At 43.3% G+C, this 57,671-nt stretch carries 47 protein-coding genes and 1 riboswitch (2 of these 48 cut by a window edge); of the genes, 18 read left to right on the forward strand and 29 right to left on the reverse strand.

Annotated features, from left to right (window positions below):
- A protein-coding gene (locus KKOR_RS08045) for a TonB-dependent receptor (RefSeq protein WP_015780622.1) crosses the window boundary here: on the reverse strand, window positions 1–1,268 show its 5' portion. 697 nt of this gene lie to the left of the window's left edge; only the first 1,268 of its 1,965 coding nucleotides appear in the window; it begins with the start codon at window positions 1,266–1,268; its stop codon lies off the left edge, out of view.
- An 86-nt stretch (window positions 1,269–1,354) separates the two neighbouring features.
- Window positions 1,355–1,580: riboswitch (cobalamin riboswitch) on the reverse strand.
- 148 nt (window positions 1,581–1,728) lie between these two features.
- Here KKOR_RS08045 and metH point away from each other — a divergent pair.
- From metH to KKOR_RS08070, 5 genes are all read left to right on the forward strand, one after another.
- On the forward strand, window positions 1,729–5,412 hold the full coding sequence (metH, locus tag KKOR_RS08050) for a methionine synthase (RefSeq protein WP_015780623.1): 3,684 nt from the start codon (window positions 1,729–1,731) through the stop codon (window positions 5,410–5,412).
- A 73-nt stretch (window positions 5,413–5,485) separates the two neighbouring features.
- Window positions 5,486–5,836, forward strand: coding sequence for a hypothetical protein (locus KKOR_RS08055; RefSeq protein WP_015780624.1), 351 nt, complete (start codon window positions 5,486–5,488; stop codon window positions 5,834–5,836).
- Between the two features lie 148 nt (window positions 5,837–5,984).
- Window positions 5,985–7,349 (forward strand): TolC family protein, encoded by a 1,365-nt coding sequence (locus KKOR_RS08060; protein ID WP_015780625.1) that lies wholly within the window; start codon window positions 5,985–5,987, stop codon window positions 7,347–7,349.
- A 4-nt stretch (window positions 7,350–7,353) separates the two neighbouring features.
- Window positions 7,354–8,970: an efflux RND transporter periplasmic adaptor subunit gene (locus KKOR_RS08065; RefSeq protein ID WP_015780626.1), complete on the forward strand. Its 1,617-nt coding sequence runs from the start codon at window positions 7,354–7,356 to the stop codon at window positions 8,968–8,970.
- Window positions 8,967–12,098, forward strand: coding sequence for an efflux RND transporter permease subunit (locus KKOR_RS08070; protein ID WP_015780627.1), 3,132 nt, complete (start codon window positions 8,967–8,969; stop codon window positions 12,096–12,098). The genes KKOR_RS08065 and KKOR_RS08070 overlap by 4 nt, the downstream gene beginning before the upstream one ends.
- A 43-nt stretch (window positions 12,099–12,141) precedes the next feature.
- Here KKOR_RS08070 and metF read toward each other — a convergent pair whose 3' ends face one another.
- Genes metF through metX form a run of 4 tightly spaced genes read right to left on the reverse strand, consistent with a single transcriptional unit; the run spans window position 12,142 to window position 17,729 of the window.
- A complete protein-coding gene (metF, locus tag KKOR_RS08075) occupies window positions 12,142–13,065 on the reverse strand; it encodes a methylenetetrahydrofolate reductase (protein WP_015780628.1) in 924 nt (307 codons plus the stop codon).
- Window positions 13,065–15,539: a bifunctional aspartate kinase/homoserine dehydrogenase II gene (gene metL, locus KKOR_RS08080; RefSeq protein ID WP_015780629.1), complete on the reverse strand. Its 2,475-nt coding sequence runs from the start codon at window positions 15,537–15,539 to the stop codon at window positions 13,065–13,067. The genes metF and metL overlap by 1 nt, the downstream gene beginning before the upstream one ends.
- Window positions 15,532–16,710, reverse strand: coding sequence for a cystathionine gamma-synthase (gene metB / locus KKOR_RS08085; protein WP_015780630.1), 1,179 nt, complete (start codon window positions 16,708–16,710; stop codon window positions 15,532–15,534). The genes metL and metB overlap by 8 nt, the downstream gene beginning before the upstream one ends.
- A complete protein-coding gene (metX, locus tag KKOR_RS08090) occupies window positions 16,707–17,729 on the reverse strand; it encodes a homoserine O-succinyltransferase MetX (protein ID WP_015780631.1) in 1,023 nt (340 codons plus the stop codon). Before metX ends, metB begins: the two co-directional genes overlap by 4 nt.
- A gap of 159 nt (window positions 17,730–17,888) precedes the next feature.
- Between metX and metJ the strand changes: the two genes are divergently transcribed.
- The gene (gene metJ, locus KKOR_RS08095; RefSeq protein ID WP_015780632.1) at window positions 17,889–18,185 is read left to right on the forward strand and encodes a met regulon transcriptional regulator MetJ; all 297 of its coding nucleotides are present in this window, start codon (window positions 17,889–17,891) and stop codon (window positions 18,183–18,185) included.
- 63 nt (window positions 18,186–18,248) lie between these two features.
- Here the strand turns inward: metJ and cysK are convergent, their stop codons facing one another.
- The gene (cysK, locus tag KKOR_RS08100) at window positions 18,249–19,196 is read right to left on the reverse strand and encodes a cysteine synthase A (RefSeq protein ID WP_015780633.1); all 948 of its coding nucleotides are present in this window, start codon (window positions 19,194–19,196) and stop codon (window positions 18,249–18,251) included.
- Between the two features lie 284 nt (window positions 19,197–19,480).
- On the opposite strand from cysK, the gene KKOR_RS08105 reads away from it, so the two are divergent.
- Window positions 19,481–20,488, forward strand: coding sequence for a LysR substrate-binding domain-containing protein (locus KKOR_RS08105; protein ID WP_015780634.1), 1,008 nt, complete (start codon window positions 19,481–19,483; stop codon window positions 20,486–20,488).
- Window positions 20,489–20,544: 56 nt separating this feature from the next.
- On the opposite strand, the gene KKOR_RS08110 is transcribed toward KKOR_RS08105, so the two are convergent.
- On the reverse strand, window positions 20,545–21,468 hold the full coding sequence (locus KKOR_RS08110; protein ID WP_015780635.1) for a class I SAM-dependent methyltransferase: 924 nt from the start codon (window positions 21,466–21,468) through the stop codon (window positions 20,545–20,547).
- Between the two features lie 19 nt (window positions 21,469–21,487).
- A complete protein-coding gene (gene nadA / locus KKOR_RS08115; protein WP_015780636.1) occupies window positions 21,488–22,549 on the reverse strand; it encodes a quinolinate synthase NadA in 1,062 nt (353 codons plus the stop codon).
- Window positions 22,550–22,691: 142 nt separating this feature from the next.
- On the opposite strand from nadA, the gene KKOR_RS08120 reads away from it, so the two are divergent.
- On the forward strand, window positions 22,692–24,845 hold the full coding sequence (locus tag KKOR_RS08120) for a prolyl oligopeptidase family serine peptidase (protein ID WP_015780637.1): 2,154 nt from the start codon (window positions 22,692–22,694) through the stop codon (window positions 24,843–24,845).
- Between the two features lie 40 nt (window positions 24,846–24,885).
- On the opposite strand, the gene KKOR_RS08125 is transcribed toward KKOR_RS08120, so the two are convergent.
- The 3 genes from KKOR_RS08125 to KKOR_RS08135 form a co-directional block, all read right to left on the reverse strand.
- Window positions 24,886–26,211, reverse strand: coding sequence for a saccharopine dehydrogenase C-terminal domain-containing protein (locus KKOR_RS08125; protein WP_015780638.1), 1,326 nt, complete (start codon window positions 26,209–26,211; stop codon window positions 24,886–24,888).
- Window positions 26,212–26,215: 4 nt separating this feature from the next.
- The gene (locus tag KKOR_RS08130) at window positions 26,216–27,343 is read right to left on the reverse strand and encodes a M14 family metallopeptidase (protein WP_015780639.1); all 1,128 of its coding nucleotides are present in this window, start codon (window positions 27,341–27,343) and stop codon (window positions 26,216–26,218) included.
- Between the two features lie 106 nt (window positions 27,344–27,449).
- The gene (locus KKOR_RS08135; protein WP_015780640.1) at window positions 27,450–28,682 is read right to left on the reverse strand and encodes a TonB family protein; all 1,233 of its coding nucleotides are present in this window, start codon (window positions 28,680–28,682) and stop codon (window positions 27,450–27,452) included.
- Between the two features lie 306 nt (window positions 28,683–28,988).
- On the opposite strand from KKOR_RS08135, the gene KKOR_RS08140 reads away from it, so the two are divergent.
- Both KKOR_RS08140 and KKOR_RS08145 read left to right on the forward strand, forming a co-directional pair.
- On the forward strand, window positions 28,989–29,678 hold the full coding sequence (locus KKOR_RS08140; RefSeq protein ID WP_015780641.1) for a response regulator: 690 nt from the start codon (window positions 28,989–28,991) through the stop codon (window positions 29,676–29,678).
- Window positions 29,675–31,036, forward strand: coding sequence for a sensor histidine kinase (locus tag KKOR_RS08145; protein ID WP_015780642.1), 1,362 nt, complete (start codon window positions 29,675–29,677; stop codon window positions 31,034–31,036). Before KKOR_RS08140 ends, KKOR_RS08145 begins: the two co-directional genes overlap by 4 nt.
- Window positions 31,037–31,085: 49 nt before the next feature.
- Here the strand turns inward: KKOR_RS08145 and KKOR_RS08150 are convergent, their stop codons facing one another.
- The 3 genes from KKOR_RS08150 to dapA are packed head-to-tail and all read right to left on the reverse strand — an operon-like array spanning window position 31,086 to window position 33,829.
- On the reverse strand, window positions 31,086–31,895 hold the full coding sequence (locus KKOR_RS08150; protein WP_015780643.1) for an MBL fold metallo-hydrolase: 810 nt from the start codon (window positions 31,893–31,895) through the stop codon (window positions 31,086–31,088).
- Window positions 31,885–32,964 (reverse strand): outer membrane protein assembly factor BamC, encoded by a 1,080-nt coding sequence (gene bamC, locus KKOR_RS08155; RefSeq protein WP_015780644.1) that lies wholly within the window; start codon window positions 32,962–32,964, stop codon window positions 31,885–31,887. The genes KKOR_RS08150 and bamC overlap by 11 nt, the downstream gene beginning before the upstream one ends.
- Window positions 32,948–33,829: a 4-hydroxy-tetrahydrodipicolinate synthase gene (dapA, locus tag KKOR_RS08160; protein ID WP_015780645.1), complete on the reverse strand. Its 882-nt coding sequence runs from the start codon at window positions 33,827–33,829 to the stop codon at window positions 32,948–32,950. Before dapA ends, bamC begins: the two co-directional genes overlap by 17 nt.
- A gap of 175 nt (window positions 33,830–34,004) precedes the next feature.
- Between dapA and bcp the strand changes: the two genes are divergently transcribed.
- From bcp to KKOR_RS13335, 3 genes are all read left to right on the forward strand, one after another.
- On the forward strand, window positions 34,005–34,472 hold the full coding sequence (gene bcp / locus KKOR_RS08165) for a thioredoxin-dependent thiol peroxidase (protein ID WP_015780646.1): 468 nt from the start codon (window positions 34,005–34,007) through the stop codon (window positions 34,470–34,472).
- A gap of 22 nt (window positions 34,473–34,494) precedes the next feature.
- A complete protein-coding gene (locus tag KKOR_RS08170) occupies window positions 34,495–35,916 on the forward strand; it encodes a PhoH family protein (protein WP_015780647.1) in 1,422 nt (473 codons plus the stop codon).
- Window positions 35,917–36,289: 373 nt separating this feature from the next.
- Entirely contained in the window at window positions 36,290–37,978 is a 1,689-nt protein-coding gene (locus KKOR_RS13335; protein WP_015780648.1) for a serine hydrolase domain-containing protein, read from the forward strand.
- 93 nt (window positions 37,979–38,071) lie between these two features.
- On the opposite strand, the gene KKOR_RS08180 is transcribed toward KKOR_RS13335, so the two are convergent.
- Window positions 38,072–39,202, reverse strand: a complete 1,131-nt coding sequence (locus KKOR_RS08180) for an AI-2E family transporter (RefSeq protein WP_015780649.1) — start codon at window positions 39,200–39,202, stop codon at window positions 38,072–38,074.
- Window positions 39,203–39,516: 314 nt separating this feature from the next.
- Here KKOR_RS08180 and KKOR_RS08185 point away from each other — a divergent pair, with 314 nt between their 5' ends.
- Window positions 39,517–40,854: a M48 family metalloprotease gene (locus tag KKOR_RS08185; protein WP_228638554.1), complete on the forward strand. Its 1,338-nt coding sequence runs from the start codon at window positions 39,517–39,519 to the stop codon at window positions 40,852–40,854.
- Window positions 40,855–40,894: 40 nt separating this feature from the next.
- On the opposite strand, the gene KKOR_RS08190 is transcribed toward KKOR_RS08185, so the two are convergent.
- Window positions 40,895–41,347, reverse strand: coding sequence for a TlpA family protein disulfide reductase (locus KKOR_RS08190; protein WP_228638558.1), 453 nt, complete (start codon window positions 41,345–41,347; stop codon window positions 40,895–40,897).
- Between the two features lie 147 nt (window positions 41,348–41,494).
- On the opposite strand from KKOR_RS08190, the gene KKOR_RS08195 reads away from it, so the two are divergent.
- Complete coding sequence (locus KKOR_RS08195; RefSeq protein WP_015780652.1) at window positions 41,495–43,072, forward strand: hypothetical protein; 1,578 nt, start codon at window positions 41,495–41,497, stop codon at window positions 43,070–43,072.
- Here the strand turns inward: KKOR_RS08195 and KKOR_RS08200 are convergent.
- Entirely contained in the window at window positions 43,043–44,236 is a 1,194-nt protein-coding gene (locus KKOR_RS08200; RefSeq protein WP_015780653.1) for a YihY family inner membrane protein, read from the reverse strand. The two genes, KKOR_RS08195 and KKOR_RS08200, sit on opposite strands and share 30 nt — an antisense overlap.
- 50 nt (window positions 44,237–44,286) lie before the next feature.
- Between KKOR_RS08200 and arsC the strand changes: the two genes are divergently transcribed.
- Genes arsC through KKOR_RS08215 form a run of 3 tightly spaced genes read left to right on the forward strand, consistent with a single transcriptional unit; the run spans window position 44,287 to window position 45,738 of the window.
- Complete coding sequence (gene arsC / locus KKOR_RS08205) at window positions 44,287–44,640, forward strand: arsenate reductase (glutaredoxin) (RefSeq protein ID WP_015780654.1); 354 nt, start codon at window positions 44,287–44,289, stop codon at window positions 44,638–44,640.
- Between the two features lie 54 nt (window positions 44,641–44,694).
- The gene (gene wrbA / locus KKOR_RS08210; protein WP_015780655.1) at window positions 44,695–45,291 is read left to right on the forward strand and encodes an NAD(P)H:quinone oxidoreductase; all 597 of its coding nucleotides are present in this window, start codon (window positions 44,695–44,697) and stop codon (window positions 45,289–45,291) included.
- A 33-nt stretch (window positions 45,292–45,324) separates the two neighbouring features.
- A complete protein-coding gene (locus tag KKOR_RS08215; protein ID WP_015780656.1) occupies window positions 45,325–45,738 on the forward strand; it encodes a DUF2069 domain-containing protein in 414 nt (137 codons plus the stop codon).
- Window positions 45,739–45,776: 38 nt separating this feature from the next.
- On the opposite strand, the gene aroC is transcribed toward KKOR_RS08215, so the two are convergent.
- The 12 genes from aroC to KKOR_RS08275 all read right to left on the reverse strand — a co-directional run.
- A complete protein-coding gene (aroC, locus tag KKOR_RS08220) occupies window positions 45,777–46,871 on the reverse strand; it encodes a chorismate synthase (RefSeq protein ID WP_015780657.1) in 1,095 nt (364 codons plus the stop codon).
- Window positions 46,872–46,888: 17 nt separating this feature from the next.
- The gene (aroA, locus tag KKOR_RS08225) at window positions 46,889–48,217 is read right to left on the reverse strand and encodes a 3-phosphoshikimate 1-carboxyvinyltransferase (protein WP_015780658.1); all 1,329 of its coding nucleotides are present in this window, start codon (window positions 48,215–48,217) and stop codon (window positions 46,889–46,891) included.
- Window positions 48,218–48,259: 42 nt separating this feature from the next.
- The gene (locus KKOR_RS08230; protein WP_015780659.1) at window positions 48,260–48,508 is read right to left on the reverse strand and encodes a hypothetical protein; all 249 of its coding nucleotides are present in this window, start codon (window positions 48,506–48,508) and stop codon (window positions 48,260–48,262) included.
- Complete coding sequence (gene trpA, locus KKOR_RS08235) at window positions 48,453–49,358, reverse strand: tryptophan synthase subunit alpha (protein ID WP_015780660.1); 906 nt, start codon at window positions 49,356–49,358, stop codon at window positions 48,453–48,455. Before trpA ends, KKOR_RS08230 begins: the two co-directional genes overlap by 56 nt.
- Before the next feature lie 28 nt (window positions 49,359–49,386).
- Window positions 49,387–50,598: a tryptophan synthase subunit beta gene (trpB, locus tag KKOR_RS08240; protein WP_015780661.1), complete on the reverse strand. Its 1,212-nt coding sequence runs from the start codon at window positions 50,596–50,598 to the stop codon at window positions 49,387–49,389.
- On the reverse strand, window positions 50,595–52,055 hold the full coding sequence (trpCF, locus tag KKOR_RS08245) for a bifunctional indole-3-glycerol-phosphate synthase TrpC/phosphoribosylanthranilate isomerase TrpF (protein WP_015780662.1): 1,461 nt from the start codon (window positions 52,053–52,055) through the stop codon (window positions 50,595–50,597). Before trpCF ends, trpB begins: the two co-directional genes overlap by 4 nt.
- Window positions 52,048–53,055 carry an anthranilate phosphoribosyltransferase gene (gene trpD, locus KKOR_RS08250; RefSeq protein WP_071818310.1) on the reverse strand — a complete coding sequence of 336 codons (1,008 nt, stop codon included), beginning with the start codon at window positions 53,053–53,055 and terminating at the stop codon, window positions 52,048–52,050. Before trpD ends, trpCF begins: the two co-directional genes overlap by 8 nt.
- Complete coding sequence (locus KKOR_RS08255) at window positions 53,039–53,659, reverse strand: anthranilate synthase component II (protein ID WP_015780664.1); 621 nt, start codon at window positions 53,657–53,659, stop codon at window positions 53,039–53,041. The genes trpD and KKOR_RS08255 overlap by 17 nt, the downstream gene beginning before the upstream one ends.
- Complete coding sequence (locus tag KKOR_RS08260; RefSeq protein WP_015780665.1) at window positions 53,656–55,287, reverse strand: anthranilate synthase component 1; 1,632 nt, start codon at window positions 55,285–55,287, stop codon at window positions 53,656–53,658. Before KKOR_RS08260 ends, KKOR_RS08255 begins: the two co-directional genes overlap by 4 nt.
- Window positions 55,277–56,311, reverse strand: a complete 1,035-nt coding sequence (aroF, locus tag KKOR_RS08265) for a 3-deoxy-7-phosphoheptulonate synthase (RefSeq protein ID WP_015780666.1) — start codon at window positions 56,309–56,311, stop codon at window positions 55,277–55,279. Before aroF ends, KKOR_RS08260 begins: the two co-directional genes overlap by 11 nt.
- A 449-nt stretch (window positions 56,312–56,760) precedes the next feature.
- Window positions 56,761–57,471 carry a ParA family protein gene (locus KKOR_RS08270; protein ID WP_015780667.1) on the reverse strand — a complete coding sequence of 237 codons (711 nt, stop codon included), beginning with the start codon at window positions 57,469–57,471 and terminating at the stop codon, window positions 56,761–56,763.
- A gap of 89 nt (window positions 57,472–57,560) precedes the next feature.
- Window positions 57,561–57,671: the final stretch of a PilC/PilY family type IV pilus protein gene (locus KKOR_RS08275; protein ID WP_015780668.1), read on the reverse strand. Its footprint extends 2,850 nt past the window's final position; the window shows 111 of its 2,961 coding nt (coding positions 2,851–2,961); its start codon lies off the right edge, out of view — the gene reads right to left on this strand; it ends in the stop codon at window positions 57,561–57,563.

Here is a 57,671-nt window from a genome sequence, read left to right on the forward strand (position 1 = left end):
AAGCCAAGATCATAAGCTGTTGCAGAATTCTTTAACACAACGCCGTCAGGATATAAGGCAGCATCAATTAAATCATCTTCCACCTCAGCCAAGCGACCTGCGATCTCTAATGTAGTCTGCTTTGAGAGTGGCCAATATAACTGGCTATACAAGCTTTCCATGGTTTGTTGATTACTGCGAGCCAATAATGAAAACGCGTACTCGGATTCATCATAATCGATACCGCTAATCCAGCGTACTACACCCTGCCCCAGTTGCCATTGACCTTGCACTCTAGGATAAATACTACTTTGAGTTCTATGAGTCTGGTTCACATTTGTAGTGGCAAAATTGATAAAACTGTTCACGCTATCAATGTCAGCTTCCTGATGATTCAGATCAATCGCAAACTGCCAATTGGAATTCAACTCAAGTTGCCCAAACAGGCGACTGAAAGACTCATCGGTGCTGACATAATCTTTAGCAAACTCCGGACGTGATTGTCTGCGGTCAGCTAAGTCTGTTTCTAACAATGCTCCCGGTGTTTGCTGTGTCTCATTACGAGAGCGATAGGAAAAGCGCCATTGCTGCTGACTGTCTTGATAATGCAGTTCAGCGCCAAGCTGATTATTGTCTAACTCATTATGCTCACGATAATTATCGCTAGTTTTTTTATCTCCTTTCAAAATCAGCGACCACTGCTCATCAAGCTCGAACGCAAGGTTAGCGGCCGCCTGTCGAGAGTCAAATCGACCTTGCGAGTAACGAATAATATTCGATTGGCGGTTTCCAGACTTGGTGATGATATTGATCACACCTGCAACAGCTTGATCACCATACAGACTGCTAGCTGCTCCCTGAATTATTTCTATACGCTCAATATCAATAATATTAATCGTATCTAAATCCGGAGAGGCTAAGTCGGTTTTATTAAGACGTTGTCCATCCACTAGAACCAATACATTGCTACTGGCCTGCTCTGCTGAAATACCGCGCATGGAGACGCTGGTTTTGCCATTGGTATAGGAAACCTGCAAGCCGGGTACGCGACGTAATACCTGACTTAGATTGGTCGCAGCAATGCGTGCGATTTCATCTTGTGTGATAAGAGTGACATGGCTCGGAAGGTCAACTGTATTGCTTTCAAAACGGCTGGTCGTAATAACCATAGTGTTAGGATCAGTGCTGCTATCGTCAATTACTCTGTTTTCTTCAGCTTTTACTAACGGCTGGAAGATAGCTCCCAGAATTAGAAGGGATACTAAACTCAATTTAAAAAGGTGTCTCATTGTAGTCTCGTAAATTACGAGCGGGCATTAAAAGATAAAATTCATCTACTATCCGGGCAAATACCCTAAGCAGAGCCCACCGATCTGCTCGATACACTGTTCAGGCCGGTCTCCGGGCTTATGATCCTTAGGGTCTGTTGACCCTTAGCTACTTACCTTCCCAAGCTATTATCTCGAATGATGAATTTAACTCAGTGGTCTATCAAGTAGCGCTATCAATTACCGTTGCGGGGGCAGCATCAGATTTAAACTGATTTCCCGATTATCTTCGCAGTCAATTGACCTATGAAGACCTGATCAGGGGATGAACCTCAATTTACTTGCCAAGCATAAAACTTTCTTTAAAAGGTTCACGACTGGCAAAAGCGGTGCTATTATAACAAAAATCATTTGGACGTCTATACGTCTTTTTATATTTCCATGAGTTATATAGAGTTCGTGGTATTGAGATACTAATTTAATGAATAAAAGCAAACAGTTACAAGAGTCACTTAAGCAACGTATTTTATTGCTGGATGGCGCTATGGGCACCATGATTCAGCAATATGAGCTAACAGAAGCAGATTACCGGGGCGAACGTTTTGCTGATTGGCCAAGCGACCTTAAGGGTAATAATGACCTATTGAGTCTTAGCCAGCCACAGATCATTTCTGATATCCACAAAGCCTACCTTGAAGCGGGTTCTGACATCATTGAAACCAACACCTTCAATGCGACTCGAGTAGCCATGGCTGATTACGGCATGCAGGATTTGTCGGCAGACATTAATCGAGAGTCAGCGCGTTTAGCCAGAGCTGTTGCGGATCAATATTCAACACCCGACAAGCCACGCTTTGTAGCGGGTGTTATCGGACCGACTAATAGAACCTGTAGTATTTCACCGGACGTGAATGATCCCGGTTTTAGGAATATCTACTTCGATGAGTTAGCGGATGCCTATTACGAATCGACGCATGCTCTGATTGAAGGTGGAGCCGATATCATTCTCATCGAAACAGTATTCGATACTTTGAATGCAAAAGCGGCCATTTTTGCGGTCAAAAAATACTTTGATGATCACCAGATTGATTATCCCATCATGTTATCAGGAACCATTACTGATGCATCCGGCAGAACCCTGACCGGCCAAACCACCGAAGCCTTTTATAACTCTATTCGTCATGCTAACCCTATCAGTGTTGGCTTAAATTGTGCTCTGGGCCCCAAAGATTTGCGAGCTTACATTGAAGAGTTATCACGCATTAGTGAGTTTGCTGTTTCAGCCCACCCTAACGCCGGATTGCCCAATGAGTTCGGAGGTTATGATGAAACGCCTGATGACATGTCAAGAGAAATGTCGGAGTGGATTGAGAAAGGCTTCATTAATATCATTGGTGGCTGTTGCGGCACAACTCCGGAGCACATTGCTCGATTTAATGACATGATTGCAGGTGCCAAACCGAGAACAAAGTTCAATCAAGAACCGAGATGTCGCCTGTCTGGTTTAGAAGCTCTAAATCTTGATGCCAAGAGCCTGTTCGTCAATGTGGGCGAACGGACTAATGTCACTGGCTCGGCTAAGTTCCTGCGATTAATAAAGGAAGATGATTTTGAAACCGCCATTGAAGTAGCACTGGAGCAAGTCGAAAACGGTGCCCAGGTGATCGATATCAACATGGATGAAGGCATGTTGGATTCTAAGGCCGCCATGCAGCGATTCTTGAACCTGATTGCTTCCGAACCTGATATCAGCCGTGTTCCAATCATGCTCGACTCTTCTAAGTGGGACATTATTGAAGCTGGGTTAAAATGTGTTCAAGGCAAAGGTATCGTCAATTCAATTTCCCTGAAAGAAGGCGAGCCACAATTTCTAGAACAGGCTCATTTGGCGCAGCGTTATGGCGCAGCTGTGATTGTTATGGCTTTTGATGAAGATGGTCAGGCTGATACTTTTGAGCGTAAAACAGAAATTTGCCGCAGAGCTTATGATTTATTAATCAAGGAACTGAACTTCGATCCGCAAGATATTATTTTTGACCCCAATATTTTCGCCATTGCCACTGGCATCGAAGAACACAATAACTATGCGGTGGACTTTATTGAAGCCACGCGTTGGATAAAACAGAATTTACCTGGCGCGCGCGTTTCAGGCGGTGTCTCCAATGTTTCTTTTTCCTTCCGCGGTAACAATACAGTTCGCGAAGCGATTCACGCAGTATTCCTTTATCACGCCATCAGGGCTGGCATGGACATGGGCATCGTTAATGCTGGTCAACTTGAAGTCTACAGTGCCATCCCTGAAGACCTGAAAGAAGCCGTTGAAAACGTGGTGCTTAATCGCTCGCCCGAGGCGACTGAAAAACTGCTTGAACTCGCAGAGCAATATCGCGGCTCAGGTCAGGAAGTCAAAGAGAAAGAAACTCAAGAGTGGCGACAATGGCCGGTTAATAAACGCCTCGAACATTCTTTAGTCAAAGGTATCACTGAATTTATTGATGACGACGTTGAAGAAGCTCGTCAACAGGCTGAGCGTCCTTTGCATGTTATCGAGGGGCCGTTGATGGATGGCATGAATGTGGTCGGTGATTTATTTGGCTCGGGTCAGATGTTCCTGCCACAAGTGGTGAAGTCTGCACGAGTGATGAAAAAAGCCGTAGCCTATTTGTTCCCCTATATGGAGGAAGAGAAGAAACGGCTCAAGCTTGCTGACAAGCCAAAAGGCAAGATTGTTCTGGCCACAGTAAAAGGCGATGTACATGACATAGGAAAGAATATTGTCGGTGTTGTGCTGCAATGTAATGGCTACGAAGTGATTAATTTAGGTGTCATGGTAGCCTGCGATAAAATTCTTGATACGGCTATTGAGCAAAACTGCGACATTGTCGGTCTGTCCGGTTTGATTACACCTTCGCTGGAAGAAATGGTACATGTGGCCAAAGAAATGCAGCGCCGCGGCCTCGACTTGCCCTTACTAATTGGCGGCGCTACTACTTCGAAAATTCATACTGCCGTCAAGATCGAACCCCACTATGAGCACCCTGCCATGTATGTCATGGATGCTTCTCGCGTGGTTGGCGTAGTGAATAAATTGCTGGGCGAACACAAGGATGAGTTTGTCAGCGAAATCAAAGCCGAATATCACAAGCTCAGAACCGAGCGTGAAAAGCGGCAAAAGAAATCCAGTCTGGCTAGCCTAGAAAAAGCAAGACAGTTTGCAGCAAACATTGATTGGTCTCAGGCCAATATTACCAAGCCCTCTTTTCTCGGAACCAAAGTCTTTAGTGATTACCCACTAGAAGACTTATTACCACGTATTGATTGGACACCGTTTTTCCGTTCCTGGCAACTAGCTGGTAAATTTCCCAATATTCTTGATGATGAAATAGTGGGCGAGACAGCACGCAAGCTTTATGCTGATGCTCAAACCATGCTAAAAAGCATTGTCGAAGAACAATGGTTAACGGCGCGCGCGGTCATTGGTTTCTATCCTGCAAATGCTCAAGGTGATGATATCGAAATCTACGCCGATGACTCACGGAAGACAATAATTCACCGATTGCACCATCTGCGTCAGCAAAAGCAGACTCGCGATGGAAAGTTTAATTACTGCCTGTCTGACTTTATTGCCCCAAAAGAAACCGGGCTTAAGGATTACATTGGTGGTTTTGCGGTAACCTCAGGAATCGGAATTGATGAGCATGTCAAAGCCTTCGAAGCGAAACACGATGACTATAATGCCATTCTGTTAAAGGCCTTGGCAGATCGATTAGCCGAAGCCTTCGCGGAGAGGATGCATGAGCTGGTGCGCAAGGATTATTGGGGTTATGTGCCGGATGAGAAGCTTGATAATGCAGAGCTAATATCGGAGCAATACCAAGGGATCCGCCCTGCTCCAGGTTATCCGGCCTGCCCGGACCATACGGAAAAAGGAACCCTGTGGACCATGCTGAAACCCGATGCTGAAATTGAGCTCAATATTACCGAACACTTTGCCATGTATCCCACTGCAGCAGTTTCCGGATGGTACTTCGCCCACCCTGAATCCCGCTACTTTGGTGTAGGGAAAATTGAAAAGGATCAGGTCAAGGACTACGCGCAGCGTAAAGGTTGGGATCTGGAGCTGGCCGAAAAGTGGCTGGCCCCTACCTTAAACTACGATAACTGAGGTCATGTAAACTTTGAACTTTATTGAAAATAAGCTATCCTATTGAGGTTCATGACTATTAACAGGTTATTTAGTGCACCATAAATTCATACACATACTGACCATCGTATTGGCATTACTGGCGTTTACTAGCCTGTCGAGTGCTATGGTTGATATGCCTTGTATGGACTCGCATGAACAACCTGCTCATCAAATGAACCATGCTGACATGGATCATTCAATGGATCACACAAAGGATCAGCCAATGGACTGTTGCGAGGATGGTGGTAATTGCAATATGACCACCTGTTCAACAGTGGCATTAATCGTTGAGCCACAAGCAAACTCCCAAACAGCCCAACACAACCAATCTATCGATTTATATTCCGATCAGGCGATAGCCTCAATTTCCAGCTCTCTCTATCGCCCACCCATAAACTGCTAACACAGCCTCGATCCGTCTGGAGCTTTCTGTCTAACAGAGTCTCGCTCAAGACATAACGCTGAGTTAGTCGTGTTAATTAAGCACTCTACTCATAAGCATTAGATTTATAACCAACTTCATTGGTTCATCGCTCTGCTGGAGGAGTGATATGTTTAATTTATTTATAAGCCGTAATTTGTCTCTGAAATTCATTGCAGTAGCAATGGCTTTCTGCGCCACCTTTGTCAGCATGCCTGCGCAGGCAAGTTCAGAACAATCCCCACAAAAGTTAACTCTTGAGCAGGCAATAAGCCTGGCCCAACAAAACGATCCATGGCTGCAAAGCAATCAATACCGTCAGCAAGCAGTTGAAGCGAAAAGTATTTCAGCAAATACTTATGCCGATCCAATGATTTCTATTTCTGCCGCTAATCTTCCGGTAGATAGCTTTGACTTTTCTCAGGAAGCCATGACCCAATTAAAAGTTGGCGTCACTCAAGCACTACCACGCGGTGACAGCTTGGCTCTTGCACAAAAAAGGCTACAACAGCTTGGCCAAGAGTTTCCGTTACAACGTCAAGATCGCAAAGCGAAAGTTAAAGCGACCGTTACTCAGTTATGGCTTGATGTTTACCTGATAGAGCAAACCATCAACTTAATTGAACGCGATAGACAGCTCTTTGAACAACTTGCAGAAACCGTTTCTCTCAATTACTCCAGCGGGATGAGGCAAACTCGGCAACAAGATGTCATTCGCTCCCAGGTTGAACTGACTCGGCTTGATGATCGTTTAAGTAAACTGCATCAAGAGCTAGCGATTAAAAAGTCAATGCTAAAAGAATGGCTGATCAATGATAGTCATCTGTCCTTCGCTCACAACAATTTTTCGCTTCCAGCCATAGCCCCGAAAGTTAAATTAGAGCATGAACAAGTGATTTCACTAGACTCTTCCGGTGATAAACAAATGCTCATTCAACATTTGCAACAACACCCACAAGTATTAGCGTTTGAACAAAAAGTTAAGGCGAGTCAAACCACTATTGATTTAGCCAAACAAAAATACAAACCTCAGTGGAACCTTAATGCCAGTTACGGGCATAGGGATGATGACCCTATGGGAAACAACCGCTCAGATTTATTTTCGGTTGGAGTGAGCTTTGATTTGCCGATATTTACCAGCAATCGCCAGGATCAAGAAGTCACTGCCAGTGTTAAGGAACGAGAAGCAATAAAAACGGATAAATGGTTACTGCTACGCAGTTTATTATCAGCCACCATAAACTATCATGGCCAGCTAAATGAGCTAAACAAACGTCATTCTCTTTATAAAGAAAGTTTATTAAAAGAAATGAATCAGCAGGCCGAAGCAACACTGAATGCGTACACCAATGATAACGGTGATTTCACCGAAGTGATGCGCTCCAGAATTGATGAACTCAATACAAAAATTGATGCCCTTAATGTCGAGATCAATTACCTCAAGACCATCGCACAACTTAACTATCTTTTAACTCAAGCTAATACTCCAGGGTGAAACTATGAATAACAAATCTCTAGTAAGCATTATCATTGCCGGTTTGGTCGGTGCCATCCTGGGCGTAGCTGCAGTGACTTTATTTGGTGATTCCAGTGATTCGACAGAGCAGAAATCGAGCAAAAAAGAACCTTTGTATTGGGTGGCCCCAATGGATGCTAATTACAGACGTGACAAGCCCGGCAAGTCACCAATGGGCATGGATTTAGTACCCGTGTATGAAAAAGATTCAGGCTCAGATTCACCAGGCACGGTTAGCATTTCTCCTGCGGTAGAAAATAATCTTGCGGTAAGAATTGCAGAAGTCAGGAAGGGCTACATTGAGCATGAAATTGATACCGTTGGTTATGTACAATTTGATGAAGACAAGCTCACTCATATTCATCCACGAGTTGAAGGCTGGATAGAAAAACTCTATGTCAAAGCTGCCGGCAACCCGGTCAAAAAAGGACAACCCTTGTATGAGCTTTACTCACCGCAACTGGTCAATGCTCAAGAAGAATATTTACTGGCATTGAAGCGTAACCACCGTGACTTGATTAATGCCGCAGAAAGTCGATTACGAGCACTGAAGCTATCTGATGCTGTAATTAAAGAACTAAGAACAACTCGCAGTGTTCAGCAGAATGTGGTTTTTTACTCACCCACTGATGGGTTTATTGATGAACTCAATATTCGCGAAGGTTTCTTTGTAAAGCCAGGAACAACCATGATGTCTGTCGGTGCCCTGGATCAAGTCTGGGTTGAAGCAGAAGTATATGAACGTCAAATTGATCGGGTTGAGGCAGGACTCCCTGTAAGCATGTCACTGGGTAATGGAAGTGCCGATATCTGGGAAGGAAACATTGACTACGTCTACCCTACCCTCAATGCTGAGAATCGCACTGGACGTGTTCGAATTCGTTTTGATAACCCAGATTATCAGCTCAAGCCCAATATGTTCAGCAACATCACGATTCATGCAAGTAGCAGCCAACAGTCAATTATTATTCCACGAGAGGCTGTCATTCGAACTGAAAAGCAAGACCGAGTGGTGATGGCTCTTGGCGAAGGTAAATTTAAATCGATTGCAGTGAAACTGGGAGCTTTTGGTAATGACTCAGTTGAAGTTATTGAAGGATTAAAAGCTGGAGAACGGATTGTGACATCAGCACAATTCTTAATTGATTCCGAGTCCAGTAAAAATTCAGACTTTAAACGTATAAGCCAAGACTCCTCAGTAGATACCGATACCAGCAGTGAAGCTGACACAGAATCAGTATGGGTCGAAGCAACGATCAACAGCGTTATGGCGCACCACAATATGTTGAACGTCAGTCATGGCCCCATTGAGCAATGGGGTTGGCCGTCAATGACTATGGATCTGGATACCGCTAAGGATGTAGATTTGTCGGCCGTTAAAGAAGGCATGACAGTTCATATTCAAATTACCCAATATCCCGATAACCGTTATGTCATTACTGAGATTCACATTCCAGCTCAAACTGAAGAAGATCAACCTGAGGTAGATCACTCAAACATGAATCACTCAAACATGAATCACTCAAACATGAATCACTCAAACATGGATCATTCAGAGATGGATCATTCAGAAATGAACCATGAGGAGAGTGAACAATGATTGCTGCGATTATTCGTTGGTCTATCCATAATCGGTTTTTTGTTTTATTGGCGACTCTGATTCTCATCAGCCTTGGTATTTACTCATTAAAGAAAACGCCAGTAGATGCGATACCTGATTTATCCGATGTGCAGGTCATCATTAAAACCAACTACCCCGGGCAAGCCCCGCAAGTGGTTGAAGACCAGGTTACCTACCCTCTGACGACTGCCATGCTTTCAGTACCTGGTGCAGAAACGGTGCGCGGTTTTTCCTTCTTTGGTGACTCCTATGTCTATGTTATTTTCGATGAAGACACCGATATGTACTGGGCTCGCTCACGGGTACTGGAATACCTCAGTCAAGTTGCACCCTCCTTACCCGATACGGCTAAGCCACAGCTTGGGCCAGATGCTACCGGCGTGGGTTGGGTCTATTTGTACGCACTGGTCGATAGAACGGGACAGCATGACATCAGCCAGCTTCGAAGTCTGCAAGATTGGTTTTTAAAATATGAACTGCAAACCGTAGCTGGCGTGTCTGAAGTGGCCACTGTTGGCGGTATGGTTAAGCAGTACCAGGTTAAAGTCGACCCAGAAAAATTACGTGCTTACTCGATTCCTCTGGATCTTATTCAGCGAGCCATCAAGCAAAGCAATCAGGAAGTGGGAGCCTCTGTGGTTGAAATGGCTGAAGCCGAATACATGGTTCGTGCCAGTGGCTATCTTGAGAACCAGCAGGATATTGGCAATATTCCGCTGGGGGTAAATGAACAAGGCACTCCCCTGCTTTTAAAAGATATTGCTGATATAAGTATCGGCCCACAAATGCGCCGAGGTATTGCGGAGCTGAATGGTGAAGGCGAGACGGTGGGTGGCATTATTGTCATGCGCTATGGCGAAAACGCACAGCAAACCATAAATTCCGTAAAAGAAAAGTTAACCCAATTAAAATCAAGCCTGCCTGAAGGCGTTGAACTGGTTACTGTCTATGATCGTAGTGGATTAATTGAACGAGCGGTCGATAATCTATGGCAAAAATTATTCCAGGAGCTGCTGATTGTTGCCTTAGTGTGCATGATCTTTCTGTTCCATATTCGCTCATCGTTAGTCGCAGTGATCAGTTTGCCGGTAGGAATTCTAACCGCCTTCATTATCATGCATTGGCAAGGTTTGAACGCCAATATTATGTCGCTGGGTGGCATCGCAATCGCCATTGGAACCATGGTAGATGGTGCTATTGTGATGATCGAAAACATGCACAAACACCTGGAAAGAGAAGATACAACACATCAACCAATTAGCCGGGAAAGACGCTGGCAGATTGTCGCCACATCAGCTACTGAAGTTGGGCCAGCATTATTTTTCAGTTTACTGATTATCACCGCAAGTTTTATTCCTGTATTCACTCTGGAAGCACAGGAAGGCCGTATGTTTTCACCACTGGCCTTTACTAAAACCTATGCAATGGCGGCATCCGCAGCCTTAGCTATCACATTAGTTCCTGTGTTAATGGGTTACTTTGTTCGTGGCAAAATAAAGTCAGAAAACAAGAACCCCATTAATCGCGGCCTCATTGCAATCTATAAACCGTTGCTGAAATCTGTCCTGAATTACCCCAAAGCAACACTGGGAATCACTCTGGTCGTCTTTATCATTGGCCTGTGGCCAGCAACCAAGATAGGCAGTGAGTTCATGCCTAATCTTGATGAGGGTGACCTCATGTATATGCCGACAACCTATCCGGGGCTATCGATTGGTAAAGCACGAGAAATTCTGCAACAGACTGATAAGCTGATCAAAACGATTCCTGAAGTTGAAACGGTCTTTGGTAAAATTGGACGTGCCGACACTGCAACCGACCCGGCGCCTTTAACCATGATAGAAACATTTATTCAGTTAAAGCCCAGAGACCAATGGCGAAAAGGTGTCACAACCGAAAGTCTGAAGCAGGAAATGGACCGATTAGTGACCATACCGGGGCTCAGTAATGCGTGGGTCATGCCTATCAAAACGCGTATTGATATGTTGGCAACGGGAATCAAAACTCCGATCGGGATCAAAATATCAGGGCCTGACCTAAGCGTCATCCAAGAGATTGGCGGGCAATTGGAAACTATTATTGGTGCTGTACCAGGTACTGCATCAGTTTACTCTGAACGGGTCGCTGGTGGCCGCTATCTGGATGTTGATATCCAGCGTGAGCAAGCCGCCCGCTATGGTTTAACAATTGCCACCATCCAACAAGTAATTGCCACTGCGGTAGGTGGTATGAATGTCACCAACACCGTTGAAGGACTTGAGCGTTATCCTGTCAACTTACGCTATCCTCAGGAGTACCGAAACTCACCTGAGCAATTAAAGCTGTTACCGATAATAACACCCTCGGGTCAGCGAATTGCTTTAGCTGATGTGGCAGAGATTAAAATCATTGATGGCCCTCCCGCTATTAAAAGTGAAAATGCTCGAATTAACGGCACTATGTTTATTGATATCGAAGACATCGATATTGGCCATTATGTAGCGCAGGCTCAGCAAGCAGTAAATCAACAATTGAAACTACCTGCAGGCTACTCATTAACCTGGGCAGGTCAATATGAATACATGCTTCGGGCAGAAGAAAAACTCGGTTACGTATTGCCATTAACCTTAGCTATCATCATGGTGTTGTTGTATTTGAGTTTTAGAAATGTAATTGAAGTCATAATCATTATGGGGACCTTACCATTAGCCATTATTGGTAGTCTCTGGCTGACCTACTTAATGGGCTTTAATTTCTCGGTGGCAATCTGGGTGGGCTTTATCGCTCTTGCTGGAGTGGCTGTGGAGATTGGGGTCATTATGTTGGTCTATCTCAATCAAGCCTATCAAAGTCTTGTCAGTGATAACGCCGGCCAAATAGACAAATCGAGCTTACGGGACTCGATTATTGAAGGAGCCTCGTTGAGGGTGCGTCCAATCATGATGACTGCAGCTTCAATCATCTTAGGTTTGCTTCCCATATTATTTGGAGGTGGCACTGGTGCAGAGCTGATGAGTGGTATTGCCACGCCAATGGTAGGCGGCATGGTCAGTGCTTTAGTCTTAACCTTGATTGTGTTGCCGTTGATCTATTTTCTATGGCGTTCATCATCAATAAAAAACAAGTAACTTCTTTTGACTAAAGCCACTGATGCAGATAGCGTCAGTGGCATTAACTTGCAGCTGCAAAGCACTCTCTTCGCCCCAAACTATGGCAAATAGCATAGGTTAAATCTGCTCGATTCAAAGTGTAAAAATGAAAGTTTTTAATGCCCTCTTTAGACAACAGTTTAACCTGCTCAATAGCTATATGCGAAGCAATCAGCTGTCGAGTAATCAGGTCTTGATCAAGTCCTTGATAGAGTTTTTGCATCCAACCAGGAATCTCTACCTGAGTAAAGCGGGCAAATTTTAATAGTTGTATAAAATTAGTTACTGGCAAAATTCCCGGTACCAGGTCAACATCAATGCTATTTTGCGCACACTTATCCCTAAATCGCAGGAAGCTCTCGCTATTAAAAAAGAACTGGGTGATTGCTCGATTAGCACCAGCATCAACTTTACGCTTCAAATTATCAAGGTCTGCCTGAGCATTTAATGCTTCAGGATGAACTTCAGGATAAGCAGCCACGCTGATATCGAAATCATATAAACTTTTCAACTTGTAAATAAGGTCAGTGGCATAATTAAAATCGCCAGTATGCGAACGCTCATCAGGTTTATCGCCGCGTAATGCCACAATATGACGAACCCCCAGCTCCCAATAGCGATGGGCAATAGTCTCAATTTCGGACTCTGTTGCGTCAATGCAGGTTAAATGAGGCACCGCATTAAGACTGGTTTCGGTAAGGATTTTCTCAATCACACCATGAGTTCGTTCACGAGTGCTGGCACCAGCTCCATAAGTCACCGACACAAAATCTGGCTGCAATGGCTCTAGCTTTTTGATGCTATTCCATAATATCGAGTTCATCTCATTGCTATTGGGCGGAAAAAACTCAAACGAAAGATTCACGTTGCCGGACAAACTGGCAAAGTCATGATTAATACGTTCCAGTTCTTTTGCATGAAAATACTGACGCTCTGCTCTGCTCATTATGCACTCCTTAGCAAATCGCATAAGTCATTTAAAACACCTGCAGCAGTGACCTCTCTACCAGCACCAGGACCTTGTAAAATTAGAGGGTTATCGTTATACCACTGACTACGAATAGCAAAAACATTGTCACAGGGGTTTAGGTTAGCAAAAGGATGGCTTGGCTCAATAATCTCCAGCTTTAAAGTAAGTTCATCTTTGGTTAGCGTAGCAATATAGCGTAACAGTCCACCCTGTTTTTGTACCTGCTGATATAAGGTTTCATAGTGCTCATCAATTTTTGATGAGTTATCCCAAAAGCTTTGCAAACTGCCTTCTAGTAATGCTTCATCAAGCGCGGGCTCGAAGTTTTCAACGGCATCTATGAAACCTGCATCCCGAGCTAAAATTCGAATTTTGCGAATAACATCATTACCAGAAAGATCTTCTCTTGGATCCGGCTCAGTAAAAGCATTGGCCTTAGCTTCCAGTAGTAATTCACTGAACTTTTGTTGCCCATTGAACTGTCCGAACAACCAGGAAAGTGAGCCTGAAAAGATCCCAGAGATACTGATAATCTTATCGCCGGACTCCTTAAGCTTTTTTATGCTGGACTGGATAGGTATGCCCGCACCCGCGGTAGTATTTTTAAACCAATAGCGCTTGTTATCTTGCAGCAATTTTTCAACCTGACCAGCAAGCTCATGATTAGAAGCTGCAATTTTGTTTGCAGAGATTAGATGCCAGCCATTTCCCGCAAAAATTGGATATAGGTTTGCAATATCATTACTGGCAGTCAGGTCAACAATAACCAGCTCTTTATGGACATAGTCCTTAAGAACATTAAGGATTTCATTTCGCTGATTACTATTTACAGCACCTTCATGCACAGAGTTTAGAGATGAGCCATCTTGGTCAAGCAAATCAATTACATCAGCATTATCAAGCAAACAGGATCTTGATAACGCATAATTGCGACTATTGGCAACACCCAATAGAGACAAAGATTTATTCAAAGAAGACTCAATCTCTGCTTTATTGTCCTGCAATATACGAATGAACTGCTTGCCAATATTGCCATAACCCAAAACCACAATAGGAATTGAAGGTTCTAAAACAAAGAAAGTATCGTGTAGATCATGCAATAAATTTATAGCCTGCGTATCTTCAATCAGAACACATAAAGTATGAGCATTGGCGGGATAGTGAATTTCTTCAACGGCAAAACGCTCCAACCTGTTAACAAACTTACTGATTATTTTTTGATTCTGACGAATGCTTTGTCCCACCAAACTGATTAAGGATAAATTGTTTTTCTCCACAACAGGATAGTATTGCGCAGCTTGGATAATGGAAATGGTATTAAATCGATCGCACTCCGCCACATACAAAGTAAGGCGGTCTAAGGTTCGATCAAAGTTACTGGCATAACTGGCAACTTGATTGAGCAGTACTCTTTGCTGGATTGTTCTGGCACTTAATTCGTTTATGTTATTAACAACGATACGTGTCAAAGACTGTTTAATGGTAATAGTCTTAACGTGACCTGATGAAACAGGGTGTTGCGTAATTTGTGTTCCTGAAGACTCTTCAATAAAAGAACTTTTTATACAAGCTTCTGTTTTATAAGTTAACAAAGGCGTAACTGTCTTTTGATGTAAAACATTGGCACCTAACTCAGATATAGCTTGTGCTTCACACAATGACAAATGCTCTACTCTTTTAGCATTATGCACGATATTAGGATCAGCCGTAAAAATGCCATCGACATCGGTCCAAATGGTTACGGATTTAGCTTTGACTAACTGAGCAATAATGGTTGCACTGTAATCACTACCATTTCGGCCCAAGGTAATTAACTGATCATTATTGTCACGTGCAATAAATCCAGTAAAGACATAGCGTTTTAATCGCTCCTTGTCACCGTCCCACAGCGCTTGATATAAGCTTGAAAACTTATCATCTGCAAATTGCTCATCAAACTGGTTATATTCATGTAAAGAAGTTAGCTTTAGATAGTTACTCGCATCAACAGCCTGCGCTGCACATTGATAGCTACCCAACAATTCAGTCAATAGATTCGCTGACCACTTCTCACCGAAAGAAAGGATTTCATCATTATGAGCAGGACAATGCCGACACAACTCTCGAACTGATTCTATATCATTGTTAATCAGCGCAATAAAATTCTCAGACTCAATGTCCAGGCCTGACACTAACCTCTCATAAAACGACTTAATATCTGATAATGCATTTACCCGACCATGAATAGCATCTAGCAAAGTATCTGTCACATTACCATTCGCTGATACGACGATAATATCGCCCAGTCTGGTTTGCTTCGTCACTATCTCGCAAACTTTTTGCAGTTGCTCAGAGCTTGCCAAGCTTGAGCCACCAAACTTATGAACATTGATACCTAACTTTTTATAGTCAGTCGGGCTAACAACACATTTGCTGCTTTTAGTTGAATGTATCTGCACTTGCTCAGCCATGCTGCTCACCTTGTAATACTTTAATTTGACATCGTTGAAAGGCACTGTCTAAATCCCTCACTAAATCATCGGCATCTTCTATGCCCACTGAGAGGCGCAGCAAACTATTGCTAATACCCGCTTTTAATCGAGCAGCAGGATCCATTGCAGCATGCGTCATGGTAGCTGGATGACAAATCAAGCTTTCTACGCCACCTAATGATTCGGCTAACGAAAATAGACTCAGGCTATTTACAAAAGTGCGCAAATTGGCACCTTTAATCTCCAGTTCAAAAGACAGCATGGCGCCAAATCCAAGTTGTTGCTTTTTTGCGATTTGGTGGGACGGGTGAGACTCTAGTCCTGGATAGTAAATATTCTTTACCAGTGGCTGTTGTTGTAAATACTCAATAACTTTTTGAGTATTTTCCTGATGCTGGCGCATACGCACAGACAAGGTTCTTAGTCCACGGCTAGTTATAAAACTGTCAAAGGGTGAGCCGGTAACACCAATACAATTTGCCCACCAGGCCAGCTGTTCAAACAATGCCTGTTCCTTGGCAATAACTGCACCACCTACAACATCACTATGCCCATTAATATATTTTGTGGTTGAATGAACCACGATATCCGCACCAAGGGTTAGTGGTTGTTGCAACACCGGTGACAAAAAGGTGTTATCGACAACTTTTATAATATCCTGGCCAGCCAGTTCACATATGTTTTGTATGTCCACCACTCGTAGCAATGGGTTACTCGGGGTTTCTATCCAGATTAACTTAGGCTTGCCTTGCAGCGCTTGCTGTATACTTTCATCACAACCTTGATCAACAAATTCAACTTTAAACCGCCCTCTTTCCGCTAAGCTGTTAAGTAAACGATAGGTCCCTCCATAGCAATCATGTGGTGCAATAATGACGTCATCCTTATCGCATAAATGGGTTACCAGATAGATAGCAGACATGCCGCTTGAAGTGATCACTCCACCACAACCCGCTTCCAACTGAGCCAAAGTGTCAGCTAGAGTATCGCGCGTTGGATTACCGGAGCGGCTATAGTCATACTGTCTTGGCTGCTCTAAATCAGCGAATGTATAGTTGGATGACAAGTATAAAGGCGGTGTCACTGCACCGAATTGTTGATCCGACTCAATCCCGGAACGGACTGCAATGGTCTGATTACTACTGCTCATAATGAATTCCTCAGAAATGGTGTTATACACTCTGCCAACTGCTCGGTTTCCAGCAAAAATCCGTCGTGGCCAAATGACGAGTGGATAGTTTTAATATGAGATTTTCCTGCACAAGAATCTGCACATTCTTTAATTAAATGTGCCGGAACTAATCTATCGCTGTCGATAGCAACAAACAGCGCATGGGCGTGGATGTCTTTTGGATTAACTTTATGCAGGTCGATAGATTGAGAAAGTGAATGATATCTTTCGATATCAAATTGGTCGGCGAACTTTTCACCATGATGCTTTAAATAATCAACAAGCTCGAAGGTTAATGTTTGGTCGTTTATCACTCTCAATGGATTGAATCTATTTTCTAACTCCTGCTCACTTCGATAGCTTATGAATCCAAGCTCTCTTGCAATAGATATAGCCGATTTAATTTCGCCAGTACGGATACCCAGGCTCAATATCTGTTGCTGAATTTGCCGTTGAGCTACCGATACTTGTGTGTTTCTGTGCGCTGCTGCGATGCAAATTAGTTTGTTAAGCTTGGTCGGATATAACGATGCAAATGCTAAAGCCACCATGCCACCGTAGGAACTTCCAGCAATCGCTTCAACTTTGCTTAAAGTTAACTTCTCCAACACCAGGCCTATCGCCTTGGCCTGATCAAAAGGAGAAATAAGGTTTGGGTTAGCAGAATCTTGGTTAACTATGTAATCAATTCCAATCACACAAAACTGGTCGAGATTGATAGCCTTTCCTTTACCAACCAAGTCTCCCCACCAATCATGGATATTGCGCGAAGATGAAATCCCACCTAAAACTACTATGGCTGGGTTTTGCAAGGAGCCATAACAGTTGTAATGCACTTCCAAGTCTTCAATAAGTCCCCCATGCAATAATGACAAACTTTCAATATGAACTGACCCCACATCAATAAAATCCACACTATGCCTGGGTGTCCGACTGGACACTGACAACCAATGTTGTGAATTACTATCTGAAATCAGCCCTGCACTTTGTTGTGACATCTCGCGACCCGCTTATAAAACATTTAAGATTACAATTATTGAAAAAGACGCTTAGCCGTCTATATGGCCAATATATTCTTTTATAAGTTTATAAGTCAAGATGTTTAGAGGGCTGAAAAGGATGTATAATAACCACATCGAATAAGACACGAGGTTAATATGGCTAAAGATTGGGATGGAAACTTTATCAATCCATACGTTGAACACGGTGAGAAAAAAGACAAAGTAAAGAAAATTACAGTATCAATACCTTTTTCGGTACTGAAAATATTGACCGACGAAAGAACTCGTCGCCAAGTTAATAATTTGCGCCATGCCACTAATAGCGAATTATTATGTGAAGCATTTTTGCACGCTTACACAGGACAGCCCTTGCCAACAGATGATGATTTACGAAAAGATCGAGATGATTATGTGCTGGATATGGAAACTAAAGGTGAGAAAATAAAGAAGTAGTCATATTTGGATTTAAAATAAAGAAGCAGGAATCCCCTGCTTCTTTTTTTATGTCGAGGAATACTAACTTAATAGCTCGTCATCACTCCCTTCATTAATGCCCTCAAACAGGAAAGTGCTCATGTAGCGCTCTCCAGTGTCTGGTAGCATTGCTAAAATAGATGCGCCCTCTTCAGCTTCTTTCGCAACCTGCAAAGCTGCGGCAAAAGTTGCTCCTGCTGAAATACCACAGAAGATGCCTTCTTTTTGTGCAAGCGCTAATGATGTATCACGCGCCAGCTCATCGCTAATAGGAATCACTTGATCATAGATCTCCTGATTCATAACATCCGCAATAAAGTCGGGGGTCCATCCTTGAATTTTATGGGGCTGCCATTCTTTACCAGCAAGCAACGAAGCGCCCGCCGGTTCGGTTGCAATAATCTTTGTTTCTGGGCGCGCTACTTTTAGCACTTCTCCAACTCCTGTAATAGTGCCACCAGTGCCATACCCGCTGACGAAATAATCTAATCGTTTTCCCGCAAAGTCCTGCAGAATTTCAGGAGCAGTCGTATTGCGGTGATACGCTGGATTGGCTTCGTTCTCAAATTGACGAGCTAGGAACCATCCTTTTTTTTCTGATAGCTCCTTAGCAACCCTAACCATGCCAGTGCCACGCTCAGCTGCGGGAGTAAGAATGACCTTAGCCCCAAGAGCTCGCATAATCTTTCTACGCTCGATAGAAAAGGTTTCAGTCATAACCGCCACAAAGGGATACCCTTTTGCTGCACATACCATAGCCAGGGCAATGCCTGTATTCCCCGATGTGGCCTCTACTACTGTTTGACCAGGCTTAAGTAATCCACGTTGCTCCGCATCATTGATAATAGCGTAAGCGAGACGATCCTTTACTGAAGATAGCGGATTAAAATATTCCGCTTTAACAAACATTGACACATGGCTAGGTGCCAATCGGTTTATTCTGATAACCGGTGTATTGCCGATAGTGCCCAAAATGGAATCATGAATCATTAATAGAACCTCTATTTTGTAGCTTGACGCTATTTATCTCATAAAATACCGTGAGTTAAGCAATGGTATTCATAAACAGCTTTAAAGCTTAATAAACAAAAACAATGGCAAATTTATGCACAATAAGGCTCAGAAGCTAATTATTTAGCATTATGCTCTAATAACCTTTAGTTATAAAGAAGCGAAAAACATTTGCACAATATATCTCAAGGATATATAAGATATTGCCTTAAAGCATAAGACATGTTACGCTCTTCGGCCATTTAACCATTTAGACGTCTAAAATGAAACTGCAACAGCTAAAATATTTGATCGCTATTGCTGATAACAACCTCAGCATTACCAATGCCGCTCAAAAAATATTTACATCCCAACCCGGGATCAGCAAACAGCTAAGACTGCTAGAAGATGAATTACAAACTAAAATCTTCGAGCGCAACGGCAAGCAGCTGGTGGGAATAACACAAGTTGGTAATGAAATACTTGGCCGTGCGCGCAAGGTCATGCAGGAAATCAGTAACATTAAACGACTCTCCAGTGAATTAAGCCAAGACGACTCCGGCTGCTTTTCAATCGGCACGACACAAACGCAGGCTCAATATGTCCTGCCGAGAACTTTTGCCGCATTCCACAAAGAATATCCCAATCTCAAAATTGACTTGCAACAAGGTACAACCGAGCAGGTCATTGAACAGCTGCGTAAGCAGGAGATTGATTTTGTAATCGCCTCTGGCACTGCTGGTCTTGGCCCTGACATCGTTCAAATCCCTTGCTACCAATGGGATAGATCGATTCTGTTTCCCCAAGACCATGAACTAGGGGACTTAAGAAAAATTACCTTAGAAGATGTGGTTAAATACCCACTGGTGACTTATAACTTGAGTGATAAAAACTCATCAAGTTTGATGCGCGCCTGTAAAAAAGAGAAACTGGAACCGAATATCGTCTTTACTGCCCGCGATGCGGACATCATTAAGACCTACGTTAGGAAGGGTTTTGGGGTCGGTATCATTGCTAATATGGCTTATGATCCGCAAGCAGACAAAGACCTAATCAGCTACCCTACTTCTGATATGTTGCCACAATGCACAACCTGGCTAGCATTTCATAAAAATCTATTTTTAAAGCAGTACATGAAAGATTTTATTGCAATGTTTGCGCCTCACATCTCACAGCAAGAGCTTATTCGCTATTTATACAGCGAGCATACATCTTCTAAAGAGTTGTTAAGCCGTTTTGAAACAAAAAGCCATAACCCTGCAAATCTTCAAGCAAGAGCAGCTACTGCATAACACTGCACCGATATTAGGTGCAGTGTTACCTTTTCTAAGACTATCGTTTGATCAATTTATTCAGTAGCAGGCTTCACAAACTTGAGAGTCATGCGATCACTCTCACCAATTTCCAAATAAGTATCTCGATTTTCATCACCCAGTCTTAAGCTAGGCGGCAAAGTCCACACACCTTTAGGATGATTGGTCGTATCTTTAGGATTCGCATTAATCTGTGAACGCTCCAGAAGCTTGAATCCAGCCTCTTCCGCAAGATCAATCACAAATTTTTCATGCATATAGCCAGAGCTCGCCTGCTCGTCTTGCTTTAAACCAGTTGCTAAACGATGCTCAACAACACCAAGGTAACCGCCAGGTTTAACGGCATCATACATTAAGCTAAAAGCGTTAAGAGCGTCATCACGACCACCACGCATCCAGTTGTGAACATTACGGAACGTGACAACGACATCAGCACTGTTAGCGGGTGCAATTGGCGTACTTGAAGTAGCATCAAAAACGGTTAACTCAACATTTGAATACAAATCTGGATTAGCTTCTAACTTCTCCTGGAAATTCTTTAAACCGTTACGATAGTACTCCACTTCAGAGTTCGGATCGAAATGAGCAGCATACAACTTACCTTCAGCACCCAGCCAAGGCGCAAGAATCTCTGTGTACCATCCGCCACCTGGCGAAACTTCAACTATCGTCATTCCTGGTTTGATACCAAAAAACTTAAGTGTTTCAGCAGGATGACGATATTGGTTACGAGCTTTATTTGCATCGCTTCTATGTTCACCCTCAATAATTCCCAGCAAGCTGCTTCCAGTTGTAGTCTTCTTCTCAACTTTGACTTCTTGCTCGGTCTTAGTAGTTTCTACAGCAACTAACTGGTTAGCTTCTTGCTCAGACTCGGCCTGTTCTTTTTGATCACTGCAGGCAGTAATGCCTAAGGTGACAAGAACCGCTAAGCTTAACGTTGTTATTTTGGTTTTCATAATTCCCCTTTGGTCTCAGTTAAATATTACTTTTGACGTTTACTTGTATATCGTTAGCAAAATTTACCATTTTCTGTAAAGGGATCAATGCTTTTTCAGCTAAATCGTGATCAACGAAGATTTCATTATCATCACGTTCAAAGACTTGCGACAAGAGTTGTAAGACATTCATCTTCATCCAGGGGCAATGTGCACAACTTCGGCAGGTTGCTCCCTCCCCCGCTGTCGGTGCAATAATCAGTTCTTTTTCAGGCGCTGCCTGCTGCATTTTATAGAAAATGCCTTTATCGGTTGCAACGATAACTTGTTTGTTCGGTAGCTCTTTAGCTGCTTTAATCAGTTGTGAGGTTGAGCCCACAAAATCAGCCAGGTCGACAATATTCTGGGGCGATTCAGGATGCACCAATACCGCAGCTTCTGGGTATAAAGCCATACACTGCTCAAGGGCATTAAATTTAAACTCGTCGTGAACGATACAGGCACCTTGCCATAACAACATATCGGCACCCGTTTTCTGCTGAATATAGCGCCCCAGGTGCTTATCAGGTCCCCAGATAATCTTTTTACCCTGTTCGGCTAAATACTCAAGCACATCCACCGCAATACTAGACGTCACAACCCAATCGGCACGCGCTTTTACAGCGGCTGATGTATTAGCATACACAACCACTTCTCGGTCAGGATGCTGGTCGCAAAATTCGCTGAATGGCTCTATAGGACACCCCAGATCCAGAGAGCATGTCGCCTCCAGTGTAGGCATCAAAACACGCTTTTCAGGGCTTAGGATTTTGGCCGTTTCTCCCATAAACTTAACCCCTGCAATAATCAAGGTTTCAGCTGGGTGACGTGCTCCAAATTTTGCCATTTCTAACGAATCACCAACAAACCCACCCGTTTCTTCTGCCAGAGACTGAATCTCGGGATCGGTGTAATAGTGAGCAATTAAAACAGCATTGTGTCTTTTCAGCAGCTCAACTATGAGTGAACGGTGATGATTTTTCTCATCAGCAGACAACTCGACAGGTGGCTTTGGAAATGGGACATCAATTTCAATGGGCGCTACAATAGAATTCATCGCCATATTGGGTGTTGCAGAATGGTCTGAGCATTATATAACAGTTAACCCCTAACTGATAAATCTTTTATAGCTATTTGGTTTTGCATTAAATTTAGCTATTGGTACAATCAACTCAACCTTATTTGCTCTCCTGTCCAAGGAATCTATGCGCTTTCACCGTCAAGGGTACCGAACATACCATTCAACATCTAAAAATGTTACCCAAAGGTTTATCGGTAACAGCCTAATATTAATGGTTTTGATGCTGTCATTAAGTTCTTGCTCAGATGACCCGGAACCCAAGCAAGCGCCTGTAACTAAAGTATCTTTGCCACAAAACCCGACTCAGGACTACGACTACCAATTAAATGGTGTTCAGATTCAGGACAATTACATGTGGCTGAATCAGAAAACACCCCAGCGCACAGAATGGATGGAGCAACAGACCGAACTAGTCAGCAAATATTTTTCCACATTAGAAAGTGATTTAAATGATGACCCAAAACCACAAGATATCTTCAATCACCTTTATCCACAGCAATATGTAAACAAATACTTTTATATTAAAGAAAGCACCCTAAAACCAAGTGTCATTGCGGTTTACGATAGTATAAAAGAAATTGAAATAGAATTAGGAGAGCTGCCGGATAATCAAAAGGTTGTCGCAACGTCACTCTCCCCAGAAGGACGTTTTTTTGCCATCCAGAGCCAAAACCGGCAAGAGCTTTATCGCTGGTTTATTTTTGATTTGGCGCAAAGAAGGTTTCTCTCTTATCGCCTGCCAGCAACCGAGATTCAAACCAAATTCAACTGGCTTGATGGGTTCAATCGATTTATTTACCAAGCTGATCAGCAAGTCCACTATCTAAACTTGGGCCAAGGCCCTGACTTTAGCCAGATATTATTTGATTTAAACGATCACATGGATGATGTAGAGCAATGGCAGATTGATGCTAAACTTACTGATGATAATCGTTTTCTGTTAGTTACTGCAAAGCATCTGATCGATACATCAGACCAAATCTGGGTCTTGCCAATTACTGAATCAGGTGAAATTCAATCAGCCATAAGCATGGCAAGAAACACCCGCGCAAGTCTTAAATTCGTGGGTAATATCAATGAGACATTTTATTTCCATACGAACCTGGTCGCTCCACGCTGGAGAATAATATCGATCAACTTAAATCAACCTTCGCGCCGCGATTGGAAAGAAGTCGTTTCACAACAAAATGAACTACTCATATCAGCTCAGCTTATCGATAACCAATGGTTATTACATTATCTTGATAATACCCAGCAAAAAGTCTATTTGTCTAAACTCAATGGCAGTGCGAAACAAGAGATCGAAGTTACTTCCAATAGTGATCTGATCATTCAGCGTCCCAAAGCAATGATTAATCGGCAACTAAGCACTCTCGCTACCATCAATAGTTTCCAGCATCCGGCAAGAATTTTTACAATTGATACTAAAGCGAGACAACTGTCTAACAGCCTTTTGCCACTTGAGGAAACTTCAGACCTGGTATCCGAAACAGTATTCTATCGCTCATCTGATGGCAGTCGAATCCCTTTAACATTGACATATCACGAGGACATTTCTAAAGATGGTGACAATCCAACTTTATTGATCACTAACCAGGGATTTGGCCATATTCAACTGCCCTACTACTCTCCTGTTTTTACTGACTGGATATCTAAAGGAGGCGTTATTGCTATTGCTCATATTCGAGGTGGTGGTATCTATGGTGAAAGTTGGCGCCAATCCGTAAGTGGGCAAAAGCATGCAAGAGCAGTTGAGGATATTGTGGCCGCAGTAGACTGGCTTGCCAATAATGATTTCTCAAAAAGGCAATACATTGCAGCTTATGGTGAAGGATTTGCTGGGAGCTTGTTGATGGAGGCTGCTATTCACGCCCCCCAAAACTTCCGAGCATTGGTATTAAAAAATATAGAAGCTAATTACCTGAAGTACCTGGAAGAAAAGAGTCCATACTGGATGAAAGAGTTCATGCTCAATAGTGATCAGGCATCAACGGAGTGGTTTCTTGCCGTCAGTCCTTATCACAGGCTTACTAACAAGAGCTATCCCGCTGCACTGATCATAGATGATGGTAATGAAAGCGCTGTCAGTAACTTTAAAACATTAGCAAAGTGGCAGAATCTTCAGCTCTCGCCGCATCCGATTTTATTGCTGAATAGAGATATTGCTTCAGAGCTGAGTGATGAACAGGACTTTGAACTCATTACTCAAGAAGCAATAAACTACTTCCTGAGCAATGAGTTACGAGCCAGCAAATCGGAACAACAAACTCAACCTTAGAGCATGCCGTTCCTTGAAGCTAGCTCTTAAGTTTTGCTAGCTAACTAGCTAACTCGCTTAAGAATTCAGGCTTGTACTCCCTGAGCTCTTCTTCACAGGTAACCCCTTCTTTTTCAAGAAGCTCAAGAATAGGAAGGTAAATATCTTTAGTCATCGGTAAGATAATGCCTTTTCGATCTATTATGCCATCTGCAATGAGCTGACATGCAATTGCGGCAGGGTAACCGACTGTTTTAGACATTGCAGAATAACCACCCACTTGGCCAAACTCTTGTAAGGTTGAAGCAATATGGTAACGACTACCGTCAGCTTTTTCGATTTCAAATTTGTGCTGAAGTAGTACCATATCAACCTGGTCTTCATGATAATTTAATTTCTGCACGAGCAGGTTACAAAATGCATCAATCGGGCCTGCAAAATCACCAGTAGCTTTCTCTGAGAAACAACCTATCCAGCCCAAACCACGCCATGCTGACTCAGAAACCCTGGTTTTAAGTGCGTCAAAGTTATCAACGCCGTTTATCTGGCAAACATAATCGGTCCAAATAGTATTACCAGTTGGCACTTCTGACTCAGCATCCAACAGACTCAGATCTTTGGCTGCTTGAATGATCTCGCAAAAACCAGAATAACGGAATGTGCCACGAATAATATTTTCTGCTTCAGGAATTCCATAGATTTCCTGATAACCCGTTGAATCACGGTTTGGATACCCTTCCAGGTTTAAACCATTTGCCTGCAAAGGTTTAGCCCATTTAAGAAGTTCTTTTGCGACAACACGTTCAACCTTACCATTATGCAAAAATAGCGCATCATTAAGTAACGCCAACAAGACACCTTTTGGCGCCCACGAGAATTTATAGCCAAGAGGATTGTCATTGGCTTCAGGTGAAGGCAAACCACCACACCAAGATACGAAGCTTATGACCTTTTCATTATCAGCATGTGCCTGATCAATAATTTTCATCGCGCTTAAGTGATCAATACCTGGGTCTAAACCGATTTCATTCAAAATAGTGACACCAGCATCCAGGGCATCCTGTTTCAGCTCGCGCATTGCTGGGGATTCATAACTGGCTGTCACCATATTTTTCCCCTGTGCGATGGCTGCTTTGGCTATCACCGCATGAAGAGTCGCAGGCACTAAACTAACAACCAGATCGTAGTCAGCTATTAATGGTTCAATTTGTGCTTGATTGGTAACATCAGCCTGCACCGCGTCCACACCAGGAAACTTATTTGCCAAAGCTTGTGCTTCTTCAAGAATATGGCTAACCACTGTTACTGTATTGTCAGAGCGACGTAATAAATATTCAACTAAAGGTTCGGCAACAAATCCTGCACCGAATACTAAAAACTTAGCCATGCTACTACCTTAACTTTTTAACTAATTGATACAATGGATTTAGCAGGGTTTGACCCAATAAGTAACTTCGGTCACCTGACCAGCCAGTTTCTTTGTTTGATAAATTTGCATTATCTTTAAATGGCATTTCCAAAGTCAGTGACAAACACTTAAATTCTTCTCCGACCCAAGCATTGGCAACCGTTAAGTTAGCCTTACCTGGCTCATCTTTGTCATAGCCAAATTCTGTTTGAAAATCAGGATTAACAGATTTCAAAATAGAACTAAACTCTTCTTCCAAATTCTTTAAACGCCCATCATAGCTTGGAATGCCTTCACAGCCGGCAACAAACACGTAAGGCAACCCCTCATCACCATGCAAATCTAAAAAGGCATCAACACCAATTTCCTTCATTTTATTGCGTACGTGATAAACCTCTGGGCTATTCTTGACACTTGGGCTTTGCCATTCACGGTTGAGGTTCGCTCCAGCAGCGTTAGAACGCAAATTACCACGAATACTGCCATCAACATTCATATTCGGCACTACATAAAAAACAGCGTCCTGTAGCAAGCTTTGCGCTAAAGCATCATCTTCATTCAATAAACGCTCAATCAAACCTTCGGCACACCATTCAGCCATCGTTTCACCCGGGTGTTGGCGCGCTGTTACCCAAATCTTACGCTCACGACTTTCATCACCGATAATCAACAAATCAATGTCATGACCATCTACCGTTTGGCCTAGAATATGATGCTGACAAAGTTCGGAATGTTGGGCTTGATGAATTAAACTTAAATGGCGTTGGTAAGAATATGGCTCAAAGTAAGCAAAGAAGATCGTGGGTTGTTCTAACTGATGTGAAAACGATAACAGTTTATTGTCATCAAATTGAGTATGAACACGGAACCAATATTCACCATCATAAGATGCTACAACTTGGTAGTCTTTCCAACCATCAACGTAAGAACACTCTTTAGCATTAATGATTTCAAAATTATAGGTTTTGCCAATCTCTCCATGCCCACGAAAATGAAACCATTGTTTAAATTCAGAGTTAGAATCATTTCTGATAGCTAGTTTTATTGCTTTACTGTCACTAGCATCAATCACCTCAATATTGCCACTATCAAATAAGCAATTGATATTCATTCATTTCTACCTTAGCTTGTCCAAAAAAACCACACTTAAAAAACGTATGACCCAAAATACTAGAAAGGGGCCATAGAGGCCCCTTTCACAAACGATGTAGAGAATTCTACATTTGTGGCGCAGGAATTGAAATAGGCAATGTAGTGTTAAATGACTCTTCAGGTAACTCCTCTGGCATTGCAGGGTATGGTACCGCATCAAATAAGGCACTCATTACCGCATCATCCAGGATTTTTTCACCAGAACTGGAAACCAAACTACCACCAACCAGCTCACCATCACGATCAACTTCAAGTTGGATGGTTACTTCGCCATGAGTACGTCCTTTTCGTGGATTCAGCAAGGCTGACTTACCATGACGACGCATAATTTCTTGAACCGGATATTGGAAAAAAGGAACATAATGTGAACGTATAGCCGCGTTATAACTGCTTCTCATTGCTGCGAGCTCTTCTTCTGTTGGGCCTGCGGGAACCTCTTCCACTATAGGCTGCTTAACCTCTTGCTTAGGCTCTGCTTTTTCCTCTGCCTGTTGTTGAGCCTGTTGTTGAGCTTGCTGCTGTTCACGCTCAGCAGCCAACTCAGCTTGACGTTCTCTCTCTTCTTCTTGACGTAGTTGCTCCTGAGCACGACGCTCTTCTTCCTGGCGGCGCTCTTCTGCTTCACGCTGTTTACGCTCTTCTTCTTCTTTGGCGGCCTGAGCAGCTTGATCAAACAAAGAAACCCGACTTGCTGAAGGATTTATAGAAGAAAACTTAGCTAACAAATCAGAATAATTAACGGCTGATTGACTACCCAAAATAGAATCTTTAAATTCGGAAGATGGTGGTCTTTCACCAATCCAAGTATTAAGCATTAGCGGGAAAATACCTTCATCGATAGTATTCACAACAGCACCATTAATCTGAATCAGTGTTCCCTGACCAGGAATAAAATCAATGTTAATCGTATCACCTGCAGCGAAATCCTGCCCCAATGTATCGGCCAGATCGCGAACACCTTTAGCGTTTTCAAGCACTAAAGAGGCTTCATTATTGTTTTTAATGCGTTCAATCCAAAAGCGTTTCAAACGGCGACCAGGTAATTCATCAGCCAGTACTTTAATTTGCATCCTCTTGATCATCGGAGAATTTAAAATTTCTTCTGGATCATCAGATTTACTACTTAAGTACAAGCCATTGAGGAACCACTCTTGACGTAGCTCGCTATGAACAGCAAGACCATTTAATTGTAGGTTTGAACCTTGAACGTTAACCTGCTCAGCAGCCTTAGCGAGGCCAGAACTACCTGAGAATGCTATAAACAGTAGTGTCGATAAGAATAATGTTACTTTTTTCATGATTTTACAGCCGTAATGCGTGAAAAGTTAATAAGCCAAATGATGCAACAACTGTGTCAAATTATATGACACAGTTCATACTGTAAGAGATTAGCAGTTAAATGCAAGCATGACAATAATTAACTAAGCACTTGATTTTACAGATTATTTATTTAGAGGTGGCACATTTGGCGTAAAACTGTGTTACTATCATGCCATACAAATCTAAAAATACTTTAGATATTTAAGGCAAAGCATTGACCTGACAGGCTAAATCAGGCAATTTAATGCTACTTTTACTGGGTGTACTCTTAAAACTATAAATCAATGTCGCAAACTATTTTACTTGTAGAAGATGATGACAAACTAGCTTCGTTAGTCGCAGAGTTTCTTGAAAGCAATGACTACCAAGTTCAAATTGAAGCTAATGGTTCTAAAGCCATCGATCTTATAATAGAACAACAGCCTCGAGCTGTTATCCTTGATGTCATGTTGCCTGGCGCTGATGGTCTAACAGTTTGCCGAACTGTCCGCCCACATTACAGCGGCCCAATCTTAATGCTAACCTCTATGAGCGATGATATTGATGAGGTTGCAGGCCTAGAAACAGGAGCTGATGACTATCTCTCCAAACCCGTTAAGTCACGCGTTTTGTTAGCTCACCTACGCGCTCTTCTTAGACGAGTTGAAGTTTCGGAAGCTATTGAAAACAGCACAGACTTTATCCACGCAGGTAAAGTTAAGATAAACCCACAAAATCGCACCGTAATTTCTGATGGTCAAGTGGTCCACCTCACTACAGCTGAGTATAACCTTTTGTGGTTACTAGCAGAGCGCTCCGGTGAAGTGGTCAGTCGTGAAGAGTTACATCGAAAAACATTCCGCCTAGAATATGATGGCACAGATCGAAGTATCGACTTACGAATTTCAAGACTTCGAAAAAAACTGGGCGATGATCCCAAACTGCCATACATCATTAAAACTATCCGCGGTGAAGGCTATTTACTGACCAAATGATCCGTAAAATATTTGCTCCACTACTAGTACTCATCGTAGCCAATATATTGGGTGGAACTTTCGTTTATTACGTTTATTTTCCATGGGTTTTTGATATCGGAGAGAAAGAAGTCAAAGACAACATTACATCCGATGCTCGTGAACTCAATTTCAGATTATCCATTCTAGATTATAATCACTCGCCACAGACTATCGCTCGAGCGGAATACGAGTTAGAAACTAAAATTACTTCTGAAAAACTATCAGATCTTAACCTTGATAAGAATATTAAAGACGAGCTCAAACAGAACCGGTATCTGGTCTATATGAATGGAGAGGACGGGCCTATTGGACTAGTAATTTTAAATGATAATGAGTCTATTCTGAAACTTGGGCCCTATGACGCACCCTATTTTTATGTCACAGTTAGAGACTGGTTGGTATATGCTTTTGTATTACTTCTATTGAATGGCTCCATCCTGTACGGACTGTATTATTTAAACCAAAGAAATCTGCGCCCTGCCAGTTATGCGTTAGATAAAGTCCAATTTGATGGGCTAGCTCTCAATAGACAAAACTATGCAGTGCAAGATTTAGCAACAAATATACCTAAACTAGTTGAGCACATTAATGACTTACGTAAAGAACACCAACAAAGCCTCTATAACCAGCGAGACTTGATGCATGCAGTTGCTCATGAGTTTCGAGGCCCTATGGCACGCCTTAGTTTTGCGCTAGACCTATTCAATGACAAAACATCAGATGCTCGTAAAGAAAAGTTAACCACAGATATGCACGATGCTTTAGATGAGCTAGATGCGCTGGTTCGTGAGGTATTGGGTTATTCAAGGTTAAAGCATGGCCAGCATCCCTTGCAGCTATCTGAATTCAATATTAAAGAACTAACCGAGGATGTGTGTGACAAGGTGAAGACTATCCATAACAACAAACAGTTTGTTATCTATAGTCAACCAAATCAGGGAAGCATGCTGTACGCCGATAAAAACTTAATTGAGCGAGCACTGATCAATCTGGTCAGAAATGCAGCCCGCTTCTCTATTTCAACCGTCCAAATCAATCTCACCCAATATAACGAGTCTATTGATATTCAAGTAGAAGATGATGGCCCTGGTATTCCTCCAGGTAAACGCAAAAGAATTTTTGAGCCATTTACGCGCCTCGACTTTAGTCGCAACAGGGACTCTGGTGGCGCAGGTTTGGGACTCGCCATAGCAAAAGGGATCATTTCACGTCATCACGGGAAAATTTGGGCAGAAGACAGTCGCGTTCTAAACGGCGCCCTGTTCACCATTTCCATGCCACTCAAACAACTTGATAACGCAGTGAGCAAAGATCAAAATCAAGAGAGTGATGTGTAATCTAATCAAGCTTTATCAGTTACGCTGTAGGCGTGCTAACCAATAGATTTTATGCAGATTCCGCCCTAATTGAAGAATTAAGACCAATCTCCTGCCAGCCAAACCCAGAGTCCTGTCCAGCAATTTTTAATCGCTCAACCGGCCAGCTTAACGTTTCAGCCAATAATGTACTGACCAGCTTTGGACAATTATTTTGCTCGCTTAGATGGGTGGCGATAACTAATTGTAGTGAGTCCCGATCCATCAGTTGCAAAAGCTCTATTGCCTGCCGGTTACTCATGTGCCCCATCCTACCGGCAACTCGCTGCTTCAATCGCTCTGGATATGAGCCATTCCACAACATCTCTTCATCATGATTACACTCGAGTAATATGCCGTGGCACGGTGTCAACTGCTCAACAATTTTCGGAGTGAAACATCCTAAATCTGTTAGTATCGCAAGCCGTAGCTCATCTTGAGTGAACAGGAACTGGCATGGCTCACGAGCATCATGAGGAACAGACAAAGGAGTCACGTCCAAACTCCCTATTGAAAAGGGTTGAAATCCCTCAATAAGGTTTAGCTCTGGTAAATTGCCACACTTTCCTGACAGCAAGCTACCTCTTGTTGACCATACCGGAATAGAAAACCGACGACTCAAGGCACCAACACCACTTATATGATCCTGATGTTCATGGGTCACTAAAATACCATCGATTTGATCCGGTTCTATGTTTAAGCGCGGGAGTCGTTTGAGAACTTCTTTGACAGTGAAGCCACAGTCAACCATGACAATAACTTCACCATTTGATACAAGAGTTGCATTGCCTTTACTTCCAGAACCCAACGATGCAACTTTTAAAGTGCTATTATTTTCCACGGCTTTTGAAGCTAGCTGCAAACTCCGGATAAATTTTTGTAACCAAATTGGAATCTAATAAGTTACCTTCTTCATCTTTAAAGGTCATACTAACGCCATAGGTTGTGGCTGCCAGATGAATCTGATAATCACCTGGCTCCATATCTACTTTAGCATTTGTTTCGTCATTACCCCATAACCAGGCCCAGAAGCCAGTTTCAGGCTCTTTAACATTAAAATAATAAATGCCAGCGGATTGGTCACGATCTGAAACTGATAAGTTTAAATCTTCTAACACACTTGGTAGGTGTTCCCAAATCGCGATTAGATCTCGTTCAGCAATTAAAGCTATCTGTCCTTGAGAGTTAGTGCCTAAGCTAACGTTAATCGTACCTTCCTCAAGAATACGCTCACGCGCCTCTTTAGTACGCTCCGTATCATAGAAACCTAAAAAGGCATTAAGGAACTGGCTGGCAACTGTTTTTGATGTATTCATGGTCACCCACTTATCATCAACCAGACGCTGGCTCTGTGTATTACGGGCCTGTACTGCAACTTCATTTGCATTCTGGCCTATAATTTCTAATGTCACCTTATGACGCTGACCATCAAGATTGTATGAGCCAATATATTGAGAGAAAATATCTTCATCCTCATCGCTAATCCAATCTGAACTGATTTGTTTTTCAGTTGATGAGATAACAGGAATATTTTTTTGCATCATAAAGCGGGAAACATAATTCATGAATGGGGTGTCTTGGTGGCGAACCCATACGGTAGGATGCGACTGCTCCGAATCTTCACGCACACCATCACCACCCACCAGCAGCAACTGCGGCGGGTCAAGACTCAATGCCTTACCTTTAGCATTACGATTGGTAATAATCACACCCTCAGGTACGCGATAGCGATCCTGAACCTCGATCTGTTTTACATTTGGCGGAACTTGTAATTCAAGGTCTTGCTGACTTTTCATGTAGCGGTCATCAATATCTTCAGTGCCATCTTTGGCTGAGAACCAGCTGCAAGAAGATACGGCGGCCAAAGAACTTATAATAATCAGTGTTTTATATTTATTTAATGTCGACATTCGCTTGTTCCAACGCTTGTAATACTTGTGAATGGTACTGTTCAGCTAATACAGTCAATGGCAATAAAATGGTCTCTTGGCACTTGCCCATTTTCGCCAAAGCCCATTTAACCGGAATCGGATTGGCCTCTATAAACAAATCCTGATGTAAAGCTGACAGTTTTTCATTAATAACAGTGGCTTGCTTCCATTGTTCTGCTTTGGCCAGCTCACACATTTTACTCATCAGTGCAGGAGCGGCGTTCGCGGTAACAGAAATCACTCCATGACCACCCAACTTCATAAACTCCAAAGCTGTAGCATCATCACCACTTAACAGGGTGATTGGAGTATTGCACAGCCGATTTAGTTCCTCAACGCGGGATAAATCGCCCGTTGCCTCTTTTATCGCAACAATATTTTCAATATCTGCAAGGCGAGCAACTGTCTCAGGTAGCAAATCACACGCCGTGCGCCCCGGGACATTATAGAGGACAATTGGTAGCTTAGTGTTCTCAGCAACTGCTTTGTAGTGCTGATACAGCCCTTCTTGACTGGGTTTGCAATAATAAGGTGTCGCCACCAAAGCCGCATCCACACCCATAGCTTCAGCCTGCTGAGTAAGGGCAATGGTTTGCTTGGTACTGATTGAGCCAGTTCCAGCTATCACAGGAACACGACCGGCAACCTGTTTAACGGTCAAGCTAATCGCTGCATCATAATCTTTGCTGTCGACCGTCGCTGACTCACCTGTAGTGCCCATAATGACAATACCATCAGTACCTTCATTAATATGCCACTCGATAAGCTCTTTCAATGCATTTTCATCAAGAGAGCCATCCGCCTGCAAGGGACTGACAATCGCTACAATGCTACCTGAAAACATGAATTAATCCTTAAGGCTCGGCCTTGTTTGCGGGCTATGTTAGCCAGCGAGGCCAGTAAAAACAAGCAAAATCACAAAAAAGCCGGGATTGCTTGCGACAATTTTTTTTCTGACGTAAAGTGATAATGAAAACGAAAAAAAAGACTCCAGCAACATAACTTTAAAGGAGGCTGATTTGAGCCAACCACAGCTTAATAAAAAAGCACCTAACTTTAAACTCCCCGCCACCGGCGACCAAACTCTTTCACTCGCCGATTTCAAAGGCAAAAACCTCGTCATCTACTTCTACCCTAAAGACAACACCCCAGGGTGCACCACCGAAGGCCAGGATTTTCGCGATCATTACAAGCAGTTTCAAAAACACAACACTGACATTCTTGGCGTATCTCGCGATAGCGTCAGAACTCATGAAAACTTTCGTAAAAAGCATGAGTTCCCCTTTGATTTATTGTCTGATGCTGACGAAGAAATGTGCAAAGCCTTTGATGTTATTAAACTGAAGAAACTCTATGGGCGTGAATATATGGGTATTGAGCGCAGCACCTTCTTAATTGATTCACAAGGCAAACTGAAACAAGAATGGAGGAAAGTTAAAGTCAAAGGCCATGTAGAAGAAGTATTAGAAACCGTTAAAGCACTATAATAAACCACTTAAGAGGTGCCTCATGGTAAAAAACAATCTAGACGGAAGACGTCTATTCGTATTGGACACCAATGTATTGATGCACGACCCAACGGCTCTATTCCGCTTTGAAGAGCATGATATTTTAATCCCAATGGTTGTTCTTGAAGAACTTGATGCTGGAAAGAAAGGTGTTTCAGAAGTAGCTCGTAATGTTCGGCAAGTTACCCGCTATCTAGATGATCTACTCTCCGCTGCCGAAGAAGGTGAGGATCCGATGGTCGAAGGTATCCACATTGGACTCATCCCACAAATCCAGGATCGCAACAAACACGGCAAGATTTATTTTCAAACCAAAGAGCACATCGACAGGCTTCCCGACTCGCTTCCAAGTAGCAAAGCTGATAACACCATTCTTAATGTAGCGCTGGCGCTGCAAGCTCGAGATGATGATCGCACCGTCACTCTGGTATCCAAAGACATTAACCTGCGCATCAAAGCCAATATCGTTGGTGTACATGCCGAGGATTACTTCAATGACAAGGTGCTGGACGATGTAGAACAGCTTTATACCGGCTATTACGAGCTACCCGAAAATTTCTGGGATACTCACAGTCGTGATATCGACTCCTGGCAAGAAGAAGGTAAAACCTTCTATCAAATTAAAGGCCCTCTAGTCTCGGAATGGTCTCTCAACCAATGCCTGTTTCAGCCCCAGGATAACTTCGAAGCCATTGTCCGCTCCGTTGAAGACAAAGATGATCAGCCTATGGCAACCATTGAGTTACTGGCTGACTACCGTAACGACAGCCATAATATCTGGGGCATCACTGCCCGCAACCGCGAACAAAGTTATGCGCTCAATCTATTGATGGATCCAGACGTTGACTTTGTCACGCTACAAGGCCCAGCTGGTACGGGCAAGACACTATTAGCCCTTGCTGCTGCTTTAGAACAAACCATTGAGCTAAAGCGCTACAAGGAAATCATTGTGACTCGGGTAACCGTTTCAGTAGGCGAAGACATCGGTTTCCTACCGGGAACCGAAGAGGAAAAGATGACCCCCTGGATGGGCGCTTTAATGGATAACCTTGAGGTGCTCTCGCCTTCCGATAATGATGAATGGGGAACAGCTGTTACCCATGACCTCTTGAGAAAGTGGATCAAAGTCCGCTCTTTAAACTTCATGCGAGGCAGAACCTTCCTCAATAAATTCATTATCATTGATGAAGCACAGAACCTGACTTCGAAACAGATGAAGACCCTCATCACCCGCGCAGGTCCAGGCACCAAAGTTGTCTGTATGGGTAACGTGGCGCAAATCGACACCCCTTACTTGTCGGAAACAACCTCGGGTATCACCTTCGTCGTTGACCGCTTCAAAAACTGGCCACACTCAGGGCACATGACACTCAAACGTGGCGAGCGCTCGCGTTTGGCCGATTACGCCTCAGAGCTCTTATAAAGAGATAATCTCTAAACCAAAAAGCCTCGTCATTGCACGAGGCTTTTTGTTAAGCGCCAGTGTGCCAGTGTCAAGTTTTCTGCTCATACACTGGCTGTAACACTTTACAATAAAAATTCACAGGTGATATTACATTCTCATTACCACCGCTTCACAAAGGTTTATTAGCCTTATATTTCAATTGCTTAGCGAATAACAAAAAGAAACATCTCAGCACTATTCTTGGAGTTTTCACCTCAAAATAAACACTCCTTACTGTCAGTTCGTAACCTTCCCTTTTCCCCTGATTGACTTAGCAAAAATCGTGGCGTAAAACTCTTCGCATACAACTGGCAAAACTGTTGCCGCATCTAATAATAGGAGAAAGGAAGGAATGAACCCCTTAAAATCAATAACAACTGCATGGGGAAGTGCTCTGTTGCTGGGCTTGACGGCTTGCGCCAGCGTACCTGAGAAAGAAAGCTCAACTACAATAGAAGCTAGCGCCTTTCAGGCGGTTCTAGAAAAAACTTATCAAACAGATGCTCCCGGAGCAACCGTGGTGGTTTCCAGAGATGGCAAAGTCATTTTCTCTGAAGCCTACGGTATGGCGGATCTTGAGATGGGGGTTGGTATGAGCGAAGAGCATACTCTACGTATTGCCTCAGTTACCAAACAATACGCCGCCGCCGCAATACTCTTGCTAGCCGAAGAGGGAAAACTTTCACTGGACGATCCATTAACCCGTTTTCTACCAGATTTTCCCGCGGATGACGTCACCATTCATCATCTGCTCAATCACACCTCCGGTATTGCCAGCTACACCAGCATCCCAGGTTACTTCACCGATGAGCGTATTCGTCGTGAAGTAAGTACGGATGAGCTGATCGCTGTATTTGCCGACATAGAAGATGACTTTGCTCCGGGTGAAAGCTGGCGCTATAACAATTCAGGCTACGTATTACTCGGCGCGATTATTGAAAAAGTTAGCGGCCAAACTTGGAATGCCTACATTCAAGAAAGGCTTCTAAAACCTGCCGGAATTGAACACACAGGTTATTACCCTGATGAACAAGTTTTGGCTGGACGTGCTCGCGGATATCAGATGGCTGACAACAAGCCCGTCAATGCGCCGTGGATAAGTATGACCCAACCCCATGCGGCTGGTGCCCTTTCGTCGACAGCGCTGGACGTCGATCGCTGGCAACGTGCCTTACATGGCGGCAAAATTATCTCCCAAGAAATGCTGGAGAAAATGTATAGCCCGGACGAAGCCGCAAGTGAGGCCGGATACGGTTATGGACTGATGCGCGGAAGCCTGCACGAACAACTCATGCTTCATCATGGTGGCGGCATTCATGGTTTTAATACTCACGCACTCTGGTTGCCTGAAGAAAAACTGTCCGTCGTTGTGTTAAGTAATTATGCCGGTTTAGAGCCACGCCCAGGGGATGTTGCCCAACGCCTTGCCGCTCTGGCCATTAATAAGCCCTTCCCCATTGAGCTTCCTACCGTCCAGCTCTCGGATGTTGCGCTGAAGGAAGTGATCGGTGTCTACCAAATTAACGAGAACACGACTCGTAGCTTGCGCGTGGTAGATGGAGAGATCATCAGTCAACGCGATAGTGGCGCAGAATTCAAAGTACGCCCTGTGGGTGATGATCGCTTCGTCTTCTTAAACTCCCTGAGTTCATTCCAGCTCAAGCGTGATGGCCAGGGCAAAGTAACGGGGCTTGATTTCTATCAGGGCGGCGAATCTAATCCAGAATATGCTGAGAAGATCAGCGACACTGTTGAAGTGCTAATGGAAGTTGAACTGTCTCCGACACAGATGGAACGACTGGTTGGAGATTATCAAATCCAACCCAATTTTATCCTCAGCATCCGTCGTGGTGAAAAAGGCCTAACCGGTCAAGCTACCGGCCAGCCAGCCATAGATTTTATCGCCTACAGTGAAAATATGCTTCACAACAAGCAAATTGGCGCCAAGCTAGAATTTGATTTGGAAGAAGACCAACCGGCTAGCGGTTTAACCCTCCATCAAGGCGGACAGAAAATACCAGCGCCTCGAGTGAATGATTAATCAGGTTGCTTGTTTATAATTCTTCTAACAAGCTACCAAATGAAAAAGCCTCGTAATATTACGAGGCTTTTTCATTTCTAACTCAATTCCTGATTAAGACTCTTCCGTAGGCTCTGGTGAGCCAAGCACTTTTTGTTCACCGAGCTCCTCTTTTTGCTTTTCTTTTTCCAGTTGGATTTTATGGTCTTTCAATGCAGATAAAACAGCATTGACCAGTATCGCTAGCGGAATGGCGAAGAAGACACCCCAGAAGCCCCACAAGCCGCCGAACAGGAGAATTGACCCTATAATGGCCACTGGATGTAAATTGACCGCTTCAGAGAAAATGAGTGGTACTAATAAATTACCATCCAGAATTTGGATAATCAGGTATACCACTATCAGTATGTAGAAGTCGTGAGTAAAACCCCACTGGAAAAAGGCAATCAACGCCACCGGAATGGTGACCAGTGCGGCCCCGATGTAGGGGATTAAAACGGAAAGCCCCACACAGACGCCCAGTAGTAGAGCGTAGTTTAGACCCATGATCAGGAAAGCGATGTAAGAAGCGGTACCGACGATGACAATTTCAAGCACTTTACCACGAATATAATTACCAATTTGCTGATTTACCTCACTCCACACGGCCTCGGCCAGGTGCCGCTCCTGTGGTAACCATTGGGTACACCAGCTGATGATCTGTCTGCGGTCTTTAAGGAAGAAAAAGACCAGCAATGGCACTAAAATGATATAGACCATTACCGTCGCCACACTCATTAAAGAACTTACAGAGGCACTTAAAATTGCCTCTCCCCACTTTGCTAGCTCGCTATTCAAGTTTGCGAAAAAAGCGCTAACTTGCTCGGTACTGACAAAGTTGGGATATTTTTCAGGAAGCTCGAGAATACTCTCTCGTACCTTTGTCATAATATTAGGAAGTTCAGCCACCAGCTTGGCTCCCTGCTCCCAGACCAAAGGAATCAAGCCAAAAACGACAATTAGAACGAGTCCAATAAACCCGGCAAATACGAGTAGCACCGCCCAAATTCGTGGTACTCCCTTCCTTCGCAGTACAGAAACCACAGACTCAAGTAGATACGCAAAGACCAACGCCCACAAAATTGGAGCAAGGATGTCGCCAACCGTTAGAATGATAAAAAAGCCCACAATCAGCAACATACTCAGTACTATGGTTGCCGGGCTTGAAAAATTACGCTTAAACCAACGAGTAAAAATCGTAGTCATTGTTTATCCACTATTTTTTGTCAACTTGCAGTCGCTAACTACTATGACACATGATACACAGTTCGAGATTGAACTTTTACCACACAAGTCCCATCATATACAGTAACCCGCTTACGATTTTACTATCGAACCATTAATTTATGACAATATTGCTCAAGCCGCTACCCTACAAACGACAACTCTCTAGGTTTAAGACCTCACTTTGTCTAAGCCTTATACTCACTTTAGGTTTGTCGACCACATTTGCTGCATCTAACGACCTCCCGAAGTTGGGCGAAACAGCTGGTTCCACTTTATCAGTCGCAGAAGAGCAAATGATCGGCGATCAAATTATGAGTCAAATCCGCCACAGTCAATTCCTGATGCAAGATCCTTTGGTAACAGACTATATTCAGCAACTCGGTCATAAATTAGTAGCTGCTAACCCAGATGCCTTAGGCCGTCTCTTTCAGTTCTTCGTAATACAAGAAGACTCCATCAACGCATTTGCTTTACCCGGCGGTTACATTGGTATCCACTCAGGATTAGTTACTGCATCAAAGAGCGAAAGCGAGCTTGCTTCAGTATTAGGGCATGAGGTAGCGCACGTTACACAGCGTCATTTAGCTCGACGTTTAGAGCAACAAGATAAAATTTCAATTCCCACAATTTTGGGTGTGATAGCTTCAGTCATAGTTGCGACCCAGGATCCTGAAGCAGGCATGGCCGGTGTCGCCGCAACTCAGGCTGCAGCAAATCAAAGCATAATTACTCATACACGGGATAACGAAAAAGAAGCGGATCGAATCGGCATCACTATGTTGTCCAGCGCTGGCTTTGATGTGCGCGCCGCCGCTGATTTTTTTGAAACCATGCAGCAAGTCAGTCGTTATACCCTAAAGCCACCTGAAATTTTATTGACTCACCCGCTATCCAGAAACCGTATTGCTGCAGCTCGAGAGCGCGCGGAACTCTACCCTCATATTGACCATAAGAACTCGGTCGACTACCACCTGGTCAAAGCAAGAATTAAGAGTATAGAGTTGGCCAATAATAATGACAGCTTCAGAGTGCTTCAAAGAAAGCATCAGGCGCAACAGTTAAACTCTATTGAAGAGCGCTATCTTTACGCTGAGTTATTGAAGAAAAATGGTAAAACTCAAGAAGCAATAGAGGTTCTTCAGTCGCTATACAATATCTACCCAGATAACCACCTATTATTATTTAGCTTGGCCGAAACACACAGAGCGAATAATAGCGGAGCTGCAGTATTACCCGAGTTACAGAAACAACTGGAGAAGACTCCAGGTTCAACCAAGTTAATACTAGCTACAGCCCAAGTTTATCTCGATAATAAACAAGCCGAGGATGCAGAAAAGTTACTCTTGCGCTATGCGGACGTTAACCGCTACAACCCGAATTATCTATATTTGCTTGCGGAAACCCAGGCTCAGGCTGGCCATACACCAGAAATGCATGAAACCACAGGCCAATATCTTCTGTTATTAGGAGATTTACGGACTGCAAAAAAACACTTTGAGCTTGCTTTGAACGGAACATCCGAAGATCCCTATGCACAAACTCGCATTCAGGCACGACTAGATGATGTCAACTTTCGGATTCGTGAGTTTTTAGCCGAAAACTCCAGACGCTCCAGGTTTAGCCTCAACTAGAAAGTTTTATCTTTAACCCTAATAAAGATAGGCTAATGGTTTACTGAGCCGTTTTTATCTTTTCTATTAACTCGATAATCTTGTGTCGGTCAACTTTTCCGAGCAGAGGTCCCATGACTTCGCCCTTTGGTGTAACAATATAGCTGGCAGGCAAGCTTTGGGGGCGCTCCATTGGGAGGAAAGGCATTGGTTCAGTGGCGACAACAGGGTACTGAATATCCAGCTTATCGGTAAGAGCAATAAGTTCTTCATTTGGTAACCTGTCAAAGCTTACACCAAGAACTTGAATATTTCCGTTCTCCTGCGCTAGTAAGTTTAACTCTGGGATTTCTTCCAAACAGGGCGGACACCATTCGGCCCAAAAGTTGACAACTAGCCAACTTCCTTCATAGTCAGACAGATTCTTTTGTTCACCGCTCAATAAAGAAAACTCTTTGCTAGTGTCGCATGACACCACAAGCAGGAGCAGGAAGGCTGAAAGAATAAAGCGCAAACACAAATGTCTCATAATAATCATTTATAAATCATTAGGTTAGAAAGGTTAAATTGAATAGAATGGTGGAAATGCCACGAACTTTCGTGCATATTATACTGAGTGGACACGACAAATAATAGAACTAAAAACTGATAGGCGCTATTAATGACAGAATTAAAGCTCACATATCCTTCTTTGCAAGCCGGTCAGGAATTCATGCTGGATACAGCACCTGCAGCTATTAATGCCTGGTTGGAGCGTTTAGCCTTTTCTAATATTGATAATGCAATCGCTGAAATATATAAAGTTGCCAAAACCTTAAACCGCTGCCAACAAAAAACATCGCATCGAGAAGCTAACTTCCTGACCTTAAGCAAAGGTTACCTACAAATTAGCAAGCATCTACGCGAACATAACGATCGCCGCACCATAAAAGTCAGCCACGCCCAACTTAAAGCCCTCCACGCCTTAAGCAGTGAAATGGCTTTTGCCTTTAAACGAATAGTGGACGACTTAACGGCACAAAAATTTATCCTAAAGAAAAATACGAGATTAGCCAAGGTCATTAACTTTGCTCAACATTATCTTGGCTTGATGCTCATAGAGCATTATCAATTGCACACTCCAGTGCCAGCCTACTTGTGGCATGAGCTGCATATGCTGTATGAGTTCGCAGAGGAACGAAAATTACACCGCATAAAATCAGACAAGCTTGAAGATGCCTTAGAACCTTTACCGACAATTGAAGAGACTTATATTCGAAGTTGCTTGATGGCAATAATTGACCCTTATCATTTAGGCGATAACCTACATTGGCATTTATTCAAATACTTTTCACATTGGGGTAATAAAGTAGCCCTTGATAGCAATCTCCAGCACTTCAGCGAGAGCCGATGCTTTATCATTAATTTAAATGAGGGCAAGAAACCTCTATTTATTCAAAAAGACACTGAGTACGAAGACTCAGGTCATTTGCGACTGTTGTTGACCAATCAATTGCTAGACGTAGTTGAACAACAAATGTTGAAGCTAGAAGCCAGCCAGGAATTACCAAAGCCAGCTTTTTACCGAGCAATTGACACAAAATTAGCGACCAAGCTTTTACATCGAGTTTTCACTTATTGCGACCAGCATCTAAAGCGTCAATCAACACGATATCCGATGATGGGCCATGTCAGTATTGTCTGGGGCTCGGTGGCTATACACAAGATTCTCTCATCGAAGAGCAAACTAACTATCAATGAGCACTTAGGCTACCAAATTAAAGAACTGCTAGGAAATGACTACAAAACCGGTATTAACTGGCAGACGGTCAACTATAGCGAAGGCGGTATATGTATTCGGCATAACAAGGAGCAAGTTGCACAATTGCCGGTTGGAAGCATTGCTTTAATCAGGATTGATAACAATCATGAAGAACCTGATCGCTGGCAATTAGCGATCAGTCGCTGGCAAAATATTGACCATGCACGCGGAACAACTATAGGCGTCGAGTATCTGCGTGGTGAGCCAGAACTTAATTACTACCTCACCAAAACTAAAGACGATGAAATAGTAAAACATCCAGTTATAACACTGAAACAGAGCGGTGACTTTCCATCAGTTATGATAGCGTCACGCAGCTTAATTGGCGGTCAGAAGTTATTACAAATTGAAATCGCTGGGAAGCACTACCCGAGCTATGTGACGCATATTCTTGAAAGTAGCTCACAGCTAGCTGTTTACGGAATTCGTAGAGACTAACTCAACATCAAGCGCTTTTGCCATCTCCAGATTTGCCTGCTCAATCGGTGTGCTGAAGCTATCATTTTTCTCGTCTGACAACGCTTGATTATTATTGGGCAAACGCCAATTGCCACGACGATAAACCTCTTCGATGGTTAATGAATGACCTGTTAGCTTTAAGCAATATTGCTCGCCTTCAAGTTTGGCTAAAAAATTAAGCCTTAATAACTGCTCCAGATACCCTCGCAGTGTCTGCTCATGTAAATAACTGAACTTACTCTTAAGCTGCTCCAACGAAAGAGAGCTCTCTTTGTCCTGGGCCTGAATAAAAAATTGCAAAATCTTAAGTACAGAAATAAACTCATGCTCATGCTTCTCGCTTTCAACTTCAAACCGATGAAGCCCAAAGCAAACTATTACCCCTAGCAATAGAATTGACCAGGAAAGATAGACCCAAAGGAAGAAGATTGGGATGGCTGTGATCGCACCATAAATAAGTTCATAACTGGAAAACTTAGTAACGAAGATAGCGAAGCCATATTTTGCAGCTTCAAACAGTATTGCCGTAATTACTGCCGCGATAAGGGCTTTATAAAACCTGACCTGAGTATAGGGAACCACCATATACAAGGCCGAAAAAGCTAGTACGATTAGAATAAAAGGCAAACCAAAAGTCAGTATTCCGCTGAGATCTGAAACAATCGGCAATGTCGCAAAATACGATGATGCAGCGAGGCTAGCAGCTATTAAAATGGGCGCCATGGTTAGCATTGCCCAATAAGCAAGAATTTTGTGGATGCCTTTACGTTGGGTAGGCGTTTCCCACAATGCATTAATCGAACGGTCAATTGAGCGCATTAACAATAGCGAAGTGACTATCAAAAAACCAAGACCAATCGCCGATAAGTTTTTAGATTTAGAAACGTATTCATTAAGGTGTTCTTGAACCGCCAAACCGGTTTCAGGCATTAGATTATCAAAAATAAGAGCCTGAACCTGCGTATTAACACCTTCAAAGGAAGGAAAAACCGCCATTAGACTGACTGCAACCGTCATTAATGGCACTAACGCCAACATATTGCTGAGCGTCAACTCAGCCGCCATGGCGCTGGTTTGCTTTTGATTAAACTGGATAAAAACAAATTTAATAAAGGCTTTTAACCACTTCCATCTTTTTTCCATGCTCATTTATGCCTAAAATAGCCCTACGTTTGAATAAATTACATCATATTATGAGTGAAATTAACATCTTACATAATCCACGCTGCTCAAAATCGCGTCAAACACTGGCTCTTTTGCAAGAAAACGGAGTCGAGCCTAACGTTATCGAGTATTTAAAGACCCCACCAAGCAAAACCAAGCTTAAGCAAATCGTAAAATTATTAGGTGTTTCACCGCGCGATATCATTCGCACTAAGGAAGCTGAATATAAAGAAGCTGGTTTGGACAACCCTGACTTGACCAAAGAGCAAATCATTGAGCTTATGGTTAGCAATCCAAAAGTCATTGAGCGCCCTATCGTTTTCTCTAATGACAAAGCAGCGGTAGGTCGTCCACCTGAAAACGTGTTAGCCGTTCTTAAGTAAAAAAGTGCTAAATAAAGGCTCCAAGTGAAAATAGCCCAATAACAAGGAATAATTTTGCAGCAAATCCTGATTTTGTATTATTCGCGCCATGGCCATACCCGCCAGATGGCGCGCCTTATTTCTCGTGGTGTAGAAACAGTCGATGGGTGCGAAGCCTTATTAAGAACTGTGCCGGCGGTTACTAGCGCTGAGCAATCTTCTTCCGATATCAGCTCAGAAGAAGCTAGTGACCCGTTTGTGACTCTGGATGAGCTTAAAGGTTGTGATGGGCTGATTCTAGGTAGTCCTACTCGTTTTGGTCACATGGCTTCACCATTAAAGTATTTCCTGGAAACCACTTCAGCTATCTGGATGTCAGGTGCCCTGGCAGGTAAGCCAGCGGGAGTTTTTACTTCAACGGGAACTTTACATGGTGGACAAGAAGCGACACTCTTGAGCATGATGCTACCTTTATTACATCATGGCATGTTAATTACGGGGTTGCCCTACTCTGAAACCGAGCTGATCCATACTGAAACTGGTGGCACACCTTACGGTCCATCCCATACCGCAGGAAGTGATAATGATAAGCTTATGAGCGAGTCAGAGAAAAAACTGTGCATTGCCCAAGGTAAACGAATTGCGGGCTTAAGCAAACAACTGGCAAAATAATCAGCCACTCTTAAAGTAAGGTAATAAAGTTCCATGCAAAATGATTTGAATCCACATCTTCTCAGCGCCAGTCGCTACCGCTTAATCGGGCTCGCAGTATACTTAGCGGTCCTAATTATGATGCCTTTCTTTATTGTTAAAAATCATGAGAACCAAGCATTAGTCTATTTTTCATTAGCGATTTGGTGGGCACCGTTGCTGATTGCGGTTCCGGGACTGTTTAAAGGCAAGACTTACACTTACGGCTGGACCGGTTTTATTATTTTACTGCCCTTCTTTTATGCCTTTTTCTACATTATTGAACCAGAGAAGTTCCAATGGTCACTCATCATAACCGTACTCTGTGTTATCTATTTTTTCGCTTCAGTTTTGTACGTCAAGAAAAATGCATTGGGGCACGGTGTAAAGACCAATAAAGATGCTAAAAAAGCAAAAGGGCTGGAATAAACCAACCCTTTTCATTTGTTAAACACCAATGCAAAGAGCTAAACATTAAATAAATCTTTGTAAGCTCTGAATCGCAGATAGTGATCGCACAATACTAAAGCCGCCATCGCTTCAACAATCGGTACAGCTCGTGGCAACACACAAGGATCGTGGCGCCCTCTGCCATGAAACACCGTTGCCTCACCTTCAAGGTTTACCGTTTCTTGCTCTTTAATGATAGTTGGGGTTGGTTTAAAGGCCACCCTGAACACAATCGGCATGCCATTGGAAATTCCGCCTAAGACTCCGCCTGAATTATTGGTTCGAGTTTTCACTTCGCCATCTTGATTAATAAAGACATCATTGTGAGTTGTGCCACTTAGCAAAGTCCCAGCAAAACCGGAACCAATTTCAAAAGCCTTTGACGCATTGATCGCCAGCATGGATTTCGCCAAATCAGCTTCCAGTTTATCGAACACTGGCTCACCTAATCCCACAGGAACAGATTTAATTCGACATTCAACAATACCACCCAGCGAATCACCGCTTTTGCGAGCTTGCTCAATCTTAGCAATCATCTGCTCAGCCAGTTTTAAATCAGGGCAACGCACAGGTGTCTGTTCAATTAAGCTTGCATCCACCGCCTCAGAATCGAGTGTCATAGTCAAATCTTGTACACTTTTGACGTAAGCCACAATCTCGGTTCCAAGCGCCTGTTCAAGCACTTTACGCGCAATGGCTCCAGCTGCCACATGCCCAGCGGTAATCCGCGCCGAGCTACGGCCACCACCTGCTACATCACGTATACCGTATTTTTTCTGGTAGGTGTAATCTGCATGACTCGGCCTGAAAATGGACCCAAGCTCTGAATAGTCTTTACTGCGTTGATCCTGGTTGGGAATTAACAAGCTGATGGGCGTACCGGTAGTCATGCCATTAACGACACCAGACATAATCTGCACCTGATCCGACTCATCGCGGCGGGTGGTAATTGAGCTTTGCCCAGGACGTCGGCGATCAAGGAAAACCTGTATATCCTCCTCAGACAGTTTCAAACCTGCTGGGCAGCCCTCAACGACAGCGCCAATCGCTTTGCCATGAGACTCACCCCAATTGGTCACTCTGAATAAAGTTCCGAAACTATCGCCTGCCATAAGGATTTCCTAATACTTTAATGTTCTGCTGAGACTGTCTCTGAAACTCTTTCTAAGACAAGTTCAGTCACCATACCAATCTGTTCAAGATACTGCCAATAGTCTGGGAAGGACTTGGCAACTGCTTCCGATGACTCGATCGTCAGACCCTTTAACTTGATCCCTATTAAAGCCAGGCTCATAGCCAGACGGTGATCATGACAGCTGGAAACTTTGTCTGCTATTAGTTGTTTACCGCCACGAATGGTAATACTCGATTCATCATACTCACAATCTGCGCCTAGCTTTTTCAGTTGCTCGCATAAATCGACAATTCGATTAGACTCTTTAAAAGCTAAATGGGCAATGTTAGTAATACGGGTTTCGCCTTGGGCAAAACAAGCCAGAGCGGCTAAGGTTGGCACCACATCCGGCATATTACCCATATCCACGTCGATGCCCTGCAGTGGTGAGTCATATTCAACCTTTAGATCATCCTGCTTAAGGTAAACTTTGGCGCCCATACGTTCCAGAACTTGCGGGAACTTTGATTCGCCTTGCGGAGAATCAAAATGATAATTAAGAACAGTGCAACTTGATTCAGCCAACAAGCCAGCGGCCAAAAAGTAACTGCTACTGACCACATCACCAGCAACATGAATATCTTTCGCAACTAAAGCTTGCTGACCGGGTATAAAAAATTCACGGCAATTGATTCGCTTTACTTCCCCACCGAACAACTCTATAGCTCGCAAGGTTAATTCGACGTAACTTTCCGATACAGCGTCTGAGCTCAAATGAATTAAGGTATCTTTTTCAGCCTTTAAACAGGCAATCAAAAGACCACTCAAAAACTGACTACTACGTGAAGCATCCAACTCACAAGAGCCACCAGTGATTGGCCCTGAAATTTTAATTGGTAAAAAGCCCTTTTCACTCTCTATACTGACGCCAAGAGTTTCAAGGCTGGCAACACTTTCCTGCATCGGGCGTGACCGCATCTGCTGGCTTCCAGTAATCGTGATCTGGTGCCCGACTGAGGAATAAAACAGTCCTGTCAGAGCCGTAATAAATCGCGCTAAGGTTCCACTATCATGACAATCAATAACGACGTCATCAGCCAGCTCAAAGCTTTCAATACCTTTAATCTCAACGCTGGTTTGGTCAAGCCACTCAACTTTAGCACCTAGCGCCTGAATAGCACCCAATGCCGCGAGTATATCGTCATTGCGGGGAACATTGCTAAGCCGGGTTGTTCCATCACTGATGGCGGCCAATACCACATAACGGTTGGCCAGATACTTACTACCGGGCAACCTTAATTCGAATGGTTTTATCGCACTTGAAACTATGATTCGGTCAGTCAAAAGATATTGTCACTCTCTTAGTATTGGATAAACAAACCTAATTTAATCTTGAGGTTGCAGCTCATCCAGTAATTCAGATAACAGCTCAACATCGCGATCGGCTAAGCCATCGGCTTCCACAGCGTCTTCAACAAACAACGCAAATTCAGCAAACCATTCATCATCGGATAAATCGTCGGCAGGTATCAAATCCACCATCGGTATCAGATACCCAATTAAAAACAATTTCTCTTCTTCAACCTGCTGTTCCATTTCCAGCAGTTGTTGCTTGATTGTTTCTGCTATCGACATAGTGTGAGCCTTTTTCAATTGATTCAGTCATGTTGAGTTCATGACGTGCATTATGAGCCGCGTTAGACATAGTCTTAGCGTATTCCGACACTAAATCTAACATTTTATCCGGCGTATTATAATGCTCATTGATCAAGTTAACTATGGCTGAGCCGGTAATAATTCCATCAACACCTGCTTGAGCAGCCTTTAACACATGCTCTGGCTTGGAAATACCAAAGCCCTGCACTAAAGGCGGTGCTCCTAACCGCCTTAGATTATCGATCAGTTCAGTTCCTGTTTCCTGCTGGCTGTTATCAGCACCTGTAATTCCTTTACGACTAAGCACATAGGTATAACCCTGACTGTTGCTGGCGATAAGTTGCAAACTGGCCTGGCTGGCATCAGGAGGCGCAAGATAAACCGTTTCGATCTCATAGGTCTTGGCTGCTCCTGCAAATAAATTTCCCTCTTCAACAGGACAATCAGCAATCAGCACTGAGTCAACACCTGCTCTTTGAGCATCATGATAAAACTGCTCAATACCAGGGGCAAAGACCAGATTGGCATAAGTCAAAATCCCTATGGGTAAATCCGGGTATTTAGCTCGCACTTTAGCAATCAAATCAAAACCTCTCTGAACACTAAACCCATTGGCTAATGGCCTTAGACTCGCCGTTTGAATAACCGGACCATCGGCGACCGGATCAGAAAAGGCAAAACCCAGCTCCAGTGCATCAGCACCATTCTCTACTAGCCTATCGATGAGTTTTAAGGATAACGCTTCTGTTGGGTCCCCCAGCAGCATAAAGGGGATATAGGCCAATTTGTTATCGGCTTTTAATTGTTTAAATAATTGTTGGTAACGCATAGTCACTCTCTTTATCAAAATTGATGTGTTAGGCAGTCTCTTGCAAGATACTCATTACATGAGCTAAATCTTTATCGCCGCGCCCGGACAGGTTGACCAGAATATTGAGTGGCTCACTGGATTCAGCCGCTAACTTCTTGGCGTAGGCCAATGCGTGCGATGATTCAAGTGCCGGAATAATGCCTTCAGTTTTAGACAGTTCCTGAAAGGCTTTTAATGCTTCGTCATCAGTCACAGATACATATTCGGCGCGCCCTGATGTCATTAAGTGCACATGCTCAGGTCCGATGCCGGGATAATCGAGACCAGCAGAAACAGAGTGCGATTCTTGCACCTGTCCCTCGCCATCTTGCAATACATAAGTTCTTGAGCCATGCAAGATGCCCTCACGGCCTTTTAATAAGGTTGCGCCGTGTGCTTTGGTGTCGAGGCCCTTACCAGCTGGCTCAACACCAATTAATCGAACCTCCTCATCCTTAATGAAATCGGCAAAGATACCAATCGCGTTAGAGCCTCCACCGACACAGGCTACTACTGCATCGGGTAATTGCCCGATTAATTGCATCATTTGCTGTTTGGCTTCTTCGCCAATAATTTTCTGAAAAGTGCGTACCATTTTAGGAAAGGGTGCTGGACCCGCTACCGTCCCTAATAAGTAGTGTGTGGTTTCGTAACTGGATGCCCAATCACGTAAAGCTTCATTGATAGCATCCTTTAAGCTGGCACTACCATTATCAACTGGAATCACTTCGGCGCCCATAAGCTGCATTCTGAACACATTAGGAGCCTGGCGATCGCAATCCTTCTTACCCATATAGATGGTTGCCTTTAAACCCAGCAACGCACAAGCCAGTGCAGTTGCTACGCCATGCTGACCAGCGCCTGTTTCGGCAATGATTCGATGCTTGCCCATTTTTTTAGCCAACAAAGCCTGAGCCAAAACCTGATTGGTTTTATGAGCTCCGCCATGCAACAAATCTTCACGCTTAAGGAAAATTCGCGACTGATTAATGCGTGCATAAGAACTACACTCGGTCACTGGTGTTGGACGCCCGGCATATTCTTTAAGCAAGCGACTGAGTTCAGTTTGAAACTCATCATCAACCAAGGATGCTTCAAAAGCCTTATCCAGCTGTTGCAATGCAGGCATCAATAGTTGCGGGACAAACTGTCCTCCATACTGGCCAATATAGGTGCCATCAAACTCAAAGTTCGTAGCAGTGTTAATTGTTTGATTCATGATGAAATACCTCCAACAGCGACCGGGTTTAGATTATTATCCACCTCACGGTCTGCAGAATTAAATTGGTTACGACCAGACTGTGGTCGGGCAGCTCTGAAAAAGTATGCCAGCAAATCCTTACCTTTGACTCCAGGACTGGACTCAACCGAGCTGGACAGATCAACGTTGATGACACCTAGCTGTTTAAGATTTTGAATGTTCTCTGCGTTTACACCACCGGCAATTCGCAGTTTCTGGCTAAATAATTGTGGATTCAGATTGCGTAGTAATGACCAATCAAAACTGACACCGGTTCCACCCCGTTGATTTTGTGTTGAATTGGTCACTTCTGTATCCAGCAAAACTTCGTCATAGGTATCAAGTAAAGTCTTCAGTTCTTTTTCAAAAATCTCTGATGATATTTCAGGTCCAACATGAAAAACTTTGGATACTTTAATATCAGTAACTTGCTGCTTAATGGCTTGAGCAAAGTCTAAACTTTCATCACCATGTAGCTGTACGGCTTGCAGTCTGTATTGCTGAGCAGCAGACACAACCTCATCAATGGACTGATCTTGAAAAACTCCGATCAGAGGTTTTGAGGAAGTTATTATGTTGCTATCAACACAACGTTTTGAATTCGGCACGAAAATCACACCGACACAACTGGCTGGAAGTTCTTGCAAGAGATCAGCATCAGATTGTTGCGTCACACCGCAAACTTTAATGTCGCCATATACCAGTTGCCGTGCCGCTAACTCCAAGTCATCTTCCTTCATCAGACTGGAACCTACCAAACAGGCATCTGAAAACTGAGAAAGGTCTAATACATCTTGGTGGGTATTAATACCAGATTCAGTGACCACCAAACGGTCCGCAGGTATTTTTTTTGCGAGTGCCTGAGTGTGCTCGAAACTGGTTGATAAATCTTTGAGGTTTCGGTTGTTGATGCCAATAATCTTAGCTCCAAGCTTTATCGCTCGCTCCAGCTCTGCTTCTGTATGAACTTCGGTCAGCACATCCATGTTTAAACTTTCGGCCTGCTCCTGACAAATTGTATAGTCTTTATCATTAAGAACTGACAGCATTAACAAAACGGCATCAGCTCCAAAGTAACGCGCCTGACGAATTTGCTTTGGCGACAAGATGAAATCTTTGCACAGTAAAGGCTTATCGGTAAGCTTTCTTACTTTCTGTAGATTGGAAAAACTGCCACGAAAAAATCGCTCTTCAGTGAGTACTGAAATGGCATCTGCATATTGGTCATAAACTGGCACAATTTGGTCTAAATCAAACTTGGCACGAATTAGCCCTTTGGAAGGCGATGCTTTCTTACACTCCATAATAAAACCGTAATGTGGCTTACTGAGTGCATCATAAAAGCTTCGTTGACTAGGCTCTAAATCATGATAGTCAGCTGTGTTACCAATCACACTACGCTTATGTTCAAGGATAGTTTCTAATACATTAAGCATAGGAGGCCTCTTTTATCTTTTGTAATTGCTGATAGGCTTGACCACTTTTTAATAACTCCTTGGCCAGTTTTGTACCCGCCTTAAAATCATCCGCAAGATTATTCAAAACAAGCAAAGCCCCACAATTGACAGCTACCATATCAATATGTGCATCACTGCCCTGACCTTTCAACAATTGTTTGGCAGCAGCAACATTATCTTCAACGTCGTTTGCCTGAATACTGGCAATACTGTGTCGACTAATTCCAAAGTTTTCTGGCGAAAGAGTGAACTCTTGGATCACTCCATCATCAAGAGAAACAGCAAATGTACTATCATGCACCGCAATTTCATCCAACCCCGAACCATGGACCACCAATGCCTTTTTGGCACCGAGTATTTTTAGAATCTCTGCAAAAGGTCGGCAATACTTTTTGTCATAGACTCCAAGTAATTGCACTTCGGGCAATGCTGGATTTGCCAATGGTCCTATCAGATTAAAAATGGTTCGTGTTTTAAGTGACTGTCTGATTGGCATCACATGCTTAACGCCGGGATGGTAGTCTGGCGCAAATAAAAAAGAAAAATTCACATCATCCAACAACTGCTTGCTCTGTTCCGGACTGACATGAATATTGATATCGAGCTGCTCCATCAGATCTGCAGAACCACACTTCGAAGAAACCGAGCGGTTTCCATGCTTAACTATTTTGACGCCAGCCGTAGCAGCTAATATGCTAACAATGCTTGAAACATTAATCGTGTTCAGGCCATCACCACCGGTGCCACAGCAATCACTTACTGAAAAGTCACTCTGTGGAAACTTCACGGCTTCTTGACGCAGCGCATAAGCAGCTCCGGCAATTTCCTCGACTGACTCACCTTTAGTTTTTAAAGCTGCCAGCATTGCTGCAACCACAGGAGCTTCAACCCGCCCCTGTAGAACAGCTTGAAATGATTCTGTTGCCTGCAAGTAATTTAAACTTTCACCTTGATAGATTGTTTCAAGCAACTGCATCATGGCGAGCCTCCTTTACAGATTTGCCTGAGTGGCTTTCAACGGTAGTAATAAAGTTGCGTAGTAGCTTATAACCAGCAAAGCTCATAATGCTTTCTGGATGGAACTGAACACCGAAAATAGGCAGCTCATTATGTTGTACGGCCATAATCTCACCCTGCTCTGATGTGGCCGTAATTAATAGCGACTCAGGTACGGTTGTTGCAACCAGTGAGTGATACCTTGCTACAGCAATACTTCCTTTTATGTCAGAAAACAATGTTGATTTCTCTTTTAATAAAAGCTTGGATACTTTTCCATGTACCACTTGTTGTGCTTTTTCTACCACACCACCAAAAGCTTCAACAATTACCTGGTGCCCTAAGCAAACACCTAAAATTGGCTTCGTTTTTTGGAAGTCTTGAAGTAACTTCGCACAACAGCCAGCTTCGGACGGCTTGCCTGGACCCGGAGACAAAACAATACAGTCTGCTTTACTAGCCAGGTTAGAAACATACCCATACTCAGCATCGTTACGCACTACGTTGACTTCAAACCCAAGTAACTGCAATTCATAGTCGAGGTTATAAATGAAGGAGTCGAAGTTATCGATTAATAATGCTTTCATGCCGCACTCTCCTTACTCTTTTCTTTCAGGTTCTCATTTATGTCCTGCTCATTTATTTCCTGCTCAGCTAACTGGCATGCATTGAGAACCGCCTTGGCCTTATGAAAGGTTTCATTCGCTTCCAGTTCTGGTTTTGAGTCGTAAACAATTCCCGCACCAGCCGAAACTTTGGCGACCCCGTCAGCCACTTCAGCAGAGCGAATGATAATGGCGCTATCAAATTCTTGATTCGCATTGTAAATACTGACTGCTCCGCCATAATAACCACGCGGCTTTTGCTCTAATTCTCGAATAATTTCCACCGCCTTGATTTTGGGTGCACCAGTTAAGGTTCCCATATTGGCGCATGCACGATAGGCATGCATGGGATTGATATCATCACGAAGCTCACCAATCACTTCCGAAACCATATGCATCACATTCGAATACTTCACAATACGTTTTAACTGTGTGACCTGACGACTACCGGCTTTAATAACTTTAGCTAAGTCATTGCGTGCCAGATCGACCAGCATCATATGTTCCGCCCCTTCCTTTTCATCACTGATAAGCTCAAATTCAGTTTTTGCATCCAGCTCAAAGTTTATTGCACCGCTTTCTGTAATGGCACGCTTACGGGTTCCTGCAATGGGGTACAGAGTAACTTTGCTGTTGTCGAAAACCTTCAGGGCACTTTCAGGACTAGAACCAAACAGCTGACTGTCCGCAAAATTAATGTAGTACATGTATGGACCTGGATTAGACTTCCTCAGTACTTGATAGGCTTTAAAAGCATCATCACACTCAGTAGAGAAAGTGCGCGACAAGACCACCTGAAAAGCATCGCCCTCAATAATGCGCTGTTTAATCTTCTCGACTTTTCCTGCAAATTGCTCATCCGTGACATCGATTTTAAAATCACTACTCTGTAATGGAGTAAAAGTATGGCTCATGGATGTTGCGATTAAGGATGGTGTTTTAGAAGAAGATAATAACTTTGACTCTATCGAGTCTATAGCAACGCCCAACCGGACAGTATTAGTGGCATTGTCGCCAAAACCTTTAACAATGATTTTAGCGGACTGTGAGTCATCTTCCTGAATCACCAACTGGTCAGCCAGATAAAACTTGAAGTCGGGTGTTGTCTTATTAAGTGATGGCAAGGCTTCATACTGATCAACAAGATCGAAACTCATGGCACCAATCAAACAGGAGCTGACATTATCTGCTTTTTGGTTGCATTGAATCTGCTCGGTTATCAGAGTCAGCACATCTGCAATAGTTGGCTGAGTCAGGCGCTGACTTTCATAGAATCCATTGCCGTAGTTTCCTTCATTAAGCGTATAGGTTATTACCTCGCTGGATGCGTCCTGTGTAAAACCAGCTGGAACTCCATCAGACTTGGCAAGAGCTCTTATGAAACTTTTGCCATTATCATTGAGACTTTTGATGGTTACAGTACCATCAAGACCTTCTATTACAGCCGCCGCTGAAACCATACTAATACTGCGCTTACTCTTCTGAGTGCCAGGCTCAGCAGTCTCCAACAGCGCGGTGTGAGATGTACGACCGTTAGTCGTTAACAGGCCGAACACCTCGCAGGGCAATAAAGAAAGCGGCAGCTTCTTGGTTAGCGTATTAACTTGCATAAGCCACCTCTGCCAAAGTTCTGCCACTTGCTGTGACAAAAGGTGCAAGTTGCTGCATTAAAGTATGGAAGTCTTGAGGGGAAAGCGCTTGAGCGGCATCCGATACCGATTCTTTAGGGCTTCTATGGCACTCGATAATGACACCATCAGCACCACAGGCCACCGCAGCTTTGGCCATCGGAGACACCAGCGTGCGAACTCCGGTACCGTGTGATGGATCCACAATCACCGGTAAGTGGCTGCGCTCTTTAATAAACGCAACTGCATTTAAATCAAGCGTGTTACGGGTGGCAGTTTCAAAAGTCCTGATGCCGCGCTCGCAAATCATGACATTGGGATTCCCGCTGGCAACAATATATTCGGCAGCAAGCAATAACTCTTCAATCGTTGCCGATAAACCACGCTTAAGCAATACAGGCTTTTGGGTTTCACCCACTGCTTTAAGCAACGTGTAATTTTGCATATTACGAGCGCCAATTTGAATCGCAGAAATATAACGCGCGACGTCGTCCAGATCGTTAACGTCCATGAGCTCTGTAATGGTGTCTAAACCTGTTTCCTTACCCACCTGATGCATGATTTTTAAACCTTCAACACCTAACCCCTGAAAAGAGTAAGGGCTAGTGCGCGGCTTAAAGGCACCGCCGCGTAACACTGTTGCGCCCGCCTGTTTAACGTAACGCGCGGTTTCTAAAAGCTGATCCTCGCTCTCAATGGCACACGGGCCGGCCATGATGGTAAATTGCTCAGACCCTACCGGCGTGTTGCCAACCTGTACAACGGTATCCTGGGCATAAATTTCACGGCTAACCAACTTGTATTTACTCAACACAGGCTTAACCAAATCAACCTGCGGCAGATTTTCCAGGTGTAGCGACTCTAAAACACGTTCATCACCTAAAGCACCGATGACAGTGCGTTCACTGCCCGGCATATGTAGCGGCTTAAGACCTGCAGCGTCAATTTTTTGCAATATTTCCTGCGCATCTTGCTCTGATGCATCGTGTCGAAGAATAATAATCATAGTGTGTTCCTTATCATTAAATTTAAAATTTTTGTAACTTAATTAGTTAGTAAATATAAAACTGTCAGACATAAAAAAAGCCCGCACAATGGCGGGCTTTATCGTCTTTTCTCTAGACAATACCCCGCCCTACTGGAACCACCACCAGCTTGCAGTTAGGAATGTGTGTTGCTGAGTATCTATTGTCATGATTTGAATTCTCTTAATTTCTATTAGCTCAAAATTACTTGGTTCTTTTACACAGGCATAAAAAAAGCCCGCTTGTGCGGGCTTTTAAAATCTTTGTCTTGTATCAATATCTTACAAACAATAAAAGGCCCGCTACTTAAGCAACGTGCCACCACCAAATGTTTTGTGCGATATTCATATTCATGTGTTGCAATCTAAACCATCTTTTTTATTCGGTCAACTACTTTCTGGTTGAATATACTTAAATAGAATAAGAACAACTACTTACCCTTAGCGAACTTATCAACCTGGGACTCTGTCTTTAATCGTGACTTAGGCAACTGAGATGCTAAGCGCTCAATATTCGAGGTTAGTGACCAAATCTCCAGTTTAGCGGCTGGGTCATGCCATTCAGCTACCGTTAGCCCTTCAGCGAAGGAATCAAGGTAAGCAACCCGGTTACCCAATTTTGTCGGCAAATCATCAACCCCAAGCTCCTGTTTGGCATTAGCAACCACATTATCGGCAGAATTAGTCCTAACGCGATAACGATTCCAGCAAATACGCGCTTCTAGATTTGAATTAAGCTGTTTAGCCTCGTCAACAATTTCAGCTAAATGCTTGGTGGACCAAACTTCTATCGGAGATGGACTTAAAGGAATAAGGGCAACATCAGATAATAGGACAACCGCTCTTGTTAGATTGGTAATTCTTGGGTGGCCATCAATCAGAATATAGTCATATAAGTCAGTATTTTCACGAACCTGCTTCTGCAAATGAGCAAGATTCTTTGCTGAAACAATATCCATATTTTCAATCAGATACTGTTCGTCGCGAACTCGGTACCAAGTTTCAAGTGAGCTTTGCGGATGATCGGTATCGATCATCAGAACCTTACTTTTATCCGATAAAGTAGAGGCAATATTGGCACATAAAGTGGTTTTGCCTGCCCCACCTTTCATTTGAACAAAACTAATGACTTTTGCGCGCACAGAAAATCCCCGTATCCTGTAGTTTCACCTAATTCTACATGACACGGGGCAATTCGCAAGCTAGAGCTTTAATCTTTAATATCAATCAGTTAGTCGTTTTTTAACTGCTCTAACTCTTTTTTGGTCAATTCACGCCACTTGACTGTATTAAGCTGGTTTAAAAAGTCACACTCAGAACCACTACAAATCGTCTCCAAGCC

It is taken from the genome of Kangiella koreensis DSM 16069, from assembly GCF_000024085.1.
Lineage (GTDB): Bacteria > Pseudomonadota > Gammaproteobacteria > Enterobacterales > Kangiellaceae > Kangiella > Kangiella koreensis.

What these genes read in the sequence shown, in the direction of transcription:
- metH (WP_015780623.1), top strand. Translation starts at nt 1,729, where the DNA reads ATGAATAAAAGCAAACAGTTACAAGAGTCACTTAAGCAACGTATTTTA.
- metL (WP_015780629.1), bottom strand. Translation starts at nt 15,539, where the DNA reads ATGGCTGAGCAAGTGCAGATACATTCAACTAAAAGCAGCAAATGTGTT.
- aroF (WP_015780666.1), bottom strand. Translation starts at nt 56,311, where the DNA reads ATGATTATTATTCTTCGACACGATGCATCAGAGCAAGATGCGCAGGAA.
- KKOR_RS08170 (WP_015780647.1), top strand. Translation starts at nt 34,495, where the DNA reads ATGGTAAAAAACAATCTAGACGGAAGACGTCTATTCGTATTGGACACC.
- trpB (WP_015780661.1), bottom strand. Translation starts at nt 50,598, where the DNA reads ATGAATCAAACAATTAACACTGCTACGAACTTTGAGTTTGATGGCACC.
- KKOR_RS08110 (WP_015780635.1), bottom strand. Translation starts at nt 21,468, where the DNA reads ATGAAAACCAAAATAACAACGTTAAGCTTAGCGGTTCTTGTCACCTTA.
- KKOR_RS08120 (WP_015780637.1), top strand. Translation starts at nt 22,692, where the DNA reads ATGCGCTTTCACCGTCAAGGGTACCGAACATACCATTCAACATCTAAA.
- trpA (WP_015780660.1), bottom strand. Translation starts at nt 49,358, where the DNA reads ATGCGTTACCAACAATTATTTAAACAATTAAAAGCCGATAACAAATTG.
- KKOR_RS08060 (WP_015780625.1), top strand. Translation starts at nt 5,985, where the DNA reads ATGTTTAATTTATTTATAAGCCGTAATTTGTCTCTGAAATTCATTGCA.
- nadA (WP_015780636.1), bottom strand. Translation starts at nt 22,549, where the DNA reads ATGGCGATGAATTCTATTGTAGCGCCCATTGAAATTGATGTCCCATTT.
- KKOR_RS08260 (WP_015780665.1), bottom strand. Translation starts at nt 55,287, where the DNA reads ATGCAAGTTAATACGCTAACCAAGAAGCTGCCGCTTTCTTTATTGCCC.
- KKOR_RS08195 (WP_015780652.1), top strand. Translation starts at nt 41,495, where the DNA reads ATGACAGAATTAAAGCTCACATATCCTTCTTTGCAAGCCGGTCAGGAA.
- KKOR_RS08070 (WP_015780627.1), top strand. Translation starts at nt 8,967, where the DNA reads ATGATTGCTGCGATTATTCGTTGGTCTATCCATAATCGGTTTTTTGTT.
- KKOR_RS13335 (WP_015780648.1), top strand. Translation starts at nt 36,290, where the DNA reads ATGAACCCCTTAAAATCAATAACAACTGCATGGGGAAGTGCTCTGTTG.
- KKOR_RS08255 (WP_015780664.1), bottom strand. Translation starts at nt 53,659, where the DNA reads ATGAAAGCATTATTAATCGATAACTTCGACTCCTTCATTTATAACCTC.
- cysK (WP_015780633.1), bottom strand. Translation starts at nt 19,196, where the DNA reads ATGATTCATGATTCCATTTTGGGCACTATCGGCAATACACCGGTTATC.
- metJ (WP_015780632.1), top strand. Translation starts at nt 17,889, where the DNA reads ATGGCTAAAGATTGGGATGGAAACTTTATCAATCCATACGTTGAACAC.
- arsC (WP_015780654.1), top strand. Translation starts at nt 44,287, where the DNA reads ATGAGTGAAATTAACATCTTACATAATCCACGCTGCTCAAAATCGCGT.
- KKOR_RS08185 (WP_228638554.1), top strand. Translation starts at nt 39,517, where the DNA reads ATGATCGGCGATCAAATTATGAGTCAAATCCGCCACAGTCAATTCCTG.
- KKOR_RS08230 (WP_015780659.1), bottom strand. Translation starts at nt 48,508, where the DNA reads ATGTCGATAGCAGAAACAATCAAGCAACAACTGCTGGAAATGGAACAG.
- aroC (WP_015780657.1), bottom strand. Translation starts at nt 46,871, where the DNA reads ATGGCAGGCGATAGTTTCGGAACTTTATTCAGAGTGACCAATTGGGGT.
- KKOR_RS08140 (WP_015780641.1), top strand. Translation starts at nt 28,989, where the DNA reads ATGTCGCAAACTATTTTACTTGTAGAAGATGATGACAAACTAGCTTCG.
- KKOR_RS08180 (WP_015780649.1), bottom strand. Translation starts at nt 39,202, where the DNA reads ATGACTACGATTTTTACTCGTTGGTTTAAGCGTAATTTTTCAAGCCCG.
- KKOR_RS08065 (WP_015780626.1), top strand. Translation starts at nt 7,354, where the DNA reads ATGAATAACAAATCTCTAGTAAGCATTATCATTGCCGGTTTGGTCGGT.
- KKOR_RS08145 (WP_015780642.1), top strand. Translation starts at nt 29,675, where the DNA reads ATGATCCGTAAAATATTTGCTCCACTACTAGTACTCATCGTAGCCAAT.
- metF (WP_015780628.1), bottom strand. Translation starts at nt 13,065, where the DNA reads ATGAGCAGAGCAGAGCGTCAGTATTTTCATGCAAAAGAACTGGAACGT.
- metB (WP_015780630.1), bottom strand. Translation starts at nt 16,710, where the DNA reads ATGAGCAGTAGTAATCAGACCATTGCAGTCCGTTCCGGGATTGAGTCG.
- dapA (WP_015780645.1), bottom strand. Translation starts at nt 33,829, where the DNA reads ATGTTTTCAGGTAGCATTGTAGCGATTGTCAGTCCCTTGCAGGCGGAT.
- KKOR_RS08135 (WP_015780640.1), bottom strand. Translation starts at nt 28,682, where the DNA reads ATGAAAAAAGTAACATTATTCTTATCGACACTACTGTTTATAGCATTC.
- bamC (WP_015780644.1), bottom strand. Translation starts at nt 32,964, where the DNA reads ATGTCGACATTAAATAAATATAAAACACTGATTATTATAAGTTCTTTG.
- trpD (WP_071818310.1), bottom strand. Translation starts at nt 53,055, where the DNA reads ATGATGCAGTTGCTTGAAACAATCTATCAAGGTGAAAGTTTAAATTAC.
- KKOR_RS08105 (WP_015780634.1), top strand. Translation starts at nt 19,481, where the DNA reads ATGAAACTGCAACAGCTAAAATATTTGATCGCTATTGCTGATAACAAC.
- KKOR_RS08130 (WP_015780639.1), bottom strand. Translation starts at nt 27,343, where the DNA reads ATGAATATCAATTGCTTATTTGATAGTGGCAATATTGAGGTGATTGAT.
- KKOR_RS08200 (WP_015780653.1), bottom strand. Translation starts at nt 44,236, where the DNA reads ATGGAAAAAAGATGGAAGTGGTTAAAAGCCTTTATTAAATTTGTTTTT.
- metX (WP_015780631.1), bottom strand. Translation starts at nt 17,729, where the DNA reads ATGTCACAACAAAGTGCAGGGCTGATTTCAGATAGTAATTCACAACAT.
- KKOR_RS08125 (WP_015780638.1), bottom strand. Translation starts at nt 26,211, where the DNA reads ATGGCTAAGTTTTTAGTATTCGGTGCAGGATTTGTTGCCGAACCTTTA.
- KKOR_RS08215 (WP_015780656.1), top strand. Translation starts at nt 45,325, where the DNA reads ATGCAAAATGATTTGAATCCACATCTTCTCAGCGCCAGTCGCTACCGC.
- trpCF (WP_015780662.1), bottom strand. Translation starts at nt 52,055, where the DNA reads ATGCTTAATGTATTAGAAACTATCCTTGAACATAAGCGTAGTGTGATT.